The organism is Pacificoceanicola algae, from assembly GCF_049341065.1.
In the GTDB taxonomy this organism is placed as follows: Bacteria; Pseudomonadota; Alphaproteobacteria; order Rhodobacterales; family Rhodobacteraceae; genus Pacificoceanicola.
On the sequence record NZ_JBMPIX010000005.1, the window covers coordinates 112,131 to 169,801 of the forward strand.

At 60.1% G+C, this 57,671-nt stretch carries 46 protein-coding genes and 2 pseudogenes (2 of these 48 cut by a window edge); 13 read left to right on the forward strand and 35 right to left on the reverse strand.

The window, feature by feature from the left end:
- The 5 genes from ACOYQJ_RS09630 to ACOYQJ_RS09650 all read right to left on the reverse strand — a co-directional run.
- On the reverse strand, positions 1-3,908 hold the 5' portion of the coding sequence (locus ACOYQJ_RS09630; protein WP_422905812.1) for a toxin TcdB middle/N-terminal domain-containing protein. 2,044 nt of this gene lie to the left of the window's left edge; only the first 3,908 of its 5,952 coding nucleotides appear in the window; its start codon is at positions 3,906-3,908; its stop codon lies off the left edge, out of view.
- Between the two features lies 1 nt (position 3,909).
- On the reverse strand, positions 3,910-7,431 hold the full coding sequence (locus tag ACOYQJ_RS09635) for a Tc toxin subunit A-related protein (protein ID WP_422905813.1): 3,522 nt from the start codon (positions 7,429-7,431) through the stop codon (positions 3,910-3,912).
- 303 nt (positions 7,432-7,734) lie between these two features.
- The gene (locus ACOYQJ_RS09640) at positions 7,735-8,937 is read right to left on the reverse strand and encodes a hypothetical protein (RefSeq protein WP_422905814.1); all 1,203 of its coding nucleotides are present in this window, start codon (positions 8,935-8,937) and stop codon (positions 7,735-7,737) included.
- A gap of 33 nt (positions 8,938-8,970) precedes the next feature.
- Positions 8,971-10,860 (reverse strand): hypothetical protein, encoded by a 1,890-nt coding sequence (locus ACOYQJ_RS09645; protein WP_422905815.1) that lies wholly within the window; start codon positions 10,858-10,860, stop codon positions 8,971-8,973.
- 359 nt (positions 10,861-11,219) lie between these two features.
- Positions 11,220-12,791 carry a trypsin-like serine peptidase gene (locus ACOYQJ_RS09650; RefSeq protein ID WP_422905816.1) on the reverse strand — a complete coding sequence of 524 codons (1,572 nt, stop codon included), beginning with the start codon at positions 12,789-12,791 and terminating at the stop codon, positions 11,220-11,222.
- 245 nt (positions 12,792-13,036) lie between these two features.
- Between ACOYQJ_RS09650 and ACOYQJ_RS09655 the strand changes: the two genes are divergently transcribed.
- On the forward strand, positions 13,037-13,792 hold the full coding sequence (locus ACOYQJ_RS09655) for a serine protease (protein WP_422905817.1): 756 nt from the start codon (positions 13,037-13,039) through the stop codon (positions 13,790-13,792).
- A 224-nt stretch (positions 13,793-14,016) separates the two neighbouring features.
- Here ACOYQJ_RS09655 and ACOYQJ_RS09660 read toward each other — a convergent pair whose 3' ends face one another.
- From ACOYQJ_RS09660 to ACOYQJ_RS09705, 10 genes are read right to left on the reverse strand one after another with little or no spacing between them, the layout of a single operon-like run.
- Positions 14,017-14,940, reverse strand: coding sequence for an acetamidase/formamidase family protein (locus ACOYQJ_RS09660; RefSeq protein WP_422905818.1), 924 nt, complete (start codon positions 14,938-14,940; stop codon positions 14,017-14,019).
- Positions 14,937-16,103, reverse strand: coding sequence for a M20 aminoacylase family protein (locus tag ACOYQJ_RS09665; RefSeq protein WP_422905819.1), 1,167 nt, complete (start codon positions 16,101-16,103; stop codon positions 14,937-14,939). Before ACOYQJ_RS09665 ends, ACOYQJ_RS09660 begins: the two co-directional genes overlap by 4 nt.
- A gap of 21 nt (positions 16,104-16,124) precedes the next feature.
- The gene (locus ACOYQJ_RS09670; protein ID WP_422905820.1) at positions 16,125-16,865 is read right to left on the reverse strand and encodes a FadR/GntR family transcriptional regulator; all 741 of its coding nucleotides are present in this window, start codon (positions 16,863-16,865) and stop codon (positions 16,125-16,127) included.
- Positions 16,866-16,920: 55 nt separating this feature from the next.
- Positions 16,921-17,667: a DUF1028 domain-containing protein gene (locus tag ACOYQJ_RS09675; protein ID WP_422905821.1), complete on the reverse strand. Its 747-nt coding sequence runs from the start codon at positions 17,665-17,667 to the stop codon at positions 16,921-16,923.
- The gene (locus ACOYQJ_RS09680) at positions 17,664-19,445 is read right to left on the reverse strand and encodes a gamma-glutamyltransferase family protein (protein ID WP_422905822.1); all 1,782 of its coding nucleotides are present in this window, start codon (positions 19,443-19,445) and stop codon (positions 17,664-17,666) included. The genes ACOYQJ_RS09675 and ACOYQJ_RS09680 overlap by 4 nt, the downstream gene beginning before the upstream one ends.
- A gap of 12 nt (positions 19,446-19,457) precedes the next feature.
- A complete protein-coding gene (locus ACOYQJ_RS09685) occupies positions 19,458-20,345 on the reverse strand; it encodes an ABC transporter permease (protein ID WP_422905823.1) in 888 nt (295 codons plus the stop codon).
- Position 20,346: 1 nt separating this feature from the next.
- Entirely contained in the window at positions 20,347-21,291 is a 945-nt protein-coding gene (locus ACOYQJ_RS09690) for an ABC transporter permease (protein ID WP_422905824.1), read from the reverse strand.
- A gap of 60 nt (positions 21,292-21,351) precedes the next feature.
- The gene (locus ACOYQJ_RS09695; RefSeq protein WP_422905825.1) at positions 21,352-22,872 is read right to left on the reverse strand and encodes an ABC transporter substrate-binding protein; all 1,521 of its coding nucleotides are present in this window, start codon (positions 22,870-22,872) and stop codon (positions 21,352-21,354) included.
- Positions 22,873-22,875: 3 nt separating this feature from the next.
- Positions 22,876-23,985 (reverse strand): ABC transporter ATP-binding protein, encoded by a 1,110-nt coding sequence (locus ACOYQJ_RS09700; RefSeq protein WP_422905826.1) that lies wholly within the window; start codon positions 23,983-23,985, stop codon positions 22,876-22,878.
- The gene (locus ACOYQJ_RS09705) at positions 23,982-25,016 is read right to left on the reverse strand and encodes an ABC transporter ATP-binding protein (RefSeq protein WP_422905827.1); all 1,035 of its coding nucleotides are present in this window, start codon (positions 25,014-25,016) and stop codon (positions 23,982-23,984) included. Before ACOYQJ_RS09705 ends, ACOYQJ_RS09700 begins: the two co-directional genes overlap by 4 nt.
- A gap of 480 nt (positions 25,017-25,496) precedes the next feature.
- Between ACOYQJ_RS09705 and ACOYQJ_RS09710 the strand changes: the two genes are divergently transcribed.
- Positions 25,497-26,366, forward strand: a complete 870-nt coding sequence (locus ACOYQJ_RS09710) for a bifunctional allantoicase/(S)-ureidoglycine aminohydrolase (protein ID WP_422905828.1) — start codon at positions 25,497-25,499, stop codon at positions 26,364-26,366.
- On the opposite strand, the gene bhcR is transcribed toward ACOYQJ_RS09710, so the two are convergent.
- Positions 26,347-27,195: an HTH-type transcriptional regulator BhcR gene (gene bhcR, locus ACOYQJ_RS09715; protein WP_422905829.1), complete on the reverse strand. Its 849-nt coding sequence runs from the start codon at positions 27,193-27,195 to the stop codon at positions 26,347-26,349. The two genes, ACOYQJ_RS09710 and bhcR, sit on opposite strands and share 20 nt — an antisense overlap.
- 167 nt (positions 27,196-27,362) lie before the next feature.
- Here bhcR and bhcA point away from each other — a divergent pair, with 167 nt between their 5' ends.
- The 8 genes and pseudogenes from bhcA to ACOYQJ_RS09755 all read left to right on the forward strand — a co-directional run bounded on the left by bhcA (position 27,363) and on the right by ACOYQJ_RS09755 (position 36,009).
- On the forward strand, positions 27,363-28,553 hold the full coding sequence (gene bhcA / locus ACOYQJ_RS09720) for an L-aspartate--glyoxylate aminotransferase BhcA (RefSeq protein WP_422905830.1): 1,191 nt from the start codon (positions 27,363-27,365) through the stop codon (positions 28,551-28,553).
- Positions 28,553-29,524 carry a beta-hydroxyaspartate dehydratase BhcB gene (gene bhcB, locus ACOYQJ_RS09725; RefSeq protein WP_422905831.1) on the forward strand — a complete coding sequence of 324 codons (972 nt, stop codon included), beginning with the start codon at positions 28,553-28,555 and terminating at the stop codon, positions 29,522-29,524. The genes bhcA and bhcB overlap by 1 nt, the downstream gene beginning before the upstream one ends.
- A 42-nt stretch (positions 29,525-29,566) precedes the next feature.
- Positions 29,567-30,730: a 3-hydroxy-D-aspartate aldolase BhcC gene (gene bhcC / locus ACOYQJ_RS09730; RefSeq protein WP_422905832.1), complete on the forward strand. Its 1,164-nt coding sequence runs from the start codon at positions 29,567-29,569 to the stop codon at positions 30,728-30,730.
- Between the two features lie 114 nt (positions 30,731-30,844).
- Entirely contained in the window at positions 30,845-31,810 is a 966-nt protein-coding gene (bhcD, locus tag ACOYQJ_RS09735; RefSeq protein WP_422905833.1) for an iminosuccinate reductase BhcD, read from the forward strand.
- Positions 31,810-32,130 carry a thioredoxin domain-containing protein gene (locus ACOYQJ_RS09740; RefSeq protein WP_422905834.1) on the forward strand — a complete coding sequence of 107 codons (321 nt, stop codon included), beginning with the start codon at positions 31,810-31,812 and terminating at the stop codon, positions 32,128-32,130. The genes bhcD and ACOYQJ_RS09740 overlap by 1 nt, the downstream gene beginning before the upstream one ends.
- Before the next feature lie 180 nt (positions 32,131-32,310).
- Entirely contained in the window at positions 32,311-33,312 is a 1,002-nt protein-coding gene (locus ACOYQJ_RS09745; RefSeq protein WP_422905835.1) for a type I glyceraldehyde-3-phosphate dehydrogenase, read from the forward strand.
- A gap of 15 nt (positions 33,313-33,327) precedes the next feature.
- Positions 33,328-34,184, forward strand: a pseudogene (locus ACOYQJ_RS09750) (malic enzyme-like NAD(P)-binding protein); the annotation flags it as partial.
- Positions 34,185-34,494: 310 nt separating this feature from the next.
- Positions 34,495-36,009 carry a nucleobase:cation symporter-2 family protein gene (locus ACOYQJ_RS09755; protein ID WP_422905836.1) on the forward strand — a complete coding sequence of 505 codons (1,515 nt, stop codon included), beginning with the start codon at positions 34,495-34,497 and terminating at the stop codon, positions 36,007-36,009.
- Between the two features lie 399 nt (positions 36,010-36,408).
- On the opposite strand, the gene ACOYQJ_RS09760 is transcribed toward ACOYQJ_RS09755, so the two are convergent.
- From ACOYQJ_RS09760 to puuE, 3 genes are read right to left on the reverse strand one after another with little or no spacing between them, the layout of a single operon-like run.
- Positions 36,409-37,833 (reverse strand): uracil-xanthine permease family protein, encoded by a 1,425-nt coding sequence (locus ACOYQJ_RS09760; protein ID WP_422905837.1) that lies wholly within the window; start codon positions 37,831-37,833, stop codon positions 36,409-36,411.
- A 58-nt stretch (positions 37,834-37,891) separates the two neighbouring features.
- On the reverse strand, positions 37,892-38,374 hold the full coding sequence (locus ACOYQJ_RS09765) for an ureidoglycolate lyase (protein WP_422905838.1): 483 nt from the start codon (positions 38,372-38,374) through the stop codon (positions 37,892-37,894).
- Complete coding sequence (puuE, locus tag ACOYQJ_RS09770) at positions 38,371-39,783, reverse strand: allantoinase PuuE (protein ID WP_422905839.1); 1,413 nt, start codon at positions 39,781-39,783, stop codon at positions 38,371-38,373. The genes ACOYQJ_RS09765 and puuE overlap by 4 nt, the downstream gene beginning before the upstream one ends.
- Positions 39,784-39,932: 149 nt before the next feature.
- Between puuE and uraH the strand changes: the two genes are divergently transcribed.
- The gene (gene uraH, locus ACOYQJ_RS09775) at positions 39,933-40,286 is read left to right on the forward strand and encodes a hydroxyisourate hydrolase (protein WP_422905840.1); all 354 of its coding nucleotides are present in this window, start codon (positions 39,933-39,935) and stop codon (positions 40,284-40,286) included.
- A gap of 5 nt (positions 40,287-40,291) precedes the next feature.
- Here uraH and ACOYQJ_RS09780 read toward each other — a convergent pair whose 3' ends face one another.
- Positions 40,292-41,212 (reverse strand): LysR family transcriptional regulator, encoded by a 921-nt coding sequence (locus ACOYQJ_RS09780; protein ID WP_422905841.1) that lies wholly within the window; start codon positions 41,210-41,212, stop codon positions 40,292-40,294.
- 99 nt (positions 41,213-41,311) lie between these two features.
- On the opposite strand from ACOYQJ_RS09780, the gene ACOYQJ_RS09785 reads away from it, so the two are divergent.
- Positions 41,312-42,544 (forward strand): urate hydroxylase PuuD, encoded by a 1,233-nt coding sequence (locus tag ACOYQJ_RS09785; RefSeq protein WP_422905842.1) that lies wholly within the window; start codon positions 41,312-41,314, stop codon positions 42,542-42,544.
- 111 nt (positions 42,545-42,655) lie between these two features.
- Here the strand turns inward: ACOYQJ_RS09785 and ACOYQJ_RS09790 are convergent, their stop codons facing one another.
- The 5 genes and pseudogenes from ACOYQJ_RS09790 to ACOYQJ_RS09810 all read right to left on the reverse strand — a co-directional run bounded on the left by ACOYQJ_RS09790 (position 42,656) and on the right by ACOYQJ_RS09810 (position 46,155).
- The gene (locus ACOYQJ_RS09790; RefSeq protein WP_422905843.1) at positions 42,656-43,123 is read right to left on the reverse strand and encodes a hypothetical protein; all 468 of its coding nucleotides are present in this window, start codon (positions 43,121-43,123) and stop codon (positions 42,656-42,658) included.
- Between the two features lie 6 nt (positions 43,124-43,129).
- A pseudogene (locus tag ACOYQJ_RS09795) lies at positions 43,130-43,516 on the reverse strand (Hint domain-containing protein); the annotation flags it as partial.
- 279 nt (positions 43,517-43,795) lie between these two features.
- Positions 43,796-44,596 carry a 3-methyl-2-oxobutanoate hydroxymethyltransferase gene (locus tag ACOYQJ_RS09800; protein WP_422905844.1) on the reverse strand — a complete coding sequence of 267 codons (801 nt, stop codon included), beginning with the start codon at positions 44,594-44,596 and terminating at the stop codon, positions 43,796-43,798.
- A gap of 38 nt (positions 44,597-44,634) precedes the next feature.
- Positions 44,635-44,946, reverse strand: a complete 312-nt coding sequence (locus tag ACOYQJ_RS09805; protein ID WP_422905845.1) for a MocE family 2Fe-2S type ferredoxin — start codon at positions 44,944-44,946, stop codon at positions 44,635-44,637.
- A gap of 18 nt (positions 44,947-44,964) precedes the next feature.
- Entirely contained in the window at positions 44,965-46,155 is a 1,191-nt protein-coding gene (locus ACOYQJ_RS09810) for a fatty acid desaturase family protein (protein ID WP_422905846.1), read from the reverse strand.
- Between the two features lie 54 nt (positions 46,156-46,209).
- Between ACOYQJ_RS09810 and ACOYQJ_RS09815 the strand changes: the two genes are divergently transcribed.
- Positions 46,210-47,241 (forward strand): LacI family DNA-binding transcriptional regulator, encoded by a 1,032-nt coding sequence (locus ACOYQJ_RS09815; protein WP_422905847.1) that lies wholly within the window; start codon positions 46,210-46,212, stop codon positions 47,239-47,241.
- Between the two features lie 10 nt (positions 47,242-47,251).
- Here ACOYQJ_RS09815 and iolB read toward each other — a convergent pair whose 3' ends face one another.
- From iolB to ACOYQJ_RS09865, 10 genes are all read right to left on the reverse strand, one after another.
- Positions 47,252-48,076 (reverse strand): 5-deoxy-glucuronate isomerase, encoded by an 825-nt coding sequence (iolB, locus tag ACOYQJ_RS09820; RefSeq protein ID WP_422905848.1) that lies wholly within the window; start codon positions 48,074-48,076, stop codon positions 47,252-47,254.
- Between the two features lie 14 nt (positions 48,077-48,090).
- The gene (locus tag ACOYQJ_RS09825) at positions 48,091-48,291 is read right to left on the reverse strand and encodes a hypothetical protein (protein ID WP_422905849.1); all 201 of its coding nucleotides are present in this window, start codon (positions 48,289-48,291) and stop codon (positions 48,091-48,093) included.
- Position 48,292: 1 nt separating this feature from the next.
- On the reverse strand, positions 48,293-50,131 hold the full coding sequence (iolD, locus tag ACOYQJ_RS09830; RefSeq protein WP_422905850.1) for a 3D-(3,5/4)-trihydroxycyclohexane-1,2-dione acylhydrolase (decyclizing): 1,839 nt from the start codon (positions 50,129-50,131) through the stop codon (positions 48,293-48,295).
- A gap of 3 nt (positions 50,132-50,134) precedes the next feature.
- The gene (locus tag ACOYQJ_RS09835) at positions 50,135-52,057 is read right to left on the reverse strand and encodes a bifunctional 5-dehydro-2-deoxygluconokinase/5-dehydro-2-deoxyphosphogluconate aldolase (RefSeq protein ID WP_422905851.1); all 1,923 of its coding nucleotides are present in this window, start codon (positions 52,055-52,057) and stop codon (positions 50,135-50,137) included.
- A 103-nt stretch (positions 52,058-52,160) separates the two neighbouring features.
- Complete coding sequence (gene iolG, locus ACOYQJ_RS09840; protein ID WP_422905852.1) at positions 52,161-53,162, reverse strand: inositol 2-dehydrogenase; 1,002 nt, start codon at positions 53,160-53,162, stop codon at positions 52,161-52,163.
- 128 nt (positions 53,163-53,290) lie between these two features.
- A complete protein-coding gene (locus tag ACOYQJ_RS09845) occupies positions 53,291-54,067 on the reverse strand; it encodes an ATP-binding cassette domain-containing protein (RefSeq protein WP_422905853.1) in 777 nt (258 codons plus the stop codon).
- Between the two features lie 11 nt (positions 54,068-54,078).
- Entirely contained in the window at positions 54,079-55,173 is a 1,095-nt protein-coding gene (locus tag ACOYQJ_RS09850; RefSeq protein WP_422905854.1) for an ABC transporter permease, read from the reverse strand.
- A gap of 123 nt (positions 55,174-55,296) precedes the next feature.
- Positions 55,297-56,241 (reverse strand): substrate-binding domain-containing protein, encoded by a 945-nt coding sequence (locus ACOYQJ_RS09855; RefSeq protein WP_422905855.1) that lies wholly within the window; start codon positions 56,239-56,241, stop codon positions 55,297-55,299.
- Positions 56,242-56,323: 82 nt separating this feature from the next.
- Positions 56,324-57,139 (reverse strand): TIM barrel protein, encoded by an 816-nt coding sequence (locus ACOYQJ_RS09860; RefSeq protein ID WP_422905856.1) that lies wholly within the window; start codon positions 57,137-57,139, stop codon positions 56,324-56,326.
- 166 nt (positions 57,140-57,305) lie between these two features.
- Positions 57,306-57,671, reverse strand: partial view of a LacI family DNA-binding transcriptional regulator gene (locus ACOYQJ_RS09865; RefSeq protein ID WP_422905857.1) — the 3' portion only. 666 nt of this gene lie beyond the right edge of the window; the window shows 366 of its 1,032 coding nt (coding positions 667-1,032); its start codon lies beyond the right edge, outside the window — the gene reads right to left on this strand; the stop codon is at positions 57,306-57,308.

Below are 57,671 nucleotides of genomic sequence, written 5' to 3' on the forward strand. Positions count from 1 at the left end.
GCATCCGCCTGATCGGGGTCGCTGTCATAGATGATCTCCCGGACCACCTCCTCGGCTCCGCCCGCCGCGGGCAGGCGCCGGACGCGCACCAGCCGCTGAAGCGCGTCATAATCGTGCAGAAGGCGCGAGCCGTCGGCGTTGATCTGTTCAACGATCTGATCGGCGGCATTGCGGTAATAGGTGCGCGTGCCAGCCTCTCGCTGGGCAATGCGGAACGCCGGAGCGGGCCCAGCGAAGCTGTAGCGCAGCGCAACCGACCCCAGTGCGTCGGTGATCCGTTCGATGCGACCGTCGATCGCAAGATCATAGGAGGTCACGGACTGGCTGCCATCCCCCTTTTCCTCTTCGATGCGGATCAGCCGGGCGCGTGCGTCGAAATGTTCGCGCCGAATTCGCGGACCTGCGGGAGCACCGTCGAGAGGCAAAGCGCCCGGACCTTCGAAATGGTCGATTTGGAAAGTATCTCGCACCGCGCGCTGCAGCGCCGGTCCCGGTCCTTGTGTGGCGACCACTTGCCCCAGACCGTCATAGCGCGTGCGCGAGGTTCCCGGTGGCAGTGGCTGCGGCGGCGCCTGAAACCCCAGGTCAGAGGTAAAGCGCGCCGGAACCAGCGCCCGGTTCAGCCCGCGCGGGTTTCGCATTGGCTGTGCCCGTGCGCTGAAACGGCGCTCGCCACCGGGGCCATCCGGCGCACGGAAAACCTGCATCGCCTCTCCACCGAAACCGTCGTAGAACTGCCGCGAAACCGAGACGCCGTCGAGCGACGCCGCGTCGACTCCCGGGCCGAACTCGGCCAGATGCCGACCGGCCGCGTTCGGCGCAAAGGAAGTGACGAAGGCAGGCGCGGCCGCCGTCTCGATGGCCCATGCCTTGGTCAACTGCAACACGCCCGCCGCATCGCTTTCGAACTGCGCTTGCAACCGGCCCAGCCCATCGTAGGCATATCGCAACACTCGTCCGTCGGGCATGGTCATCTGGCGTGGCTCACCCGAACGCGGGTCAAACTCCAGCAGGGTGACGCGCCCGATCGCATCGGTACTTGAGATCGGGAAAACTCCGTCCGCGTCATATGCGATGGTCAAGGTGTTGCCCATCGGGTCACGCTGGGCGACAACATTGCCATCGGTATCGCGGGCAAGGCTCTGGGCGCTGGCCCAGAAGCCTGCTGCATCGCCGGCACCGAAAGCGGCATAGCCGAGCTGGGTCAAGTCGCGACCTTGGGTATAGTCGGCTGGCAGCAGGGCGGTGCGAAGCTTCAGTTCCAGCGTGCGGGTATGGAGGCCCCGACTCGCCTGACCTTCGGGGAGACCCACGAAATCGGGGCCATCATAAGTCATCACGCGGGCCGCGAAGAGCGCGCCACTGCCGTCTCGCAGTTCCATGCGCACCGGCAGCTTGACCAGCCAATGGGCCTCGTCGTCGGTATAGGTGAAGATCTCTTCTGTCCGGATCACATCGGCGGGTGGAGCGCCCTCGGCAAGGCTCTCGCGCTGCCGCCGACCGGGGTTTCCATGCGCGTCGTAGTCGGACAACACCGTGCGGTCGATCCGGTCCGGTGCGCCGGTCGGGCTATGCTCGCGTGTTTCGATTTCGGTCACGTTGGGAAAGTAGATGCTACGCGGGCCAAGGTCGGCCTCGAGCCGGGCAGCCCAGATCTGTTGCGAGCTTTGTATCCGCCGCCATCCGTCACCCGCCCGTTCGAATGTGGCCGATGTCTCGGAACTGCCAGCCAGAGCGCGCTGCCGGACACGTTCCACCAGATCGGGGTGTTCAGGATCACCCTGAAAAAAGGTCATTTCCTGCCGTGTGTCGGGAATTGAATCGTCGCCCGTGGTCTCGACCGTCACGGCACGGAACCCGCGGAATTCCCGGTTCGGCCCGTCATAAACACCCCGGTGATAGCGGATTGCCATGACATGTCCGTTGCCAGCCACCTGATCGTCCTGCGTGATGCGGGAAACGACAGGCACTGTCAGCGGCAGCGTGTCGGGCCAATCCAATCCCTCCGCCTCGTCCAGCCGCCGCATCGTGGCGGTGGTGGCGTAGTCCATTGCAAAGGCGCCGCCCAGACCGTTTTCGACCCGCGTCATCAAATAGGGTGCGCGCCCCTCGTCGAACCGCAGCACCCGGTATCCTGCGGCGCCAGAGGGCGAGGGCGCGTCCCAGGCCAGGCTCAGCCGCCCGTCGCCGAACCAGTCGCCGGCGTGAATGCGGCGGCTACCAGTCACAGGCGCGATCGGCACTTCGATCGGCGCCGAGAACCGGTTGCCAGCAAGGTTCAGCCAGATCAGGATCCGGTCGGCATCGACATAGACAAGATCGGTCACACCATCGCTGTCCACGTCGAGCATGTAGAGATGCTCGTCGCGATAGCCCGCGGGCAGACGCGGCGGCGCGCCCATCTCGACCCGCGCGCCCCAGCGCCCGTGGCCGAGATACGGCCAATAGGCTACCTCGCCCGAGTGGATCAGCACCATGTCGCGCAGACCATCGCCGGTCATGTCGGCGATCCGGGTGCCTTCACGGTCCAGATCAAGATCCGGAAAAACCGAAAGGTCGCGATTGCGGGGTACTGCCAATGGCGGCTCGAATCCCCGGCCGGGCGCATGGCGATAAAGCAGCAGGTTGTCGCGGCCGCTGGCGATCAGGTCGGTGACACCATCGCCATCGACGTCCATCAGACGCGAGTTGCCATCCGCGAGGCCAACCGTGGGCGCATCGTGGAACACGACAGGGTCGGACTCGAAGCCGCCCCTCCCGTCCGCCTGGAAGGCCAGATTCATCGGTTGATCCACCGCGAAAAGATCAACGCGGCCATTGCCGTTCAGATCGGCAAACGCGACGTTGCCGCGCGACAGCGCCAAAGTCGAAGGCACCGCAGCAAGGGCGCGCGGACCTCTGAACCGTCCCGCGCCGTCGTTTTCCCAAACATACATCCGACCGTTGAGGCTTTGCAGCACGTCGGGAAGCCCGTTCGCCGTCATGTCAACGATCTGGGCCGTGGTGTCGGACAGCGCCGGAGGCGGAATGTCGGCCTCGGGTGTGTGGACCTGCCAGCGGTCGAAACGGGCGTCGGAATAGGTGAACGTCAGGGCCGGTTGGGCGATGCGTCCACCCGCCCCGTCATCGGCCGAAAGCTCGATCCGCTCCAACAGGGACAATCCGTTCGCTGCCTGTGAATAGGTCAGCTCGTAGCGGCGCATTTCGGTCGGCGCCAACCGGTCGCAGTGTAGCGCCAGCCGTTCGGCCCGAAGCCGCGTCTCGCGCAGGAAACCGGCGCGCCCGTTGCGGATCACGTCGGGCCTCGGCGCATGGTCGATCGCCAGTCGGAAGACCGCCCAGGAGATTTCCGCTAGGTACAGACGTTCGCCGTCGCGGCGATAGCCAAAGCGGATGGCATTGCCCGCCGGGTCACGTTCTTCCTCGAGCGCCCAGGCAAAGGTCTGCCCCGCCGGCCCTTCGCGGCTGGCCGGGGTCTGGCCGAACAGCAGCGTGCGCCCGTCACCGGTGCGGATGCGCCATCCGTCGCCCTGCCGCTCAATCATCCAGAACCGGGTTTCCGTCTGGGTGCGGTAACGCCCGCCACCGACCGGCAACAGCACTTCTGCGCCGCCTATCACGAATTCATCCGTATCGTCATAGCGCGGCACACCGCGATCCACCCGCCGCTCGATCCGCATCGCATCCAGCCGCCAGCCCTGACCGAACGGCCCGTTCCCGGCGCCGGTCGAATAGGTCAGGGACAGCTGCGGCTGCTGCGTTGCGACGCCGCGAGGCAAACGGATGGGGACCGCGTAACTGCCCGTGCCACGGAGGAAATCCGGCTGGAACCTGTCTCCGAGAGGCGCGATGCCGGCGCCTTTCGGCACCGATGTCAGGCCATCGGCAACGCCACTGGATTCACGCATGTCACACCGCCACTTCCGGAAGGTATTCAAAGCTGTAATCGAGCCCCATACGGATGTTATAGATCCGCGTCGGCACGACCGCGCCGCCATCCGTCACCGAGGCCCCGCCTGTCACTTCCACATGCCAGGCACCCAGCGGATCCTGACCGATCAACCCGGCCAGAGGCCCGAGATCCGTCGAGACGACCCCATCGGCATCCGTGGTGACGGCGGCATCCACCCCGCCCGGGCCGATGATGCGCAGGTCGATGGCCTCGGGCGACACCCCCGTCGCAGTCTCAACCCTGAAGAAACAGCCGTTGATGGCAAAGTTGCGCTGGTTGGCGGGGAATTGGTACGGCGACACCGTGAAATCGGCAGCGGCCCCCTGATAGAAGGCGTACCAGCCGTCCGGGAAGGTATGGCGCAGCGAAAAGGTCGTAAGCCGGGCCAGCTCGTCCGCGCGGGGCGGCGCCTGAAGGATGGCGGTGCGCAGGGGCGCGTCGAACGTTGCAGTGTAATAGATGTCCAGCTGAATATCAAAGATACGCCGGAGATCGAAAGCGTTGCTGCGTCGCGGCAGATGCAGCTGCCATGTGGTGGCCACGCCAAAGCCCTGAAACAGACCGCGCACCCCGGTTTCGGCACGGTATACGAAACCGTCGTTGCGCAGCAGGTATTCCGACAGGGCCATCGTGTCGATCTGATGGATGCGCGTCGCCGACGTGTTGTTGCGCTTGCGGTAGCTGGTGACACCGCCAAGCTGCAGCGTACCGTTAACGCCGCCATCGGGCAGCGCGCCGACAAAGACGACCTCGATGGCCTCGATCCGTTGCGCATAAAAGCCGGGATGACGCCGGTCGAACTCGTACAGCTCGGTCTCAAGGCTCAGCAGACCGGTTTCAAGGAACTGTTGGAACTGCGCCGGATAGTCCGCCGAGATCGAGACCACGTCCTTGATGTTGCTCGATTTCCGCGTCTTGCGGGTGATCGCGTAATAGGTAAAGGCGTCGATGTCCTTGGCCAGACTGTCGCCGCCCAGAAGGCGCGCGTCTTCTCCCGGCAAGGCGTTTGCCAGTCCGTGGCCGTATTCGTTCTTGATGATCGAATAGGTGGTGTCGTTCTCGAAATTGTAAGCGCGCTCCATCAGTTTGGCGATGCGGATGGCGCGGGTCAGATAGGCGCGCGAGATGTCGCGCATCACGTCCGCCATCTTGGACCAGGTGTCGGGCACAAAGAACTCGTCATCGAAGGCATCGAGCGCCGCAGTGGCCATGCCAGCCCGTTGCTGCGATGCTTGCCAGGCCAGTTCGGCTGCGGCGGTGCGGCGTGCAGCGGCGTCCCGCTGATCGGTGGCCATCGGAATGGCGGCGGTCAGTTCGTCGATGTTGTCCTGCATCTTGGCAAGTTCGTACTCGCGCGTGCGCCGCCCGCCCAAAAGCACCTGCGCCGCGGCAAGTTTGCCCGCGGCCCCGGAAATCGTCTCGCCCCGCGCCAGCTTGTCGGCCAACTCGCTGATCTCGCCGTAATAGGCGTCCTCGCCGGCGCCAAGCGCGGTGGCGGCCGCCTGCGACCAGATCTGGGTCGCGCTTGAGGCGGCATAGGCGTTGCGCTGATCGATAGCGTTGTTGCGCCGCTCGATGGCCAGGTCGAGCGCGTGCTGTGCTGCCTGCTCCTCCTGAATTGCGGCCTGCCACGACTCGAACCGGATCTCGACTTCGGCCTGCGCCATGGCCTGTGTGGTCTCAAGATCACGCCGCGTCGCCGCCTCGGCCTCTTCGCGCATCTTGAAAGTTACGAACTCGCGTTCTGCCTGAATTGCCTCGTCGGCGAACCCACGCGCGACACTTTGCAGGTATTCGAACGTGTGGATCGGCGAGAGCGCCAGACCGTAGAAGTCGAGCCCGTCCGAGATTTGCTGAAGGTACTGGAATGCCGTCAGCACGTTGATTGCGATTTCCCAGTTTACTGAGGGAAGGGGCCTTTGCATCAGGCCCGCGATCAGCTGCCGGGCTTCGTTTGCAGGGTTTCCAAGGCTCGCGGTGTCATAAAGCAAGCTTTGCGGCGGTTCCGTTCCGTTGGTCTGTATCAGCTTTTCGTACTGCACACGGGCAGCTTGCAAATCCTCGTTCTTATAGAGCGCGTGGCCCCAACGGACGGCGTTACGGGCGATCCGGTTCCACAGGATCGCGGCTTCGATGGTCTGGTTGAGATGGCTGTAGCCCGCGGCTTGAAGATAGTGACGCTCAGCTTGGCGGTACTGGCCGGTGTGGTGGTACATATCGCCGATCTTGAGCAGCAGCGCATAGGAGAAGAGCTGCTTGAGATAGAAGGTCGTAGAGGTAATCCCGGTCCAGACCAGTTGCAGGTCGGAAACGGCTTGTGCGACGATGCGCTGTTCGTAGATCCTGCCGATCACCTCATCCGCGCCGGGTTTCTTCGTGTCTGAAAACGTGAATTCTGCGATCTGGCCTGCGACCGGGACACCCACCGACCAGCTCTTGTCATGCCGTGCGCGGTCGGCCTTCGAGGCAAGCGGCAGGCTTGTCCAGGCTTCGTCACGCCCCGGGATACGGAAGCTCAGCGCCTTATTGTCCTGCGCCGCGATCGGAGCAAGCAACCTGAGGTCGCGATCGACAGTGACGGTTTTCTCGGGTCGGACGATGGCGGTGGCCCGCTCAGGCCGCACGCTGGGCAACAGGCGGGCCGAAGTCTCCGGGCGCAGCTCGCGACCGGTCCCGCCCGCCTTGGCCAGCAGTTCGGCGGCTTTGGCCAGAAGTTCCTTGGCCTGATCGACGTTGCCCATCTCGGAAAAGGCGACACCCTGAATGTGCATCGCCTGCGCCTGCCCAACGAGATCCTTGGCGCGGGCAAAGAACTGGATGGCGCGCTCCGATGTCCTCGCGGCCGCGCGCGGATTGCCGGCCTGAACCTGCGCGGCGGCAAGGTTCAGCGAGAGGGCTGCGGCAAAGGTCGGTTCTGCGTTTTCGAGGGTGTTCGCTGCGCCTTCCAGCACCACTACCGCGGCGTCGGCCTTGTCCTCGGCGATCAGGCGCAGCGCCTGTTCGCTCACTTGGCGGATCGCCTCTTCGCCCTCTACGGCCTCACGGTAGCCGTCGTTGAAAAATGGGCGCAAGGGTTTGTCCACCGGTGGAACCTTGATCCCAAGAGCCGACGCGGGCGGCGGTGCCATCGGTCTGGCCACATCGGCGGCAGAGATTGATGCCTCGATCAGGCTTCGCTCGAGCGCCTGACCGGTGGGCAGCAGGACCGTCGCCGTTTGCGCCAGATAGCCGCTGATACTGAAACCGGGATACAAGATCTTGTAGATCAGCGCCCTTGCTGTCTTGTACTTGGCCAGCGCCTTGTCATAGCTGCGTTTCCGGGCCAGCGCGTCGCCTTCGGCAATGCGAAGTTCAATTTCGGCCACCCGCCGCGCGGTCTTTTCTGTATCGATCGCCGCGATATCCCCAAGGATTGCATCAATCTCGCGCAGCTTGGCCCACGGCGTTGCCAGCACCATTTCATATTTCTGAAGTGCCATGACACTTCCCTCGCTTTAAAAAATATGTCTGAAAAATATGGTTTTAGACTCGCATTCTCACCAAGCCGTCTAGATCGCCACTATGCCACATTTTCGCCAACTTCTCTACATCTGCGAGAGTTTGGTCGGAATTTCGCCTGTTAAACGTGTGCCGCGGGCGGTAGTAGATTTCCTCGGACGGAGCCTGAAGCGGTCTAAGATTGGATGAGATCGGCGGTTTTGAGAGGAGTTCAATCGAGGCATCGGAGGATGGCCGCGGGGAAATCCGTTGGGCGGTTCTACCGGTCAGCAGGAATACGTCTCTTATTCCTGGATGCTGTAACCTTCAGACAGCCTTGCCTGCTCAGCCCGGATCAGTGTTTGCAGGCGCCTGGACGCAATCCTGAACTCATCAAATCTCATTGAACCCGGATCTTTCAATTTGTCATCTACCTTTGCGAGAATTTCCAACGGTTGTGCGCGCAAAGAACGCTCGGCAAATTCAACGAGAAGCTCAGCAAGATGGCGTTGGCTCAGGATTGACGGTGGCGCATTGCGCAGAATTTCCCGCGCCTGTTCCAGTTCGCCTGCTTCGGCACTGATCCGGGACCTGGTTTCCCAGAAAATCGGTTTCAGAGACTGTTCAAGCTGCGTCACCTGCAAGAGGCGGGATTTTGCCTGCGCCTGCCAGTCTTTAATAGGCAACCCCGGAAGATGCGGACTGCCGTTGGAGAAATGCGCATTGGCCAGATCCAAAGCCAGGCCTGTCAGAACCATTTCTGGTTCCGTGTATCGCGCCAGCATGTCATCGGCGACAAGCGATGCCGCTCTCAGTGCCGCGGCGCGACGTGCTTGACCGCTTTTGAAATATTGCACGAAACGGGCCCCGTCACCGCTTGCAAACATTGGCAGATCAACGTCGCCCTGCATGACAAGTGACCCCGGTAATCTGTCGGACCTCGCGCAATCGTCCGCCTGAAGGGTTTGCATGAACTCGCGATACGTCCCACCTTTGAATCGATCGAGTGCCCTCAAGATGCCCGCAGCGAGAGGCGACGCGACTGCCGCGACCTCGACGCCCGGACCGCAGGTTTGCCGGGTGGTCATCGCCTGCGTTATTCGACCATCGACCCACAAATGAACCTGGCGCTGGGTGAGCAGGTTAGCTGGCACCACACTTGACTCTCGCTGGGTTTGAGCCGCGTTCGCGGAGGTCAGCGGGTAAGCCGAATACAGCTGTTTTTCCAGAATAACATCGCGACGCCGAGAAAGAACCGGTCGAGCGAACTGGGTATCGTAAATCGATAGCAACCAATGGTCATGAAAGATGCTAGCGACCTCTGACAGATCAAACCGGTGGCCAAGTGGGTCGCGAAGTCTTCTGCCGATGTCCGAAAAATCCACAAGATCCGGATCGCTCGGAATATATTCCTGCGCTGAAGTGACCAGAAAACGCCGACCATCCTCTTCGTCTCCGCGTCCGCTGAACAGCAGCACAACCACATCATTAGGTCGATCGACGGTCATTGCCGCCACTTTTTTCAGATGGTCCCGCAACGCCTAGGCTGTCCGCGGCTCAAAGGTTGGGAGAACCTTGATTTGATTGATCGTCGCTTCGCCGTTTCCCGCTGAACGCTGGATGGCCATCGTCAGCCTGTCCGAATAGACAGCAAGGTCGTTCAAAGCATGAGGAACATCGCCAATCAGCGGAGACAGATAATCCTCTACGCCGATAGGAACGATCACAAAATTTCGATCGCCGGGTCCGAGAAAGTCGCTGAGCCTTGCGCCGATTACGGTGGCCAGGTCTTCAAAATCAGCACGCACCTTGACGGCACCAAGTGCCTCAACCCCGTCTGGCAAAGCGTCGATCGCATTGTGGACCGATAGATACCCTGACCGGGCATCAGGCATGTCGCCTTTCATATCCGCACTTGCCGCAGCTTCCAAAGCATCGAAAAGTCGTGATCCCGTCAACGTCTCTCGTGAAGCGCAAGACGGCAGGTCGAGGTCGAGACACCCCAGCGACGAGAGCAAAGACAACTCGTCAAGAGGGGCAAGAGATTTGACAATTGCTGGACGGGGATCAACGCCGCCTTGGCGCCACATCGGCTCACCCGGCGCGAATTCACTGTTGGAAAAGCTGCTGTGGAAACTCCGCAGGTTTTCGGCGAGCTGAGCATCGGAAAACCTGTCGGCAATGCCTTCGAAGAGAATGCCTGCCGAGCTTTCGTCAGCACCTCGCCAAAGCATTCCGTTGCGTTGGCTGGCCGGCAGATAAAGCATGATGTCCTTCGGGGCGATTTCCGCCAATGCCCCGCCAAACGGAGCGCTGAAGACAAAGACAAATGGACCGCCATTGCTTTCCCTGAGCGAGGCAAGAATGGTCTCCCATGGATGCGCAAATTGGCATTTTTCCTCAACAACGCTGCAGCCCGCGCCGCCCTCGCTTCCGGAATATACCACCAACGGAGGGGTATCAGTTGTCGGTGTAGCCAAAAAATCGGTAAGGCCTGACAAATCGGATATATCGCCCGCATAGACTTTTTCCTGACCAAATCTGAGCTTGAGAAGGCCTTCCACATCAACATCGGACGCCATTGTCAGACTAGGTCGCAAGATCAAAACACGCGCTTTTGGATCGGCCTCCAAATCTGCAAGATAGTCGGCGAATGTGGGATAGCGGAGACTTGAACCAACCTCCAATAGGGTTTGCAACTCACCGCGTTCCACTTGGGTCAGCGCATTCTTGGGGATTTCCTTGGCTTTCGCAGCAACATCCGTGATGGATTGCGCGAGCACACCGACCTGAAGCTTGCGCAGGCGCGCGCGCGCCGCGAGTTCGGGGTTCCGGCCGCGCACCTCGTCGAAATGGAAACTTGCCAGATCCTGCAGTATCCGGGCGATATCCGGGTCCTGAATCGCGCGAGCCGCCCCCATAAGCGCGGTTCCCAGAACCAGATGATCCCGGCCGCGTGCGCGACTGGTTTCGCCCACGACAATGTCGTTTGCGAATTCGGGGTTCCGGGGCAGATTCTCGCCCAGAGCGGTTTTGAGGTAAGCAAAGATCTCGCCCGTCGTCAGTTGGTCGTCTGGTCCCGCTGCTGCACCGTCGAAGGCCTCGATCAGATGCCTCGCGAAAATGCTGCTGCCGTCCTTTTCAAAGGTATTCCGGCCTCTTGGCGTCGCGGGGATGACGGCAAGGTCCGCCTGGCCCACTCTGAATTCGGAAATCCAATTTACGGCTTGCTGGATATATTTGTCTTCGATCGGAACGGACATTTCGGTTGCGCCGTCTTCGACGGCATTTCCGGCACCACAGACATTGACGAGGAGAACGATTTTTACCTTGGCAAGATTTCTCTGCTCGACTTCCTTTGTCAGGATGTCTTTGATCTCATCATATTCCATGTAGTTGAGTTCGGCCTGACGATCATAGTCGCTGGGCAAGATCCACAAATCGTTGCTTCGCGAAGACAACGTGCCGTGCCCGCCAAGATAGACCAGAACAGTGTCTTCGTGGTCGATCTTCCGCGCGAACAGGCTCAGCGCGTTTCGCAATTGCTGCACATTCAGCCGCGATCCGTCCTGATCATCTGCAACGTGCAGCTCGCTTTTGTCGCTCAGGTTGGCAATGACACCCAGACGTTCAAAGATTTTGCGCGCGTCGTCCGCAGCGAATTCGAGTTTGTCGAGTTCTGCATCCTGATAGTTCTCGATCCCCGCCACAAAAGCCAACAGTCGCGGTTCTGCTGCCGAGACTTGGAATGCGCAAAACGCCATAAAGAAGGCTGTAAGGACAAAGCGTGTCATCGCCGGATATCCAATATATCGTCATCGATCAGCGCGGCCGCTTCGGGATATCGCTGCAAGTCCTCAATGATCGCGGTGACGGGCAGCACCCGCTCGTGCACCTTCCAGTTGGCCGAGCGCCGTTTTCCGGTATCCGGCATGCCCTTGTTGAGAATGCCGACAACACATTGATCGTTTTCATGGTCAAAAACCGGACCTCCCGAATTTCCGCGAAACGTGTCGGCAACGATCCCCATCCGCGGTTGGCCGCCCTCACGAATGTCATAGAAACGCCTCCAGACGATCCCCATGACCTCCGGTTCACCCAGCACGTAACTGCGTTCGAATTCGGCAAGGACGGTCTCATAATCTTCGGTGTCGACGAAATCCGCGCCGACATCCATCCGCAGCAAATCAAAATCGGGCCCGTCCAGAATTCTGAACGGGAACTCGACTTTGGCGTTGTCATGTACGGTGGCGGGTCGGGCTTGCGGGTAGCCGACGACATAAATCGGATCTCCGCGTTGCGGCGAACTGGACCGGAGGCATTGAGGTTTCGGCATGACAACTTGTCCCGGCAATACCTCGACCTCGGGCAAAAGAGGGCCATCCGTGGGCGGCGCGATACGCACCAAAGCATAGTCAGGAAGCGTGGCGTCAAATTTCCTTCTGAAAAGCTGTTGCCATCTGTCCGGCGGGGGCATGACCGGGTTCGGCAAAAGCTGACGACGGACAATCTGCGCCTGCGTTCGGTTGGGATACTGGAAGTAGCCAAACCACACATCATATTCGTCTGGAGGGGCCTCAAAGCAATGCCCGGCCGTCAGCACAAGATCAGGCGCAACCAACACCCCGGAACAAATTGCCCGATCTTGTCCGGCCCTCGCAATGGCAACGACAGAGGCGGATTCTTCGAAGATGCGGCCATAACGCCAAGCCGCGTAGTTGTCGACGCGGCCATAGATTGCCTTGAAATCCGGGGCGTCCGGAAAATAGTCTGCAATCGTAAACCGCAAACTTCGCCATGTGCGGGCAAGTTTGACCTGGGTTGCCGGATCGGCATTCGCGTATTGATCGACAAGGTCGCGCACCCCGTCAAGCGTGTTGGCACCAAGTGGCGTAGTGTCATCCAGTGTTTCCGTCGCGACGCTCATTGCGCCGGGCTGAGAGGCCACTTCCAGACCGGTCACGATCTGGAGCGCGGCAACGCCCCCGGCTTCGTCAGAAATTTCTGAAAAGGGTATGAATTCCGCTTCACCGCCGTCCATCCCGCGCGGCGCTCCACGTTCGGAAACGATCTTGTAGGCTTCGACCACAAGGCCCCCGCCTTCGGCAATCGTGCCGGAGACATTCATCAACGCACCAAGGGCCATCGACCCGATCTTGTCAGGATTTTCGACCTCGGCAACTGGCAACTCCAGTGCATCGGGTGAAAAGACATACTGAGCTTCCAGACGTTCAAGGAATCTACCTACGACAGGCCCTTCCTCGAACTGCTGTCGCAGTTTGTCCTCTGCCTCGGCGACGCGTGCTGCAATTTCCTCAACGGGTTGTGCGACGCAGATCGGCGCTGAGAGCGAAAAAAGCATGAAACAAACTATGGGTTTGAAATCCACTTGGCCTCTTCCCTGACAAAAATCGCGATTCGTGCTAAAGTGTATCACATTGATTTAACTCGGCTGGAGATTGCATCATGGATAGGATTATGCGTTGGTCTTTCGGTTTATTATTATTGTCTTTTACTGGCTTGGCTTCCCAAGCTGCGATGGCACAGCAACAACGACCGGTTGACCGGGTCGATGTTCAGGCGTCTGAAAGTCCAGAGCCCAAAATCGTGGGAGGCGAACCAGCCGCACCGGGGGCGTTTCCCTTTCAGGTCGGTTTGGTAGTTTCGCGTGTTGACGAAGGGTCCGAAGCCTTCGGGCAGTTTTGCGGCGGTTCGCTTATCGACGCGGAATGGGTGCTGACAGCCGCGCACTGTGTTCCCAATACGCAGCCCGAAGAGGTCGATATCTACGCAGGCGCTCAAGAATTGCCAACCGGCGGTGCGGCAACGGGCGAGCGGGTCTCGGTGGCGCGGATCATCTCGCATCAAAGCTATAGCCCCGACACGCAAGACAATGACATCGCGCTCTTGAAACTCACACGCCCTGTCGAGATTGAGACAACGCAGCCAGCCACGGCGGATCAATTCGATCCGGCACATGCAAATGGCAGTGAAGTTACGGTCATTGGTTGGGGCCGGACCTCGGAAGGTGGCCAAAGCACACCCATATTGCGAGAGGTTGCCGTTGCATTGCAGCCGACTGAAACCTGCAACGAGAACTACGAAAAGGTCCTGGGTTCCATGCCGGGTGGCGCGCCAATCGTAACCGACAACATGTTCTGCGCCGGGCGACCCGAAGGCGGCATAGACAGTTGTCAGGGTGACAGCGGCGGTTTCATCGGCCATGAGTCGGACACGGGTGAATGGACGCAGTTTGGCGTCGTCAGTTGGGGCATCGGCTGCGCCCGTCCTGAACTTTTCGGTGTCTATACCAAAGTGGCCAATTACACGGATTGGATTGCTGAAGTTCAGACAAATTTCTAGACGTCCAGAAAGTACACAATCTTGGGCCTGAGGTTTTGAGGACTTTGTGGTTGATGGTGACCTGCCACGAGAATAGTTCGCCATCATTGATCGGAGTCCGCTCCAATTTGAGGGCAGGATCAACACCACGGTGCGTAAGGGCTTCTGCTTGGGCGTGGCGGCTGAGGGCCTCGTCCAAGCCGATTGTCACGGCGCGTCGGTAATCCGGTAATTCCCGAAACGCTCTACAGCAGCGCTTTGGCCATCATCATGTGCACGCCTTTTTCGCGGTTGACGGTTTGCGTGATCCGCAGATCGCCAGCCAGCGAGCAAAGCATATAGGCCTCGGCCCGCGTAATGCCGGCGCGTTCGGAAACAATGGAAATCATCCGTCGCAGCGCGATTTCAACGCAGGTGTCCAGATCGGCGTGCATTCCCATGGTGATCAGATGCGTGGCTGTCTCGGCCTCGGGATAGGTGATGTCCAGATCGCGGCGCACCGTCAGGCGAAAGCGGCCTTGAAGCGCGGTTTCGATTGCTGTCACGCATACCTCGCCATCGCCTTGCGCACCGTGCCCGTCGCCGCAGGAAAACAGCGCGCCTTCGTTGAAGACAGGCAAAAACAGCGTCGTGCCGGCGATCAGCTCCTTGTTGTCAAGGTTGCCGCCATGGGCGCGCGGCTCGATCGTCGAAATACGTCCCCAGGATGGCGGCGGCGCTACAGCCATGACCCCGAAAAACGGCGCCAGCGGGAGCTTCAGACCCCAGGGCAGGGTGGCCTCGCCCCTGTCCAGATCCAGCGGCAGGATGTTCATATGAAATTCGTCGAAATCCAGCGGCAGCGTACCCGCCAGAGGCCGGATAAAGTTGTATCCCCAATCCTGCCGGAGCGCGACGTCCAGAATATCTACCTGGAGCACGTCACCGGGGCGCGCGCCCTCAACTTCGACCGGCCCGGTCAACAAGTGGCCGGGCACCGAGGGATGGCCTGCCGCATGAATCTCCAAAAGCTCTGGCGGAACGTGAAAGCCTTTTCCGGGCAAGACACTTGGCGTACCTGAAACCGTGTTGATCGTCACCTCGGCGCCGCTTGGCACGGTGGCCACGGCAGGCAACGCCGCATCGAAAAAGCCCCAATGGCAGGTCTCTACGCTGGCCTCGACGATCATGCTGGTAGCCTTTGTTCTGCGAGGCTGACCCAATAGGAGCATCCCACGGGGATCACCTCGTCGTTGAAGTCATATTCCGGGTGATGAAGCCCCGGGCCCTGACCGATGCCAAGCTGGATATAGGCCCCGGGACAGGCCTGCAGCATATAGGCAAAATCCTCGCCGCCGGTGGTGCGGGGGGCATCGGTGGTGCAATCGCCTGCCACCGCGCGGGCGGCGTCGATGCAATGGACGGTTTCACGTTCGTGGTTGGCCATGACGGGATAGGGTTCTTCGTCAAAGCCCAGTTCGGCCTCGGCGCCATAGCTCTGGGCGGTCAGAGTCGCCAGCGCCTCGATACGCTCAAGCGTCTTGGCGCGCACGTCCATGTCAAAACTGCGCACGGTACCGCGCAGCAGGGCGTGTTCGGGGATCACGTTGAAGGCTTCGGTTTCCGTCCTGAATGAAGTCACTGACACCACCAGCGGCTGTTGCGGGTCGGTGTTGCGGGACACGATGGATTGCAGCGCCATGACAATGGCGGACCCCGCCAGCGTTGTGTCCACGGTGTTGTTGGGGCGCGCCGCATGCCCGCCCTTGCCGCGCACCTTGATATGAAAGCTGTCCACCGCCGCATAGAATGCACCGGGGCGGATGGCGAATTGGCCCAGTGGCAGCAGCGGCGAATTGTGAAGCCCGTAGATTTCCGAGATCCCGAAGGTCTCGATCAACCCATCCTGCACCATCGCCTCGGCCCCGGCGCCGCCTTCTTCGGCGGGCTGGAACACCACCGCAACGGTGCCGTCGAAGTTACGCGTTTCCACCAGATACTGCGCCGCGCCCAGCAGCATTGCGGTATGCCCGTCATGTCCGCAGGCATGCATCTTGCCCGGCGTTTTCGAGGCATGTGCCGCGCCCGTCGCCTCAAAAATCGGCAAGGCATCCATATCGGCCCGAAAGGCGATGGTCTTGCCAGAGGTATTCGTCTTGCCATGGATCAACGCCACCACTCCGGTGCGCCCGATCCCTTCTACCACCTTGTCACAGCCGAAATCGCGCAGCTTGCCCGCGACCAAGCCTGCGGTGCGCGGCAGATCATAAAGCAGTTCGGGGTTTTCATGCAGATCCCGCCGCCAAGCGGTGATTTCGGGATGCAGTTCGGCAAATCGGTTGCGAATGGGCATAAGGCTTCCTTCGGGTTGCGATTACGTTTTGGGGTCTGCCGCGAAGAAGGCCTCGCCCTTTTCACGCGCGGCCTTGTCAAACTCTCCAAGCAGGGCATTGAAGCGGGTTTCAAGGTGATCGCGCATGGCGGTGCGGGCGGCTTCGGCGTGGCGGGCGGCAATGGCTTCGATGATGGCAAGGTGTTCGCTATGGGTGACCTGCAGCGATGCCCCGTCACGGCCCTTTGCGCGGATCGTGACCCAATCGCGGTTGGAGCGGATCTTGTCCAAAAGTGAAAAGGCGGTCAGCAAGGGCCGGTTGCGCGCGCATTGCGCAATCAGCCGGTGCAGCGAGCCGTCCCAGAGCTCGACCGCCTGAGCATCGGCGGCCTCGAACTGTCGCTGGGCGAGCATCCGCAAACGCGTGACCTCATCGGGATGCATGCGCTGCGCGCAAAGCGCGGCAAGCTCCGGCTCGATACAAAGGCGCGCCTCCATGACTTCCAAAGCATTGGTTTCGCCGGTGATCTTGGCAGCCAGATCGCCCATCGGATCGGATGGCTGGCCCGCAAATGTGCCTTTGCCCTGCTTGCGCCAAACCAAGCCTTCGGCCTCCAGCATATCCAGCGCCTGACGCACGAACCGCCGCCCGACGCCAAAACGGTCCGCCAGCGCGCGCTCTGTCGGCAGCTTTCCGTCGGAGCTGATGTCCCCCGATTTGATCAGAGCGAGAAGCTGCCCGCGCACCTGCTCAGTCGGGCCTTTTGAGGATATGATGTTCATCTGGCGTTCCTCAGATCAAAGCGTTCGATGGCCAAGTTACCGGAGGCTTCCTGATTTACTCAAGCTCTACAGCCTGCGACCGGCTCGCGCGTCCTTCGGCCTTGCGCCGCGCTTCTGCCGCCGCGATGTCCGCGTCGATGCCATCGCGGGTCGGATATCCGGAAAACCGCTTGGCTGTGGGCATCCCTTTGGCGAAATGCACATAGCGTTCCTGCGCGACATCCCAAAGCCGTGCCAGTTCTCCCAGAGGATCAGCATGATCATCGGCGCGCAGATCAAGCCACGGGTGCGCCTCACCTCGGTGGATGATCAGCCCTGCCGCTTGTCGGCCGCGTTTGTCGCCGCCCGCCGCCTCACCAGCTTGCATCGCGGTGATCAACCGTTCGGCAAAGGGCAGATCCGCATTGGCGAGGTAAGCCTCTGACGTGGCCTTGATCACTTGGGGTCCCGCCAGCATGTTGCCCGCCACTGAATGCCCTTCGCCCAGCAGATGCCCGGCCCAATCCACGCAATCCACGCCGGTATAGGCGGCGAAATTGCCATCCGCGTCCATCATGTGGGCCTGCCGGATGGCGCGGCCCTCATCGCGCGCCGCCAGATCCGCGATCACTGCCTCCGCGCTTTCGCCCGCCATCATGCGCGCCCGCCCTTCGGTGCCCCAGATCGGGTTGCAGAAAGCCTGACTGGCGACGGCAACGGTGTCTGAGACATTTGGCACCACAGCCCCGCAGGCGAAGAACTTGCTGGCGACGATAAGACCAATGCTGCCATCGGTGTCTTTTGCGATCAGAGAATAGGTCATCGACCCACCGCATAGGCTTGCATCAGGCGCGGTGTCGCGGCGGCCCGCAGCATACCGCCGGGTTCGCGCAAGGCAGCGGTCAGTCGGCCCACGGTCCATGGCTCGGCCACGGTGACCTTGTGGCCTCTGCTGCGCAGCTCGGCGATCACGTCCTCTCCGACATCGGGTTCGATCATCATCTCGCCTGGTTTGACCTCGCGCGGGAAGAACGAGCCTTGGAAGTGCATCGAATGGAACAGCGGCTGATCCATGCATTCCTGCAAACCCATGCCGAAATGCACAAAGCGTAGAAACCAGATCAACTGCCACTGGTCCTGCTGATCGCCCCCGGGGGTGCCAAATACCAGCTGCATCCCGTCCTTTTCCGCAAGGCTGGGCGTCAGCGTGGTGCGTGGACGGCGCTTGGGGGCCAGCGAGGTCGGCAGGCCTTCCTCCAGCCAGAACATCTGCGCGCGCGAATTCAGCGGGAAGCCCAGACCGGGGATGACCGGAGAGCTTTGCAGCCAGCCGCCCGAAGGCGTCGATGCCACCATATTGCCCCAGCGATCGATGATATCGAGATGAACGGTATCGCCGCGTTTTTCGGTCAGGTGCGACATGGTCGGCTCTTGTGCCGCCACCGCGCCAACCTTGAAGTCGCGCTTGGCGCGTTCGAGATAGGCATCGGCCTGCGCCTCAAAGCCGGGCACCCTGCCGGGGCACTGCTCAAGCGAAGCCTTGGCCGTGATCAGCTTGCGGCGCTCAGCGTTGTAGCTTTCGCTCAGCAGCACATCCATCGGGATTTCGCTGAAGTCGGGATCGCCGTAATAGGCCTCGCGGTCCGCATAGGCCAGCTTCATCGCTTCGATCACCGTATGCACAAATTCGGCGCCGTTGGGGTCCATGGCACCCAGATCGAACCCCTTGAGGATCGCCAAAGCCTGCAAAAGAACGGGCCCCTGCGACCATGGCTGCGTCTTGTGAACCGTCCAGCCGTGATAGTCGAAGGACAGCGGCGCCTCGAAGGTGGCGCGCCAGTCAGCCATGTCTGACGGAGCAAGCACGGCGGAATGCTTGGCTTCGGAGACGTCCATCACATGCGCGTCCCTGAGGTAATCAAAGATCGCCTCTGCCACGAAGCCGGCCCGCCACTCGGCACGGGCGGCGTCAATCTGCGCCTCGCGCGTGTCCCCCTGGGCCGAGGCAAGCCGGTCATAGGTTGCCGCCAATTCTGGGTTCTTGAACAGGGCATGCGGCTCGGGCGCCTTGCCGCCGGGCGTCCAGACGGCAGCGGATGTGGGCCACTCTTCGGCAAAGAAATCTGCCAGTCCGGCAATGGTGTTTGCCACGCGCGGCAACATGGGATGTCCGTCGCGGGCATAGTCGATGGCAGGTTGCATCACTTCGCGCAGGGTCATGGTGCCATAATCGCGCAGCATCAGCATCCAGCCGTCGAACGCCCCCGGGACCACCGTCGCCAAAAGGCCTGATCCGGGGATCAGTGTCAGCCCTTGCTCGGTGTAGTGATCAATCGTCGCCGCCTCGGGCGCAACACCCTGCGCACAGAGCACTTCGACCTTGCCGGTCTTTGCCGAATAGAAGATCGCAGGCATGTCACCTGCCGGGCCGTTCAGATGCGGCTCCACGACTTGCAGGGTCAGCGCGGTGGCCACCGCAGCGTCAAAGGCGTTGCCGCCCTTCTCAAGGATGCTCATGCCCACAGAGGACGCGATCCAGTGGGTCGAGGTGGCGACGCCAAAGGTACCTCTGATCTCGGGACGGGTGGTGAAATCGGACATGGCTACTCCAGATCAGTGTTCGCGCGGGTCAAGGGCATCACGCAGCCCGTCACCCATTAGGTTGAAACCCAGCACCACAAGGAAAATCGAAATACCGGGCCAAAGGGCCATCCAGGGGGCTTGGTTGAGGAAGTTCTTGGCGGTGTTCAGCATCGAACCCCAGCTTGGCTCGGGCGGCTGCTGGCCCAGACCAAGAAAGGATAGGGATGCTTCGGCGATGATCGCTGTCGCGATGGTCAGCGTTGCCTGCACAAGGATCGGCGGCAGCACGTTGGGCAGGATATAGCGCGACAGGATGCGCGGCGTCGGCAGACCGATCGCACGCGCGCTGTCGACGTAATCCTCGGACTTGACGCTGATCACCTGTCCGCGCGTCAGGCGGATGAAAATCGGCGTTGCCGAGATGCCGATAGCGATCATGGCGTTGGTCAGAGAGGGGCCAAGGAAGGCTGCCAAAGCGATGGCGAGGATCAGGAAGGGCGCAGCAAGAAGCGCCTCGGTGCAGCGCGAGATGACGGCATCGGTCCAGCCTCCGAAGTAGCCCGCAACGATCCCCAGCGGCACGCCAAGAAGCACCGCGATCCCGACTGAAACCACGCCTGCCAAAAGCGAAGCCTGCGCGCCCCAGATCATCCGGGACATGACATCGCGGCCGATTTCATCGGTGCCCATCCAATGATCCCAGCTTGGCGCCTTGCGCACAGCGCCCCAATCGGTGGCGGCGGGGTCGGGAATGGGCAGCATTGGCGCGGCCAGCGCGATGAGCACGAAAAACGCCACCAGAATGCCGCCGATCAGCGCGCTCTTGTGGCTGCGGAATTTCTTCCAGACGCGGTTTTCCGGCTTGGCGGTCAACAGCGGCTCGGCGGCCAGCGGCGTGTTGGAGGTCGCGTCGGTCATATCATTGCCCCCTTAGCCGCGGGTTGAGAACATAGTACATCGCATCTGCAAACAGGTTCATGAAAATGAATCCAACAGCGGTGACCAGAACGATGCCCTGCACCACGGCATAGTCGCGGTTAAAGACTGCATCGACCACCAGCTTGCCAAAACCGGGGATGGTGAAAATCTGCTCGGTCAGAACCGCGCCCGCGACCAGTTCGCCAAACAAGAGCGCTGTCAGCGTCACGATGGGCGTCAGCGCGTTGCGCAGGGCGTGTTTGAGGATCACAACGCGCTCCGACAGCCCCTTGGCGCGGGCAGTGCGGACATAGTCGGCGCTCAGTACGCTAAGCATGGACGACCGGGTGTGCCGCATCAACGTCGCCGCCAGCGCGGTGCCCAGTACAAAGGAAGGCATCAGCATGGTTCGGATGGATTGGCCAAAATCCTCGGACAGCGGAACATAACCGGAGGCGGGCAAAAGCTGCCATTTCACGGACACCAGCAGGATCAGCATGATGCCCAGCCAGAAATTCGGAATCGACAAGCCGGAAAGCGCGACGATATTGGCGACATAGTCCGTCACCTTGCCCTTCTTGACCGCCGACAGGATGCCCGCTGGAATACCGATCACCAGTGCGAAGATCATCGACATAACCGCCAACTGGATGGTCACAGGCAGCTTTTGCGCCATCAGTTCCGTCACGGGCTGATTGGTGCGCAAGGAAATTCCAAGATCTCCCTGAAGCGCGTTGCCGATCCAGGCGAGGTACTGCATCCATATCGGATCGTTCAGGCGGTATTTCTCGCGCAGGAAGGCCAGCGTTTCGGGATCGCGCTCTTCGCCCGCCAGCACAAGCAGCGGATCGCCCGGCAACAGCTTTTGCAGCGCGAACACGAAGATCGAGATCAGAACGATGGTCGGCAACGCAATCACGATACGTCGCAACAAGAACGCCAGCATATCAGGCCCCTTTGAAAAACTGCCCACGCCGCAAACAGCAGCGGCGCGGGCAAGGAAGGGTCACTCCTCCCAGGTAACGCCTTCCAAACGGATCATCCCGTCAGGATAGGGGGTAAAGCCCTTGAGGCTGTCGTTGTAGGCCCAGATCCATTTCTGATGGTACAGGAACAGCCGCGGCAGCTCGTCCAGCATGATGACCATCGCCTCATCGTACAGAGCCTTGCGCTCTGCCACCGTGGGCGCGACACGGGCGGCGTTCATCAGCTCATCGACCTTGGGGTCAGAGAACTTGGAGTCGTTGATGCCGCCGTTGGTGGTCACGAACTGGTGGTTGTTGCCATCGGGATCGACACGGCCCGACCAACCGATCTGGCTGGCGATATAATCGCCGGCGGACTGGTCAGCCAGAAGCGTTGCGAACTCCTTGGAAGTGAGCGAGATGTTGATCCCCGCCTCAGCCGCCATGGCCTGCACCACCTGCATCAGTTGCAGAGGTACGGTGGTGTTGGGCACCTGCACCTCAAGGTCGATACCATCGGCAAAGCCAGCCTCGGCCAGCAACGCCTTGGCCTTTTCCACGTCGCGCGGCGGCACCGGGTAGTCGGAGTTGTACCAGGGCGAGGTCGGTGGGAAGGACTGGTTGCCCGCGGCAAAGGCGCCTTCAAAAACGACCTGATTGATCGCCTCGCGGTCGATGGCATAGCTCAGAGCCTGGCGCAGGCGCTTGTCATTGCCCCAGGGGTTGTCGCCCTTTTCGCCGTTGTTGATGTTGAAGGTGATGCCCTGATAACCCAGCGACACCGCATCGGCGACAACGATATTCGCATCGGCGTTGGCCTGTCCGAGGTCGGTGGCCGCCAGACGTTCCAGCATGTCGATATCGCCAGACTGCAGGTTGGCCAAACGCACGGTGGTATCCGGGATTGGCAGGAAGGTGACACTGTCGAAATGGATCGCATCGGCGTTCCAGTAATCGGCAAAGCGGGTCAGCACGATCTTGTCCTGCGCCACGCGCTCGGTAAAGCTGAAGGGGCCGGAGCAGACCGGATTCAGACCAAAGTCAGCGCCAGCTGCAGCAGCAGCCGTAGGCGAAACCATCATCCCTGCACGGTCCGCCAGCTGCGCCAGAAGTGTGGCGTCAGGGCCTGCAAGGTTCAGCTTGATCTCGTATTCGCCGGTGACTTCGGTCGAGGTGATCGACTTCAATTCGGACTTGCGGCGAGATTCATCCAGCGTCTGCGAGCGGGTGATATTCGCAGCCACGGCCTCGGCGTTGAAGGGTGTGCCGTCGTGGAAAACCACGCCTTCGCGCAGCTGCATGGTGATTGATGTGCCATCGTCCGAGGTGGTCCAAGAATTGGCCAGTTGCGGGATGATCTCAAGGTCCGGGGTGATGTCGACCAGCTTGTCGCAGAGCGACGCATAGACGATGCGCCCCACGAAGGTGCGCGACTGGTCAGGATCCAGAACATCCGCATCCGATTGCAGGGCGATGCGCAAATCCTTGGCAAAGGCCGGGCTGGCGCTGAGCGCGGTTGCGCCCAGCAGCGCTGTGATCATGGCAGTCTTAAGATGTGACATATGTCAGGTCCTCTCTGTCGGTGAACTGGTCTTGTGGGTGACGGTTCCGCCCTCTGTCGCGGCGCGATACAGGGCGAACCGGGCTTCTACGGCCTGGGGTTTTTGGGGTTGTGTGGCGGGGGGTGTCGCGGCTGCGAGGGTCTCCCAGAAATGGCAGGCCACCTGATGGCCGTCCGATCCATTGGCCTGCAGCGCCGGCGTGTCTGTCTTGCATTTGGTTTGCGCGTGCGGGCAGCGTGTGTGGAACCGGCAGCCTGATGGCGGAGCGGTAGGGCTGGGCATTTCGCCCAAGACTGTGGCCTTGTGGCCCTCGGGCTTGCCGCCCATCGTCGGGATCGAGGCCAGAAGCGCCCTCGTGTAGGGATGGTGCGGCGCGGTATAGACCTCTTCGGTGGTGCCGCTTTCGACGATCCGGCCCAGGTACATCACTGCCACGCGGTCGCTCATGTGGCGGATCACGCCCAGATCATGCGCGATGATGACCAGCGTCAGCCCCATGTCGCGGGACAGATCGTCCAGAAGGTTGATCACCTGCGCCTGTACTGAGACATCCAGCGCCGAAACAGGCTCATCTCCGATGATCAGCTTTGGACCAGAGGCCAACGCGCGCGCAATTCCAATCCGTTGACGCTGCCCGCCACTGAATTCATGCGGATAGCGCCCGGCATATTCGGCGCGCAGCCCCACCTTGCGAAGCAGGTCCGCCACGCGGTCGCGGCGTTCCTGCGCACTTAGCTCCGGCGCGTGCACTTCCAGCGGCTCTCCGACAAGTTTGCCGACGGTCATGCGCGGGTTGAGCGAAGAAAACGGGTCCTGAAAAATGAACTGCATCTCACGCCGCAGGGTTTGCAATGCCGTGCCAGTTGTGGTGCTGACCTCGCGCCCGTCAAACAGGACAGAGCCCGAAGTTGGCGCCAGAAGCCGCATGAGCACGCGCGCCAGAGTGGACTTGCCGCAGCCCGACTCTCCGACGATGGCAAAGGTTTCGCCGCGCCGGATCTTAAGCGACACGCCGTCCACGGCCTGAACCACCGGGGAAGGGGACAGCCAGCTGCCGCCATCGCCAAAGTGTTTGACGACATCGATTGCTTCGAGAATGACATCATCCGTCATGCCGACACCGCCACGTTGGTTTCAAGCGGGGCATAGTGGCAAGCCACGTGATGGCCGTCGCCAATCGGCACAAGGGCTGGCCGTGCCTCACAGGTTTTCGTCGCGAAAGCGCAGCGCGTGCGAAAGCGGCAGCCTGCGGGCATATTCGCAATCGTCGGCACGGTGCCCGGCACGATGGCCAGCCGCCCGCCGGGTCTATCGAGCCGCGGCATCGCGCTCATCAGACCGATGGTATAGGGGTGTTGCGGTTTGTCGAAAATCTCGGCGACGGCGCCCTGTTCCACAACCTGCCCGCCATACATCACTGCCACCGTGTCCGCGATTTCGGCCACGACGCCCAGATCATGGGTGATCATGATGGTGCCCATTCCGGTTTCGTCGCGCAGGTCGCGGATCAGGTCGAGGATCTGCGCTTGGATTGTGACGTCGAGCGCGGTGGTCGGTTCATCTGCGATCAGGATTTGTGGGTCATTGGCCAGCGCCATCGCGATCATGACGCGCTGACGCATACCACCGGACAATTGGTGCGGATACTCGGAAAGGCGCTGCTCGGGGTTGGCGATGCCCACGCGTTGCAGCATTTGCAAGGCGCGGTCTCGTGCCTCGGCGCGGGTGGCACCGCTGTGTCGTAAGACAGCTTCGCTGATCTGATCACCGATGGTGAAAGCAGGGTTCAACGAGGTCATCGGCTCCTGAAAAATCATCGCGATGCGATTGCCGCGCATTGCGGACGGCAAGGTTTCCACCGACAAATCTATGTGAGATCCATAAACATCCAGATTTCCCTTTGATATTTGGGTGGAATCCGCTGGAAGCAAGCCCATCAAGGCCATTGCGGTCACACTTTTACCGCAGCCGGATTCGCCGACCACACAAAGGACTTCGCCGCGTTTGACCGACAGGCTGACGCCGTCGACCACGTCATTGGTCTGCCCCTTGAAGCGTAAGACCAAATCCGAAAGGGCCAGTACCGTGCGGTTTTCGGCAGTCTCTTCGCCTTCGGAATCATGATCGTCCAATGGTGCGGTCATTCTTGCTCCTCAGTCGCGAATCAAGCTTTTTCGAACCAATTCAGGAAAGGTTCATGGCTGCCACCTGTCAAGTACGGTCTGGATTTCAACCCATGCCAAAGGCGGGCCACCGAATGTTTCTGCATAAAAATGCATCGCAACAAGCCTGCGGCCTTGCGGTTCTTGGCCAAGGCCGGGCAGTCAAAAGCGCTGCCCAAAGCCCGCGCGATCGACAAGTGAAGCGCCAGCACGGTGGGCATAAAGGCGGTGAACGCAACGCTTGGCAATTTTGGACAACATAGAAACAGCGCATACGATCAGGAAATGCCAACTCTTAGAAGGCTGCCCGTTTGCGAAAGAGTCTATTTTATTCACTTCTTTACGCAGATATGTTTTATTTTCAAATCTTTCCGAAGAGAGCTGTCGCTACTTTGCGGGTGGTCCGCGACCGGATCGCGACGCATATTTTATCCAACACATACTCTGCCTTCAGGAGCATCCATGAGTCCCAAGTATTTCGCGCCACACGGGGGGCACCCCGGACAAGATCAACTTCTCACTGACCGCGCGGTTTTCACGGATGCTTATGCCGTGATCCCGAAAGGCACGATGCGCGACATCGTCACCAGTTTTCTGCCGTTCTGGGAGGATACACGTCTTTGGGTGATTTCGCGGCCGCTCAGCGGCTTTGCCGAGACCTTCTCGCAATACATCATGGAAGTTCAGCCGGGCGGTGGATCCGATCGGGCGGAAACCGATCCCGAAGCCGAAGGCGTCTTGTTTGTCGTTGAAGGGACAGCGACTCTGAACGTCAATGGCAAGGCCTATGAGATGACACCGGGTGGTTACGCCTATTTGCCACCGTCAAGCGGCTGGACCCTTCACAACCGCAGTCAGGACACGCTGCGCTTTCATTGGGTCCGCAAAGCCTATGAGCCGGTCGAAGGCCTTGATACGCCGGATGTCTTGGTGCTCAATGAAAACGATATCGCGCCCACTGTGATGCCCGGGACCGATGGCAAATGGGCGACGACGCGCTTTGTCGACCCCAGCGATCTGCGCCATGACATGCATGTGACTGTCGTCACTTTCGAGCCGGGCGCCGTCATTCCGTTCCTTGAAACCCATGTGATGGAGCACGGTCTCTATGTTCTGGAAGGTAAGGCTGTCTATCGGCTGAACAGTGACTGGGTCGAGGTCGAGGCCGGCGATTACATGTGGCTGCGCGCCTTCTGCCCGCAAGCCTGTTACGCCGGTGGCCCCGGCCGGTTCCGCTATCTTCTTTACAAGGACGTGAATCGGCATATGCCATTGCGTCTTGGCGCTGCGGCCCATGCGCAGCATCAACGCCTCAGGTCGGCGGCGGAGTAACACTGCCCCCGATTGCCAAGGTCAATTGTTGAGCCGCCTCGATCACGGGGCGGCTTAGCCGTTCGATCTCGGCTTCGCTGACCCTGCTGGTCGGACCCGAGACCGAGATACCGGCAACCGCCTCTCGGTTCATGTCAAAGACCGGGGCCGCGATGCACCGCATGCCAGAGTTCTTCTCTTCGTTGTCGACGGAGTATCCGCTTGCGCGGATGGTCCTGAGGTTATCTTTGAGCGCCACCGGATCGGTGATTGAACGCTCGGTAAAGGCCTGCAATTCCGCTGAGGCCAGAAGCCGGTCCAACCTCTCGTGGTCCATATGCGCCAACAAGGCCTTGCCGATGCCCGATGCGTGCATGGGGGACAACGTGCCCGGGGGAAAGAACGCGCGGATGCTTGCATGCGTTTCAACCTGACTCAGGAACAGCACGGCCCCTTCCTTTTCGATGCCTAGGTTGGCCGTCTCTCCGGTGGCTTCCATAAGCTTGCGCATGATTGGCCGGGCGCGATCGACCAGACTTGTGCGCCGCAGGAACCGCGCACCGATCACAAAGGCGCGCGGGCCGATATGCCAAACCTGTTCCTCGTGGTCGAATTCGACCAGACCGCGGCCCTCCAAGGTGACGAGAATACGGTAAACAGTGGCCGGAGACTGGCCCATTTCGTCCGAAAGCATGGTCAGCGGTTTGCCCTGAGCCTCGCTCAGATATTCAAAAACCTCCATGGCGCGGTCGAGCGATTTGATCGTGTTCTGCGCCGTTTTGTCTTCCCAGCCACGGGGTCTGCCGCGGGCTTTGCGACCTGTTCCTGAGCTATTCGTTTGAGATTCCATAAGAACCTTTCGTTTTATGTGAAAGACTTATTCACCATATGAAAAATATAAGGGACTGACAATGTTAGATTAATCGGCATCACACCAAAATGAAAGGCGATTTCAAAATAGTATCAGGAACTGCGCGCATCCCCTAGTGTCAGGGCAACGACGCAAGGAGACCATCCATGAGCTTTCAAAACCCCGTTTTCATTCCCGGCCCGACCAACATCCCCGAAAGCCTGCGCAAGGCTTGCGACATGCCGACGATCGACCACCGCTCGCCTCTGTTCGGCCAGATCCTGCACCCGGCCCGCGCTGGCGTGCGCAAGATCCTGAAAAGCGATCAGGCTGAGGTTTTCATCTTCCCGTCGACCGGCACGGGTGGCTGGGAAACCGCGCTGACCAACTGCCTGTCCGCAGGTGACAAGGTGCTGGCCGCGCGCAACGGCATGTTCAGCCATCGCTGGATCGACATGTGTCAGCGCCACGGTCTGGACGTGCAGATCGTCGAAACGCCGTGGGGCGAAGGCCTGCCTGCGGACCGCTACGAAGAGATCCTGACCGCCGATAAGGCACATGAGATCAAGGTGGTTCTGGCCACGCATAACGAAACCGCCACCGGTGTGAAATCCGATATCGCGGCTGTCCGGCGCGCGTTGGATGCGGCGGGTCACCCGGCGCTGTTGTTTGTGGACGGCGTGTCCTCCATCGCGTCGATGGACTTTCGCTTTGACGAATGGGGCGTCGATGTTGCCGTCACCGGATCGCAAAAGGGCTTTATGCTGACCGCTGGCCTTGCGATTGTTGGCTTTAGCCCCAAGGCGATGGAAGCGACCAAGACCGCCACCTTGCCGCGCACATTCTTTGACGTTCACGACATGGCCAAGGGCTATGCCAACAATGCCTATCCTTACACGCCTGCTGTTGGGTTGATGAACGGTCTCAACACGGCCTGCGGTATGCTGCTGGACGAAGGGCTTGAGAATGTCTTTGCCCGCCATCACCGGATCGCCAGCGGTGTGCGCGCGGCTGTGGATGCCTGGGGGCTGAGCCTTTGCGCGGCCAATCCCTCGGTCTACTCGGACACTGTCAGCGCGATCCGCACGCCCGAGGGTTTCAACGCGACCGATATCGTCACCCATGCCGCCAACAAGTACGGGGTCGCTTTTGGCGTTGGCCTTGGCGAGGTTGCGGGCAAGGTGTTCCGCATTGGCCACCTTGGCAGCCTGACCGACGTCATGACGCTGTCGGGTATCGCCACCGCCGAGATGTGCATGGTCGATCTTGGGCTCGACATCAAACTCGGCTCGGGCGTTGCCGCGGCACAGGAATACTATCGCGGCCATTCCGTGGTGGCCCAGCAGGACGCGGCGTGATGAAAGACAACGACATGTATATCCCGACTTACCAGGACATGCTGGATGCGCATGAGCGGATCGAGCCATATATCCGCCGTACGCCGGTCCGCACCTCTGACTATCTGAACGAGCTGACCGGCGCGCAGCTGTTTTTCAAGTGCGAGAACTTTCAGGAACCGGGTGCCTTCAAAGTGCGCGGGGCGGCGAATGCCGTGTTCGGGCTGGACGAGGCGCAGGCCGCGAAGGGCGTTGCAACGCATTCCTCGGGCAACCATGCCTCTTGCCTTAGCTACGCGGCGATGCGCCGGGGCATTCCGTGCAACGTGGTGATGCCGCACACCGCACCGCAGGCCAAGAAGGACACCGTGCGGCGCTATGGCGGAGTTATCACCGAGTGTGAACCTTCGACCACCTCGCGTGAGGCAACTTTTGCGCAGGTTCAGGCCGCGACAGGGGGCGATTTCGTGCATCCCTACAATGACCCGCGGGTAATCGCGGGGCAGGGGACCTGTTCCAAGGAGTTCATCGAGCAGACAGACGGCCTCGACATGGTTGTGGCCCCCATCGGCGGCGGCGGCATGGTGTCGGGCACATGCCTGACGCTATCGACGCTGGCGCCTGAGACCAAGATCATCGCAGCCGAACCCGAGCAGGCCGATGACGCCTATCGCAGCTTCAAGGCGGGTCACATCATCGCCGATGACGCGCCGAAAACCATCGCCGACGGGCTGTTGGTGCCGTTGAAAGAGCGCACCTGGCACTTTGTGTCCAACTATGTCAGCGAGATCTACACTGCGTCCGATCAGGAAATCATCGACGCGATGAAGCTGACATGGAAACATCTGCGCATCGTGATGGAGCCGTCGTCGGCCGTGCCGCTGGCCACGGTTCTCAAGAACCCCGAGGCCTTCAAAGGCAAGCGCGTGGGCCTGATCATCACCGGCGGCAACGTCGATCTGGACAAGCTGCCCTGGATGAACGCGGCCTGACCCCGAACCGATAGACATCAATTCCGATTTAGGAGCACGGACATGAAAGACATGACCAATCTCGACGCATTCGAAGTGGGCTTTGACATCCCGGCCAAGCCGGGCATGGACGAGGCTGACATCCAGACCCCCTGCCTTGTGCTGGATCTCGACGCGCTGGAGCGCAATATCAAGAAGATGGGCGACTATGCCAAGGACCACGGCATGCGTCACCGCACCCACGGCAAGATGCACAAATCCGTGGATGTTCAGAAGCTTCAGGAAACGCTTGGTGGCGCCTGCGGCGTGTGTTGCCAAAAGGTGTCAGAGGCCGAGGTCTTTGCGCGCGGCGGCATCAAGGATGTGCTGGTGTCCAACCAAGTCCGCGACCCGGCCAAGATTGACCGTCTGGCCCGTCTGCCCAAGCTGGGCGCGCGCACGATCTGCTGTGTCGATGATATCGCCAACGTGGCAGACCTGTCAGCAGCGGCGCAAAAGCACGGCACCCAGATCGAATGCCTTGTCGAAATCGACTGCGGCGCGGGCCGTTGCGGCGTGACCACCACGCCAGAGGTGGTCGAGATCGCCAAGGCGATTGATGCCGCCGAAGGGCTGAAATTCGCGGGCATCCAGGCCTATCAGGGCGCGATGCAGCACCTCGACAGTTATGATGACCGCAAGGCCAAGCTCGACATCGCCGTGGCGATGGTCAAGGACGCCGTCGACACGCTGAAGGCCGAAGGGCTGGACTGCGATATCGTTGGCGGTGGGGGCACCGGATCGTACTATTTCGAGAGCAATTCCGGCGTTTATAACGAGCTTCAGTGCGGCTCTTATGCCTTCATGGATGCGGACTATGGCCGTATCCTCGACAAGGACGGCAAGCGGATCGACCAGGGCGAATGGGAAAACGCTTTCTTTATCCTGACCAGCGTGATGAGCCACGCCAAGGCCGACAAGGCCATCGTTGATGCGGGTCTCAAGGCGCAGTCGGTCGACAGCGGGTTGCCGGTTGTCTTTGGCCGCGACGATGTCGAATACGTCAAATGTTCGGATGAACATGGCGTTGTCATGGACCCGACCGGCGCGCTCAAGGTGAACGACAAGCTCAAGCTGGTGCCGGGCCACTGCGACCCAACCGCCAACGTGCACGATTGGTATGTTGGTGTGCGCGGCGGCAAGGTGGAATGCGTCTGGCCGGTGTCGGCGCGCGGCCACGCCTACTGAGCCAGCTGCCGAAGTTAGGAAGGACTGGCTCGAGAGGAGCCGGATAGTCGCCCCATGTGTATGCTCTCCTTCCGGCGGTGGCACAGGGGCGCACGACTTTTACAGGAGAACGCCATGTTTATCGTACCCGAACGGGAAATTGCTGACCTCATGACCCGCGCGGCGGCCTTTGATGCCGTGGAAAAGGTCTTTGCCGCGATGGCGTCGGGCGACGCTTACAACTTTCCCGTCGTGCGCGAAGCCATCGGGCACGAGGACGCGCTTTATGGCTTCAAAGGCGGGTTTGACCGCGCGGGCCTGACGCTTGGTCTCAAGGCGGGGGGCTATTGGCCGAACAATCTGGAAAAGCGCGGGCTGATCAACCACCAGTCCACCGTGTTCCTGTTCGATCCCGATACCGGCAAGGTCAAGGCGATGGTCGGGGGCAACCTGTTGACTGCCCTGCGCACCGCGGCAGCTTCATCAGTGTCGATCAAGCATCTGGCGCGCCCCGATGCCAAAGTGCTTGGCATGGTCGGTGCGGGCCATCAGGCGACTTTCCAACTGCGCGCTGCGCTGGAACAGCGGCCGTTCGAGAAAGTCATTGGCTGGAACTATCACCCGGAAATGCTGCCGAATATCGAAAAGGTCGCGGCCGAGGCTGGCGTTCCCTTTGAGGCGGTGGATCTGCCCGGCATGACCGAGGCGGATGTCATCATCTCGATCACATCGGCCTTTGCGCCTTCGCTGATGGCCGATCATGTCAGCCCCGGCTGCCACGTCGCCTGCATGGGCACCGACACCAAAGGCAAGCAAGAGGTCGAATCCGCTTTGCTGGCGCGCGCCACCGTCTTTACCGACGAAGTCGCGCAATCGATCTCCATCGGTGAGGCGCAACATGCCGTGACCGAGGGATTGATCAAGGAAAGTGACGTGTCGCAGCTGGGCGCGGTGATCAACGGAACCAATCCGGGCCGCACCTCTGACACGCAAATCACCCTGTTCGACGGCACCGGCGTCGGCCTGCAGGATCTGGCGGTTGCGGCCACCGTTGTCGAGCTTGCCGTCGAAAAAGGCATCGCGATCGAGGTCGATTTTTGATGTCTCGCCCTTTCGATCTTTGCCAAAGGCTGACGGAGAGCGCCGTTCCATCGGCCACGCTTCCGGCCACCGACGGTCGCGAGATTGATCTTGGATCTTTGCCGGGCTGCCCCGTGCTCTATGCCTATCCCCGCGCCAGACCACCGGGGGAAACCGCAATTCCGGGCTGGGACGAAATTCCCGGGGCCAAAGGCCGCACACCTCAGTCCTGCGGCTACCGGGATCATCATGCTGACCTGTTGAATGCAGGTGCAGCCCAGGTTTTCTATCCCGCCGAGAACGCCGAACACGTTCTGAGGTATCTCGCCACGCGCGACTAAGGCCGATCAACATGCTTCTGTCCTTTTCCCTGCCATTCGCGGGCGCTGTTCCCGTGCCCAACGGTTCGTGGATGGCGCGACGTATCTCGCCGGGATCGTCGTCATCAGTCACACGGCATTCGCGACGTTGCTATGTGGTGCCCTCACGCCAGCCTTGTTCATGACAAACGGAGTGCAAACATGACCCGGCCCCTGCGGATCTTCATCAACGGTTTCGGCCGTATCGGTCGCACGGTGCTGCGCCAAGTCCTTCAAAACGAAGGCGCATGCAACGCCGAGGTGATCGGCATCAATGACATCGCGCCGCTGGAGACCTGCGCCTATTTGTTGCGCTACGACAGTGTTTACGGTCTATTCCCTTCGACCGTGGAAGCCAGCAAGAACCAGTTGAAGATCGGTGCGCGCCACATTCCATTTTTCTGTGAACCTGACTTGCGCGCCTTGGATCTGCGCAATGTCGATGTGGTTCTGGAATGTACTGGAAAGGTCAACGACCGGGGCTTTGCCGAAGCAGGTCTGGACGCGGGCGCCTCGAATATCCTGATCTCCGGTCCGTCAGCGATTGCGGATCGAACGGTGGTCATTGGCGCCAATGAGCATGAGCTTGGTGAAGCCCGGATCGTCTCGAACGCGTCCTGTACGACGAACGCGATTGCACCTCTGCTCCGGACCATCGACCTTGGCCTTGGGATCGCACAGGCGCATGTCACAACCATTCACTGTTATACCGGCAGCCAACCGACGGTTGACAAGCCGGGTGCCAGTCTTGAACGAAGCCGGGCCGCCGCGGTGTCGATGGTCCCGACGACGACAAGTGCGGCGGATCAGATCATCAAGGTGTTGCCCGAGCTCAAAGGTCGCCTGAGCGTTGCGGCTGTTCGGGTGCCCTGTATCTCGGTTTCGGCAATCGATGCCACCCTGCAGCTTTCCGAAGACTGCGACGAACCCATGACCGACTTCTTGAGGCAGGCCTTTGCCGAATCCACGCTTGTTGGCCTGACAGACGATCCCTGCGTGTCCACGGATTTTCGCGCGCGACCGGAATCACTGGTGATTGCGCTCCCCGAAACTCAATCGGCCGGGCACCGGCAACTGCGCGTGTTCGGTTGGTACGACAACGAATGGGGTTTCTCGGCCCGGATGCTTGAAATGGCGGAACGCCTTGCGGCGCGACCCCTGTAATTGGAGGAAAAAGACATGGCTCTGGATGGGTCGAAGAAAGACATCCAATGCCAAGCGGCATTGGATTACCACGAATTTCCCAAGCCCGGGAAGCTGGAAATCCGTCCGACCAAGCCGATGGCGACCGCGCGAGATCTGTCGCGGACCTGTTCGCCGGACGTAGCAGAAGCCTGCACCGAGATCGCCGCTGACCCCGTCAAGGCGACCCGATATACGGCCAAGCACAATCTTGTGGCTGTCATCTCGAATGGCACCGCGGTTCTGGGCCTTGGTAACATCGGAGCGCAGGCCTCCAGGCCGGTGACGGAAGGCAAGGCGGTGCTGTTCAAGAAGTTCGCCGGGATCGACTGTTTCGACATTGAAGTGGACGAAGCCGACCCCAAAGCGTTGACCGCTCGGACGTCTTGCACCCCGCGCGGGACAACCTCGTGCCGGAACAGATGATGTTCGCGAACGCGAAGGATGACACGACATCGCAGCAGCCGCTGAAAGGCGCGGACATGCTCCTTGGGCTGTCCGGACCCGGCGCTTTTGCTGCAGATCTGGTGCGCGAATTGGCCGACAAGCCGATCTTCTTTGCCTTGGCCAACCCGACACCTGAGATCATGCCGGAAGTCGCGCGCAAAGCCTCGCCCGGGGCCATGACCGCGACGGGGCGTTCGGACGATCCCAATCAGGTCAATAACGTGCTGTGCTTCCCCTTCATTTTTCGCGGAGCCTTGGATGCCGAAGCCAAGGAGGTCAACGATACGATGAAACTGGCCTGTGTCGATGCGATTGCCCCCTTGGCGCGGCAGACCGCAACTGCAGACGTGGGCGAGGCCTATGCAAGCGAACAGCAGACCTTTGCCCCCGAATACCTGATCCCGAAACCGTTTGATTCACGCCTTTTGCCGAACGTCGCCGTTGCCAAAGCGGCCATCGAGTCCGGTGCGGCACGGAACCTGTTGAACAGCGCGGCAGACGGTCTGGAGTTTGGCCCGATCCTGATGGGCATGGCCAACCGAGCCCATATTGTGACCCCGGCGGTCACACCGCGCGGATTGCTGAACATCGCGGCTTTGGCGGGCGCTGATGTGTCGAGCTGCGGCGGATCCAAAGGCCTGGCCGGATCTGGACCATCCGGCCAGGCCAAGACCCCAACACCACCAAATGGAATTCTGAATAGAGGAGGAGTTACAAATGTCATCTGATGCGACGGTTGATACCGGCAATACCCAAACGACCCATGCGGTCGACGAAAAGCTGCCGGGAGGCAAGCTTTTCACTCTCGGCCTTCAGCACGTGTTGGTCATGTATGCCGGCGCCATTGCGGTGCCTCTTATCGTCGGACGGGTTCTGCAACTCTCGCCCGCCGATGTCGCCTTTCTGATCTCCGCCGACTTGTTCGTCTGCGGGGTGGTCACGATTATCCAGTCGATGGGCGCCACAAGATGGTTCGGGATCAAGATGCCCGTGATGATGGGGGTGACCTTTGCATCGGTTGGCCCGATGGTCTCCATCGCTGCGGCCAATCCCGGAATCGACGGCGCGCGAATGATCTTTGGCGCCATCATGGGGGCGGGCATCATCGCGATGCTGATTGCGCCGCTGGTCAGCCGAATGTTGCGGTTCTTTCCGCCCATCGTGACCGGTACGATCATTCTGGTGATCGGCGTGACCTTGATGCGGGTTGGTATCCAGTGGATTTTCGGTGTTCCCGTTGGTTCGACGGCACCGCAAGTGGTCAGCACCGAACACGCCGCATGGTTGGCGCAGGTCAAGGAACTGGGGGCCGCAGGCGTTCCGGAAGTGCCGCGGGGGCTGAAGCTTGCGGCGACGCAGAACAACGTTGCCTATGCCACACCGCTGAACATGGCGATTTCGGCGCTGGTTTTGTCAACGATCGTGGTCATCATGAAATTTGCCAAGGGCTTTCTGGCCAATATCTCGGTGCTTCTGGGTATTGTGGTGGGCGCGGTCACGGCAACCGTTCTTGGTATCATGCATTTCGATCACGTCGGCACGGCGCAATGGTTTGCACTGATCACGCCCTTCCATTTCGGTGTGCCGATCTTTGATCCCATCATGATCCTGACCATGACACTTGTCATGATCGTCGTGATGATCGAATCCACCGGCATGTTTCTTGCGCTAGGCGATATCTGCGGGAAAAAGATTGAACGCCCTTCGCTGTCGGCAGGTCTGCGGACGGACGGTCTGGGCACCTTGATTGGCGGGCTGTTCAACACCTTCCCCTATACCTCATTCAGTCAGAACGTGGGCCTTGTCGGCGTCACCGGCATTCGCTCGCGCTATGTCTGCGTGATGGGTGGGGTGATCATGATCGTGCTTGGTCTTGTTCCCAAGATGGGCGCGCTGGTCGAATCCTTGCCGGTTGCAGTGCTTGGTGGGGCGGGCTTGGTCATGTTCGGCATGGTGGCCGCGACGGGCATCCGCATTCTCGGCGGCGTAGACTTCAAGGAGAACCGCTTTAACGGTCTGATTGTGGCGATTTCACTGGGTATGGGCATGATCCCGTTGATCGCCCCGTCCTTCAGCATGTGGTTGCCGCATTCGATTGAACCGCTGATTGACTCGGGCATTTTGCTGGCGACCATTTCAGCGGTATCACTGAACATGGTCTTCAATGGCGCCAAAGAGGTCAATGAAGACGAGCTGCGCGCAGCAGCCCTACAGGCCGAGGGCGGTCACTGACCGCACCAAGCCGAAGGCAGACACGACACAGCCCCGGGCCTGATGGTCCGGGGCTTTTTCGTTGTCAAAAGATGCGGCATGGAAAACCGAGGCTCATCCTGTAACCAATTGCCACCACAATTGCCCGGTCACCCCGCGTGGGGACTGCCTTGGACGTTTGGAGGCAACACTAAACAATCCCATTGCGCCCCAAGGCCGAACGCCTGCCGCGATCCGTGGCGACCGGGGAAGGTTTCTCACCCGCGCTCATGGTCTTCATACCATCCTCAAACCCCGCCAAGGCGGAGCCAACGTCTTTAAGGCCTAAACCCTTGCCTTTTGGCAAAAAAAGCGGCGCGCCAAGGCACGCCGCTTCATTTCGATCTGTTCGGTGACGCCAGACACGTCACCAAGCGATCATCACACGTGGTTATCGGGCGTGATCGAGCCGTGACCGTGACCAGCCATGCCGCCAGAGACTTCTTCGGTAGCTTCATCCGCCAGATCTTCGGGCAGAACAAGGTTCAGCACGATGGCAATCAGCGCCGCAGGCAGGATACCCGACGTTGCCAGAACCTTCAGCGTGGCGGGAAGATACTGCAAGGCACCCGGCTCCAGCTGCAGACCCAGACCAAGGCTCAGCGCGATGGCAAAGATCACCATGTTGCGGCGGTTCCAGTTCACATCTGACAGCATCGACACACCGGCCGCGACCACCATTCCGAACATCACGATCACGCCACCACCCAGCACTTCGATCGGAACCGAAGAGATGACCGCGCCGACTTTGGGAACCAGTCCGCAGAGGATCAGGAAGATCGCGCCAATGGTGACAACACCGCGGCTCATCACGCCGGTCATGGCGATCAGTCCAACGTTCTGGCTGAACGAGGTGTTCGGCAGCGCGCCAAACAGACCGGATACCGCAGTGCCCAGACCATCGGCAAAGGTCGCCCCCTGAATTTCCTTGTCCGTCGCCTCGCGGCCCGCACCACCCTTGGTGATCCCCGAAACGTCGCCCACGGTTTCAACCGCCGACACCACTCCCATGAGGCAAAAGCCGACAATAGCGGCAAAGCTGAATTCAAGCCCGAAATGCAGCGGATTGGGCAGGGCAAAGCTGGACGCGCGACCAACGCTGGCAAGGCTGACCTGGCCGAACATGAAGGCCACCACGTAGCCGGCCAGCAACCCGATCAGAACCGCCGAGACCGACAACATTCCGCGCGTAAAGAATTTCAGTGCCAGCGTGACGATGATCACGGTGCCGGCCATCAGCCAGTTCAGACCCGAACCATATTCAGGCGTGCCGATTGCAGGCACACCGCCAGCGGCATACTGGATGCCGACCTTGACCAGCGCGAGGCCGATCATTGTCACCACAAGACCCGTAACCAGAGGCGGCAGCGCAAAGCGAAGTTTGCCGATAAAAAGGCCGAGGCTGGCATGGAACAAGCCGCCAACCAGAATGCCCCCCATCAGCACGGCGATGGCATCAACGCCCTTGCCCGCGACCAGCGGGATCATGATGGGGATGAACGCGAAAGACGTTCCCTGCACGATCGGCAGGCGCGCGCCCACCGGGCCGATGCCGATGGTCTGGAACAGTGTCGCGATGCCCGCAAAGAACATCGACATCTGGATCATGTAGATCATCTGCGGGAAATCAGCGCTGTTCGAGCCAAAGCCGAAACCCGCAGCCCCACAAACGATGATGGCTGGCGTGACGTTCGAAACGAACATCGCCAGCACGTGTTGAATACCAAGCGGGATCGCTTTGGCGATCGGCGGTGTATAGTTTGGATCGCGGAGCTGCTCCGGCGTTCCTATGGATGCATCTGACATTGTTATTGTCCCTCCCTTATGATGCGCGAGCCGGTTCCTCCTCCGGCGAACTCGTAATTTATCGATTGATGGTGAAAGGCGTGTCGAACCAGTGCTCCTCAAGGTTCGGACCGTCGGTGACGCGATCAACGACCATGAAAAGACCCGGATCCGACAACGGGCAAAGCACACCGTGCCAGACGTTGCGACCGATATTCACACCCTGTCCCGCACCCGCGATGAAGGCACGCGGCGTGTCGGGCTTGCCGTCATTGTCCGCGGCGAGGACCACCAGATACTCGCCTTCCTGCATTGGCAGAAAGGCTTGGCTCCCATGTGGATGGCGCTCCATCATCTCCATTTTGAACGGCATGGAAAAGGACACCGAGTGAAAGACGCTGATCCCCGGTGCGCCCTCGATATCAAGCGTCGCGCGGTTGTGAAATCTGCCGCAAAGCCCCTGATTGATGAGCTTGTCCGGCTCACCGCTCGCGTCGATCAGCTCTGCCAGACCGTTGATTGCCTCTTGCGTGATCGGGACTGCTTGCAGGTTTCTGCTCATGAGCCGAACTTTTCTTGCAGGCGCAGTTCCGCGATCCGCTCGACCTGGCGGCAGGCCTCGGCGAACTCTGTCTCTCGGTCGCTATCGATGCGGCGGTGAAAGGCCTCAAGTATGCTGTCCTTGGTATTGTCTTTCACGGCGATGATGAACGGAAAGCCGAATTTCGCGGTGTAGGTATCGTTCAATTCGGTGAAAGCCTCGCGTTCCTCATCGGTCAGCATGTCAAGACCAACGCCTGCCTGCTCCGCTGTGCTTTCGGCGGTCAAACGTCCGGCTGCGGCCAGTTTGCCTGCCAGATCTGGGTGCGCGGTCAGCACGCCAAGGCGCTGGTCCTCAGAGGCAGATCGGAACACGCGCGCCAGCAAATTGTGAACGCCGTCGGCATTGTCATGGGTCGGTCCCGACTCAAGTTCAAACGCACCCTCGGCGATCCAGGGGCTATGCTCGAACACGCCGCCAAACTCGGAAACGAAGGTCGCTTTGTCCATGTCCGAAGGAGTCAAACCCTTCACCGGAGGATGTTCCTTTGCCCAATGATCTGCGATCTGTTCACGTGTTGCGAACCATACGCCTTCATGCTGCATGAAGTGCTGCAACGCCCGCTTCAATGCCATGGCGCGGCCCGGACGGCCGACCAGACGGCAATGCAGCCCAATCGACAGCATCTTGGGCGCGCCCGCCTCGCCTTCGGCATAAAGCATGTCGAAGCTGTCCTTGAGATAGCTCTCGAACTGTTCCCCGTTGGTAAAGCCGGCCTGGATCCCAAAGCGCATGTCGTTGCAATCCATCGTGTACGGCATGATCAGTTGATCCTTGCCACCTGCGCGGGTCCAATAGGGCAGATCGTCGGCATAGCTGTCCGCGACATAGGCAAAATCGCCCTCGGCGGCGGCCAGATCGACGGTGTTCATTGAACAGCGCCCGGTATACCAGCCGCGCGGCGGGGTGCCGACGACTTCGGTATGCAGGCGGATCGCCTCGCGGATTTGCGCGCGCTCTTCCTCGACGCTCATGTCCTTGTGTTCGATCCACTTCAGACCATGACTGGCGATTTCCCAACCCGCCTGCTTCATCGCGGCAAGCTGCTGCGGCGCTCGGGCCAGTGCGGTGGCGACACCGTAGATGGTGATCGGAATATCCTTGAGCAGACTGTGCACACGCCAGAAGCCAGCCCGGCTGCCATATTCGTAGATCGATTCCATGTTCCAGTGGCGCTGACCAGGCCAGGCTGCTGCGCCTGTGATCTCGGACAGGAACGCCTCGGAGGCGGCGTCGCCATGCAGGATGTTGTTCTCGCTGCCTTCTTCATAGTTCAGCACGATCTGAACAGCGATCTTTGCGCCGTTGGGCCAATTCGCTTGTGGAACCTTGCGCCCGTAGCCGGTCATGTCTCTTGGATAACGTGTCACGCGGATAATCCTTCTGCCTGGGTCATGCATAAGCCATAAAATCCCATGTGTTTTTCAAAAAAAACCAGAAGGAGCCTTCTGACAGACCGGCTTTGTCTCTTGGGGCACAATCAGCCTAGAAAACAATCAAACATCGACGAGGCGCTAAAATGACTGGTTATCTGACGACACATGTCCTCGACACAGCGCGGGGATGCCCTGCGGAGGGCATGAAAATCGAACTGTTCCGGATCGAAGGCCCAGATCGCACACTGCTCAGGACATTGGCCACCAATGACGACGGCCGGACGGATGAACAAATCCTGCCAGCAGGTGAATTCGCGATCGGAGAATACGAGCTGGTTTTCCACGCCGGGGCCTATCTTGATGCGAGCGGCACCCCTCCGGAGGAGCCGCGCTTTCTCGACATCATCCCGATCCGCTTTGGCATGTCAGAGCAATCGCATTATCATGTGCCGCTGCTGCTATCGCCCTTTGGGTATTCCACCTATCGCGGCAGCTGACCGGCTTAGCGCACTTGACGGGTCGCGCGGATTGTTGTGGCGATCCGGTCGATGATGAACTCCATGAACAGCCGCGTCTTGGGGTCTTGCCTGCGACGGTGCGTGAACAGGCAGGCCATCTGAATGGGTTCCGGCGGCGTTTTTTCAGCGACCGGAACCAGTCTGCCGTTTTGCAGATGATCCGCGATTTCAAAGACCGGTTTCATTGCGACGCCATGTCCGGCCAGCGCCCAGTCCGTCAGAACATCGCCATCGTCGGATTCGTAGCGCCCGGACACCCGGAACCGCTTGGCGCCGGACGGCGTTGAAAGCAGCCATTGGAATTCGGTCGCGCCGGGAAAGCGCAGGTTGAGGCATTCATGCCGGTCCGAAACAAGATCATCGCCGCTGTCTGGCATCCCTCTTTTTTCGATATAGGCGGGCGAGGCACACAGGATCCGTTCGACATCCGCAATCTTGCGGATGCGCAGATTGCTGTCCTCGGGTTGGCCAAGGAAAAACGCCAGATCCAAGCCTTCGGTGGTCAGGTCCACCTTGCGGTCGGTCAACCTCAGCCGAACGTTGACCTCTGGATATTCGGCAAGAAATTCCGGCACCTGAGGGGCAATCAGGCGGCGCCCGACCCCCAAGGGCGCCGCAACGTAAAGCGACCCCCTGAGATTTTCGGTAATGTTGACGATCTGCGCCTCGGCGTTTTCGATTGCCTCAAGGATCTCCGTCGCGCCGCGATAGAATGACTGTCCCTGTTCGGTTGGCGTCAGACTGCGCGTGGTGCGCTGAAACAGGCGCACGCCCAGATGCTCTTCCAACTGCGATATCCGCGATGATGTAACTGCCGGAGAAATGCGCAAGTCACGCCCTGCGGCGGACATACTGCCCAATTCATAGACACGGACGAACGTGCGGATATTGTCGATGTAGGACATTGTTCCGTTTTTTTTGATGCTGCTTGATGTTTCATGGCAATACCAGAACAAACCCCTCTCGCCTAGTGTGCATGAGAAATCGAATCTTGGGAGAAAGCCATGTATGATTTGGCAATTCTGTGGGACTGGATCGCCTTTTCCGTCCGTTGGCTGCATGTGATCACGGCCATGGCCTGGATCGGCGCGTCGTTTTACTTCATCGCGCTCGACCTGATGCTCAAACCGAATGAAGCCCTGCCTGACGGTGCCTACGGCGAGGAATGGGAGGTTCACGGCGGCGGTTTTTATCACACGGTGAAATACCTTGTCGCCCCTGCCCGAATGCCCGAGCACCTGACTTGGCACAAATGGCAGAGTTACACGACATGGCTCTCTGGTGCGGCTTTGCTCATGATCGTCTACTGGGTCGGTGGTGAGCTGTTTCTGCTTGACCCGACCAAGCTCGACCTGAGCCTGTGGCAGGGCGTTCTTATCTCGGGTGGATCGCTGACCATCGGCTGGCTGCTCTATGATCTGATGTGCAAATCCAAGCTGAGCGAACACCCGACGGTTCTGATGCTGCTGCTTTTCGTCATCCTCGTGATCATGTCCTGGGGGTACAACCAGATCTTCACTGGCCGCGCCGCGCTGCTGCATCTGGGAGCCTTCACTGCGACAATCATGACCGCCAACGTGTTCTTCCAGATCATGCCCAATCAGCGGATCGTCGTGGAAGACCTCAAGGCGGGACGTGTACCGGATGCGAAGTACGGGAAGATCGCCAAGGTCCGCTCGACACACAACAACTACCTGACCCTGCCGGTCGTGTTCCTGATGCTGTCGAACCACTATCCGCTGGCCTTCGGCACCCAATACGCCTGGATTATCGCCAGTCTGATCTTCCTGACAGGTGTCACCATTCGCCACTACTTCAACACCATGCACAAAACCGGTTCCGGACCGCATTGGACGTGGGGTGTTACGGTTCTGCTGATGGTCCTGATCGCGTGGCTATCGACCGTGAGATCAGGTGAAACCTGGGAAGAAGCCGAAGCACGCGAACTGACGGCTTATGAGCAGAAATACGCCTCGGCAGAAGGATTTCAGGATGCCTACGACACCGTTGTAGGCAACTGCTCCATGTGCCATGCGCGTGAACCTGTCTGGGGCAACATGCAATGGGCGCCCAAAGGTGTTTATCTCGAAACGCAGGGCGATGTGGCACGGCACGCAAGCCAGATCTACCTGCACGCCGGGCTGAGCCATGCCATGCCGCCGCCGAATGCCATCCAAATGGACGAAGAGGCTCGACAGACAATCGTTGCCTGGGTGCGGGAAGTTCGCAGCCAATAGAAATACAAAGGCGATGCGCCCGAGGCACATCGCTTTTGGCCGAATTTCAAAAGACCTCTATACGCTGCTCTGGCGCGAAAGCGCAAAACCCCTTGCGCTCAAATCACGATCTCACTGGATCGAAATGTCGATGTTGAAGCCAGAGGTCTTGCCGGTGTCGGCATCGTTGCCCATCTGGTAGACACGAATGGCATACTCTCCATCCTTGGGCAGCGTAACCGTCGTGCTGTTGCCATCCATCGAGCCGACATATATCGCTTCACCGGTCGAGTGCGGTGGCAGGATGTTGAAATAGAAGGTCCCGTTGCCGTTGGTGCCATCGACGTTCAGCTCTACGAACATCTCTTGCCCCGCCTTCGCGCCGAGCATGTAGTCAATGTATTCGTCGCCGATTATCGTGCCGTTGACCATTGTGCCGTAATTGCCCGCCTCGAACTTTACGTCCGATTTAGTTTGGGCAAATGCCTGAGCCGCAACAGCCGTGAGGCCGAAGGCAGCAAGGATGAGTACAGGAATACGAATAATTACTCTCCGATGCTTCACGACGGTTGCGTCAAAACGGAACGTCGCACCGATCACGGCACTCTATCGTGTGTATGACAGCGCGATATCGAACTCAAGCGCGTTTGGAATTCCAAGCCGCTCGCGCAGCGCATCGGGCAGCAGGCTCGAAAACGGATCGAACGTAATCGTCATGCCATTGACCAGCGCACTGGCATTGATGGCCAGACCTTCGAACATCAGCGCGAGATCCCGGGTCAGAACCAGATCGCGCGATGGCAGACCCTCGCCTAGCGCTCCAGCGAAAAAACGGACCGGGCAGGCTTGCTCGCGCGAGAACAGCTTGTGCACGGTCTGACGAACGACCCATTTGACGTCGGTTGTGCGGCCGTCCGCGGTCAGGATCGGATCGCCGATCTGCAGCTCTTCGACCACGCGGTCACCCTCGGGCGTGGCGATCGTCGTGCCAGGGGCAAAGCAAACGGGTACGGGCGTCGGCGAGGTGGTGTCGGGCGAGGCAGCGACTGCAAAAAAGCGCTTGGATCGCCTTCGATGGTGGCCTCCAGTGCAGCCAAATCAGCAGGATTGGAAACCCGGGCGGTCATTTTGTGCCATTGCGACGCGACCATGCGCATCGTCGGCATTGGATTATGCCGTCGCCACGGTGGCGTGCCACGGGCATTTACATGACCAAGTCGAAATCGAGGTGTATCTCGGATACCCAGACGGCTGTGCAGCGCCTTGCGGCGGTCAGCTTTCCAATTGGGCGATGAACTGGGCCAACTCGTCGTCAGCAATTGCAACGGTATGCTGAGGCGCCGGATAAGCGCCTGTGTAGACGTCTTGCTTGAACTCCTTGAACGCGGCGATGCGTTCGCCTTGAAGGCGGTCGAGTTCAGCTCTGAAATTGCGGTAGGTCTTGGCATGTCGCGGTTTATGCCCACGGGTGTAGCCAAGGACGTCCTCTGCAAACAGATACTGCGCATCGGCATGTACGCCGGCCCCCATCCCCAGAAGAACCAGATTTGTCCGCTTTGCAATTTCGGCTGCAACACGATCCGGTACAACCTCCAGTTCGGCTCCGAAACATCCGATCTCTTCCAACTGTTTGACGTGTTGAAACACCTGCATGGCGCTTTGCGCAGTTTTGCCCACGGCCTTGAAGCCACCCGTCCACGTGGCCTTGGATGGGATCAGGCCAACATGGCTGACCACCGGAATGCCATCAGCGGACAGCGCCTTGATCGTCCCGAATGAGGACGCGCAATAGACGCAATCCCCACCATCACGCATCGCGCGATGAGCGGCCCGCTGGTAATCCTCAAGGGTCACCAGTTCGCCGTACAGCAGGCCGACCTGAACAAAACAATTGCCTGCCGCCGCGCGCATTTCCGGGGACCAGAGAGGATCAATGATCGAAAGAATGTCGATCCCGGCTTCGGCGGCAGCGGCGGCTTCGTCCGGGGTGCTGACATAGAGCATGGTCAACTGCCGTTTGCCTTTGAGCGCGCGAATGTCCGCGACGGTCAGCCGTTGGTGATCAATTCCCATTGTTCGTTCCCCCTGCCTGTTGTTGGCCCACGACCTGTTCAGATCTCGATATAGATCCGGCCATCTTCGAGCTTTGTCTTGTATGTGCTGAGGTTCACGCAGGCGGGGGCGCGTTTGGCTTCGCCGGTTCGATAGTCGAAGGTCGCGTTGTGCTTGGGGCACTCGATTTCGTACTCCATCACCAGCCCATCTTCGAGGTGTACCTGTTCGTGAGTGCACAAACCATCGGTGCAAAAGAACTCTCCATCCGGGCTATGATAGATCGCAAAGGTCCGACCGTTGTGATCAAAGCGGATCAGGTCTTCTTCTTCGATGTCGTCAGCCGCGCAGGCGTCAATCCAGTCTGCCATGTGTCTTTTCCTTCGATCTTATTCCGCGGGAACGGCCGCGGCGGGTGTTTCGGATGTGGTATCCCCTAGTGCCTTTTGATGCAGATCTGTGCGATACGGGCGGGCGGTGGCTGGCAGCTCCCGAGTCAGGAAATCGTCCTCGTAGGCCAACTGACGACGCAGGATCGGCAGAACTTCGCGGTAGGCGTGCAGCATCGAGGGGTTTGGTTTCGGCAAATCGTGCTTGATCCTTGCATGCAGCGCGGGCAACTGGTGATAGGGCACCATCGGGAACATGTGGTGCTCCACGTGATAGTTCATGTTCCAATAGATGAACCGGCTGATCGGGTTCATATAGACGGTGCGGCTGTTCAGGCGGTGGTCGATCACATTGTCGGCGAGGCCAGCGTGTTGCAGAACACCCGTAAGAACATGGTGCCATGCGCCATAAAACCGGGGCAGGCCGATGAGCATCAACGGCAGGATCGACTGCATGGCAAAAGCCAAGGCAAGAGTTGCGGCATAGATCACGACCCAGATGCGGGCAACGCGAATGACCTTGGGCTGTTCCGCTTCGGGAATATAGCTTGCCTCGTCCGGGTCAAGCCTGCCGCTCGCGTTCAGCACCATTCGTTTCCAGCCGTTATAGGCATCAAGTATCCCGAAAAAGTTCAGGGAAATGCGGAACAGGGCAGGCGGGCGCATGGCGGTGATTTCGGGGTCGCGGCCAACGATGATCGTGTCTGTGTGATGCCGCGCATGGCTCCATCGCCAAGTGACGGGATTACGGACGATGCAAAAGCTGGCGATCTGATATAGCCAATCATTGTATTTGCGTGTTTTGAAGGCCGTGCCGTGACCACATTCATGCCAGCGGCTGTCCATGGCCGAGCCATACAGCACGCCATAAGCCAGCCAAAACGGCGCCGACCAAAAGGACGGCCAAAGCGCGATGCCGATCCCGGCAAAGAGGATCATGGCGCCGAACAGAATGATGGTGTCGCGGATCGCGGGGCCATCACTGCGTTTCATCAGCTCTTTCATTTCCTTGCGCGGCACATCGGTGTGATACCAGTCTGCTGCGGCAAGACCGGTTTCCATGGCGCGCTTGGCGTCAGGGCCGAGCATCGAATAATCGCGTTTCCCCATCTCATCCCCCGAATCGTCGTTGCTCTTCATTTCATAACCGAACAATGCAGCAATCGGGCAGTTCAGACTTGTGAAACACATCAAATTACATCAATAACTCCATGAATGATGATGAAATCACATCAAAGTGGCGCCATGGCAAAACGACCGACCCTCAAAGATCTGGCCAAGGCCGCCGGTGTCGGTGTCGCCACCGTTGACCGGGTGTTGAACGGGCGCCCGAACGTGCGTGATGCAACGGTTCAAAGAGTGATGGAGGCTGCGCAAAGCATCGGCTATCCGATGAGCAGCCTGACCGCCAATCAAAGCGATGCTGCGCGCCCGCGCGTCCGCTTTGGCTTTGTCCTGCACAAGGGCACGCAGGAGTTTTATCAGAACTTCGCGTCCGAGTTGGAGCATGCCGTGCGTGCCCGAACGGATATTCGCGGCCAGTGCCGTATCCGATTTGCAGCGTCGCAGGCCCCAGCAGATTTTGGCAAGGAGCTTCTTGAGGCGGCAGAAACCAGCGATGTGATCGCAAGTTCGGCCATTAACCACCCCAGTCTGACGGAAATCGTGACCTCAATCACAGGCGCAGGAACGCCGGTCTTTGCCTTGCTCAACGATTTTGCGCAGGGCATCCGCCAGAACTATGTCGGCCTGAACAATATGAAAGTCGGGCGTATCGCGGCCTGGACGATCCTCTCTCAGGTCCGTGACTCCGGCAAGCTGGCGATTTTTGTCGGCGGCAACCGTTGGCACGGGCACATTCTGCGCGAGACCGGTTTTCAAAGCTATCTTCGGGAATTCGCTTCGGGGTTCACCATGCTCGACACCTTGGTCAATCTTGAAACCCGGCAAGTGACTTACGAGGCTACGCTGGACCTGCTGAACCGCCATCCGGATCTGCGCGGCATTTATGTTGCGGGCGGCGGGATGGAGGGGGCAATCGCGGCGCTGCGCGAAATGCGGCCCGCCGGTAAAGTGGCCTTGGTTGTCAATGAACTGACCAGCGATAGCCGCAAGGCGCTGCTGGACCGCTACGTGAACATGGTCATCGCCACTCCGCTGGCAGAGTTGTGCCGCAACTTGATCGACCTGATGGTCCTGGCTGCAAAAAACGGCCCGGCCGGGAACACCGGCCAGCATTTCCTGACGCCGCAGCTATTCTGCCCGGAATCCTTCTGAGCCTTGGCTCTCAGGCATCACGTTTCATGATCCATTCAACTTCCGGGGCTGGGACAAAACGCCATTTGCGCAAGGGGCCCGCCATGACGTTGAGGTAGTACATCTCGAACCCATAGGGCGCGCCGCAAGGGTGGTGGCCACGCGGGACAAGGGTGACGTCGTGGTTCTTGACGGCCATGGTCTCATCAAGATCGCCATCGTCGGTATAGACGCGCTGGATGCCGAACCCATCCGCGGGGTTGAGACGGTGGTAATAGGTCTCTTCGAGATAGGTAATGCGCGGAAAATCGTCTTCGTCGTGGCGGTGGCTGGGGTAGGACGACCAGTTGCCATCGGGGGTAAAGACCTCGGTCACCAGCAAGCTGTCGCAGAAATCCTCGTTCTCCATCGCGATATTGTTGATGAAGCGGGTATTGGACCCTGTGCCGCGCTGGGTCAGGGTGATGTCATCCGGGCCGATAAAGCGGGCCGCGTGGCCGGAATGCCCGGGGGCAGCGCAGATCGCGATCACGCAGTCGGTGGTGGCTTCGGCGCTCCAGTCGCTGCCATTGGGCATGTAGATGCAATGCGGGGCGGTCCTTTCAAAGACGCTCATACGATCGCCGATCTCGCCCCAGTCTTTACCCGCACCACTGACCTTGGCCTTGCCTTCGACCATGACCAGAATGACCTCGTTCTCGCCGGTTGCATCGCTGGCAGTTTCACCGGCCTTCAGGCGGTAAAGGTCAAAGCCGACATAGCCCCAGTTCGGAGTCTTCCGGCCTTTTGCATTTGCAACAGTAATGTTGTGAACACGGCCGCCGTCGCCGGTGGGTTTGCGGAGAAGATCGCTCATGTCGGGCCTTTCGGTCAGCTGTCGCCGGGATCCTTGGGATCGAAGGCGATAAAGAATTGATGTGCACAATACAGGCCGAGGCCGCCGAACAGAACGGCCCAGCCGGGCGAGCCGGTGACCAGCTCAAGCAGGGCCCAGCCCAGACACATTGCGACGACCAGCACCCGTCGCCAGAGCGGCAGGAAAAACGGCAGCTGGACGTCAAGAAGTTTCATGTCAATTCACCCGGTCCTTGATAGCGGCCTCATAGGCCGTGCGGGCAGCCATCACCTCGGCGCGGTCAGAGACTTCGGGGACAGCCACATCCCACCAATAGCCGCCATTGGGGGTGCTTGGATAGGGGTCGGTGTCGATCACGATGACAAAGGGGCCAGCAGCCGACTTCGCCCGGATCAGCGCCTCTTCAAGCTCGGCGATGCTGCTGACATGGACCGCTGCGGCGCCCATGCTGGCGGCGTGCGCGGCAAAGTCGATATTGGACGGATTGACGTGGTAGCTGTGCTCGAGAAGGTTGTTGAACTCGGCCCCGCCGGTGCCCATCTGCAACCGGTTGATGCAGCCAAAACCGCGGTTGTCGGTCAGCACCACGGTGAATTTTACACCCATCATGCAGGCTGTGGCCAGTTCGGAATTGGCCATCATATAGCTGCCATCCCCGATCATGCAGATCACATCGCGGTCCGGCGCGGCCAATTTAATCCCCATGGCGCCGGCGATCTCGTAGCCCATGCAGCTAAAGCCGTATTCCATGTGATAGGCACCGGGGCGGGGGGCTTTCCACAGCTTGTGCAATTCGCCCGGCATGGTGCCAGCGGCGCACATGACCACGGTGTCGGGGCCACTTACGCGTTGCACAGCGCCGATCACCTGGCTGTCGGTGGGCAGGGCGTTGGCCTCCTTGGGAGCCGCGCAGAGCGGATCGACGGCCGCGAACCAGTCGGTCTTGAGAGACTGAGAGAGGGCTTCGGCTTGGTAGCCAGCCAGCTCTTGCGTCAGGTCCGCAAGGGCCATTCTGGCATCGGATTGCAACGGCAGAGCACCGTGTTTCATGACGTCATAGGCGGCGACATTGACGCTGACCAAAGTGGCCTCGGGGTTGCTGAACAGCGCCCATGACCCGGTGGTGAAGTCTTGAAAGCGCGTGCCGACCCCCAGCACCAGATCGGCCTTTTCGCAGATCGCATTGGCAGATGAGGCTCCAGTGACGCCGACGGGGCCAAAGTTCAGCGGGTGATCCCAGGCCAGCGCGCTTTTGCCTGCCTGGGTTTCCACGACGGGGATCTGATGCGCTTCGGCAAAGCTTTGCAACTCGGCGCAGGCGCCAGAATAATGCGTGCCGCCGCCGGCAATGATCACCGGACGCTTGGCGGTGCAGATCGCCTGCACGACGCGTTGCAACTCGCTTTGGTCCGGGCGGATGCGGCGCTGATACCATGTGCGCGGCTCAAAGAAAGCGGTGGGGTAGTCAAACGCCTCGGCTTGCACGTCCTGACAAAAGGCCAACGTAACCGGCCCGCAATCGGCCGGGTCGGTCATTGTGGCCATGGCGCGGGGCAGGGCGGTCAGCAGTTGTTCCGGACGCGTGATGCGGTCGAAGTAGCGACTGACAGGCTTGAAACAATCATTGGCCGAGACCGTGCCGTCGTTGAAATCCTCAACCTGCTGCAGCACCGGATCAGGGCCGCGACCGGCAAAGACATCACCCGGCACCAACAGCACCGGCAGGCGGTTGACATGCGCCAGCGCGGCGGCGGTGACCATGTTGGTTGCCCCGGGACCAATCGAGGATGTCACCATCATCGCCCGACGGCGGCTCGACTGCTTGGCAAAGGCCAGCGCCGCATGCGCCATGGTCTGTTCGTTATGCCCGCGCCATGTGGGAAAGTTGTCTTTGGCGCCATGCAGCGCCTCGCCAAGACCCGCCACGTTGCCGTGGCCAAAAATACCCCAGCAGCCGGCCATGAAGCGTTCGCCGTCTTCGGTCATCTGTACCGACAGATAGCGCACCATCGCCTGAGCGGCGGTCAACCGGATTGTTGCCTTGTTCGTGGTCATGTTTCAGTTCCCCCCCTGGGCCGTCGCGCGGGCATTGTCCCATAGTTTGCAAAGCCGCGCATAGCGCGTTGCCATCATATCGACGGCTTCTGTATCGCTCATCTCACCCTTCATCCATGCGCGGGCGGCGTCGCCAAAGATCGTCCGGCCCACCGCAAAGCCTTTGACCAGCGGCTGCCGGGCGGCCATTTCGAACGAGGCCGCAAGCTCGGCCTCGGGTGCGTCCAGCCCCAGCACCACGACACCGCGCGTGCGCGGATCGTTGCGCTCGATTGCATCCACGGCGTTTTGCCAGGCCGCATCTGTTTTGAACGGCTCGAGCTTCCACCAATCAGGCGTGACGCCAGCGTCATAGAATTGCTGAATCAAGGTAGCCGTTGTTGTGTCGTCCACTGGACCCACCTTGGATGGGATCACTTCCAAAAGAAACTCCAGAGCGTTGCGTCGCGCGGCGGTGAACAGGCGTTTCACGCGCTTTTCCTGCAAGCTACGCGTTTTGGCGTCGTCGTCCGGGTGGCAAAAGACCAGCAGCTTGACGACATTTTCGCGCGCCCATTCCCTGAAGCGGCCAAAATCCTCGCCGAGATCCGCCTCGAAGGCGATCGGGCGCGAACCGGGGTCCTCAGTCGGGCGGCCAATCCACAGGTCTGTGCCACTGGCGCGGTGCAGGGCGGTGCGGCCGATGCGGTTGTCGCACAGGATGCCATAGCCGGGGCGGCCGGCCTGCACCTGCAAGGCCGCGTCAAGGCAAAGCTCTTTGAAGGCGCTGCCCTTGGCCGGGGTATAGCCCTCCATTTCCTCAAGCTGCATGCGGTGATCAAAGGCAAAAGTGCGCAGCGCGCCCGCTTGGGCACCGGGGCGGGTGTGGCGGCTGGTGGCCCAATGTACCTGTTCCAATTCTTCGTCATTGCGTAGATCCGGCTGCTTGATCCCGCGCTCAAAGAAAAACTGAAGCTCTTCCCAAGACGGATAGGCCGGGGTGCAGCCGTGACGCGACACCGCAAATGCGCCGCAGGCATTGGCGTATTTCAGCGTGGTCGGCCAGTCCTCGCCATCCAGCCAACCCTTGAGCAGGCCGGACATAAAGCCATCGCCCGCGCCCAGTACGTTGAATACTTCGATGGGAAAGCCGGGGCCTGCTTCGCCGTCATCCAGACTGTCCGGGATCTCACCTGCAAAGGCCACAGCGCCCATCGGTCCGCGCTTGCAGACCAGTGTCGCGCCGCTGACCTCGCGCACAGCGCGCAAGGCCTTGATGGTGTCAGTGCTGCCGCCAGCAATGTGGAACTCTTCCTCAGTGCCGACAATCAGGTCGAACAGGTGCAAAGTGCTAATCAGCTGCGCCGTCACCTCAGCGCTTTCGGCAAAGCGGCTTTCGCCGTCGCCGTGGCCCAACACGCCCCAAAGGTTCGGGCGATAATCGATGTCGAGCGCCGTCTGAATGCCGTTTTCGCGCGCGATGGTCAGCGCCTTGATCACGGCGGCGCGGGTGCGTTCGTTGCTCAGATGGGTACCGGTGGGCACGACCGAACGGGCCGATTTGATGAACTCGGGGTCGATGTCGTCTTCGCACAGTGCCATGTCGGCGCAATTCTCGCGGTAGAAGATCAGCGGGAACTGTTCGCGGTCGCGGATACCAAGGATCACCAGCGCGGTCAGCCGCTCGGGGTCAGTCACCACTCCATCGGTGCAGACCCCCTCACGTGCCAGTTGCTCGGTGATGAACCGTCCCATGTGCTCATCGCCGACCCGGCTGATCAGCGCCGATTTCAGACCAAGACGGGCCGTGCCACAGGCGATATTGGTCGGCGAGCCGCCAATATACTTTTCAAAGGACGCCATGTCCTCCAAGCGCCCGCCGATCTGTGCGCCATAAAGATCAACTCCGGCTCGGCCAATTGTGATTACATCAAGCAGTTTCGTCATCGGATGTCCTTGTCGGGAAACGTCGCCCAATTGACCTGCCCCGGGCACGCGGACGGAGCAGGCAGAAAGGCGACGGTCTTGGTGTCAGAGAGTGTCGCCGCGGTCAGGAAATCTCGGACAGTTTGACAACGCGGCCTTCAGCGACCGATTTCAATGCAGCCTCTGCGAGTACCAGGGCCATCAAGCCATCCTGACCGGTGGTCGGCGTCTGGGCACCTTCGGCCACCGCAGCAACGAAGGCCGCGATTTCATTGGCGTAGGCAGCAGTATAGCGGGTCATGAAGAAGTTCAGCAGGGGCGGGGACGTGAAACCACCGGTTCCCGCCAGTTCGATGTTGGCCTCGCTCATATTGCGGGCGCTGACCATGCCCTTGGACCCCAACACTTCGATCCGTTGGTCATAGCCATAGGTGGCGCGCCGCGAGTTGGTGATCACGCATTGCTTGCCCGAGGCGGTCCGCAGGATCACGTTGACGCTATCGAAATCGCTTAGCTCGCCAATCTTGGGATCGGTCAGGACCGAGGCCGAGGCCTGAACGGTTTCGACCTCTTCGCCCAGCAGCCAGCGCGCCATGTCAAAGTCATGGATCGTCATGTCGCGGAAAATTCCGCCCGAAACCTTGATGTAGTCATGTGGTGGTGCACCAGGATCGCGCGATGTGATGGTGATCATTTCGACATCACCGATGCTGCCATTGTCGATCGCTGCCTTCGCCGCCATGAAGTCGGGATCAAACCGGCGGTTGAAACCGACCATCAGGGTTGCCCGCTCTGCCTCGACCGTGGCCAGCGCCTCGCGGACGCGGGCAACGCTGAGATCAACGGGTTTCTCGCAGAAGATGGCTTTGCCGGCCTTGGCGAACTGTTCGATCAGGTTCGCGTGCGTGTCGGTCGGGGTGCAGATGGCAACGGCATCCACATCCGATGCCGCCGCAATGTCGTCGATCGAGCGGATATCGCAACCATATTGGTCCGAAACCTTTTGTGCCGCGTCTGCGAAGGGATCCGAGATCGCGACAAGTGTTGCACCGGGGGTGCTTGCCACGGCGCGGGCATGGACCTGACCGATGCGGCCCGCCCCCAGAATTGCAAAACGTACAGTCATTTGGTCCTCATTTCCTGAAGGTGCGCACCCTTTGGCGCGCGTGTCTTAAACGACAGATGGCCGCCGGGGAAGTGATCCGCCGGCCACCTGCCGCCGCGCCGCCTTGTTGACGCACGCGTGTTGGTTTGTCATGCGGCGTCGGAGTATTCGTCCTGAGTCTTGGCGCCCGTGATATAGGCCACGACGTCTTCGCCGGTGACATCGCCGGTGGTGATGTCGAGGTTGGCGCAGATACGGCCACGGCGAAACACCACGATGCGGTCACACAGGTCCATCACCTGCCGCATGTTGTGCGAAATCAGGATCAATGGCTCACCCGCCGCTTTCAAAGTTCGCACGATGTTTTCGACCTGCGCGGTCTCTTGCACGCCAAGCGCTGCCGTGGGTTCGTCCATGATTGTCAGCTTGGAATGGAAGGTTGCGGTGCGTGCGATGGCGACACACTGGCGCTGGCCGCCGGACATGTTCTGGATGGTGTTCTTGATGTTGGGAATCTTCACCCCGGTCTTTTCCAGCGCCTGCATGGTGCGTTCGCGCATTGCCTTGTAATCAAGGATCGAAAACGGCCCAAGCTTGAACTTGATCAGCTCGCGGCCAAGGAACAGATTGTCCGGCACGTCCAGCTGATCGGCAAGGGCAAGTGTCTGAAACACCGTCTCGATACCCGCATTGCGCGCGTCCATCGGGTTTTCGAAAGACACCGGCTTGCCGTCAAAGATGACCTCGCCGCGGGTGCGGGTTTCCACACCGGTGATCTGGCGCACAAAGGTCGATTTGCCCGCCCCGTTGTCCCCCATGATGGCCACATGTTCCCCCTTGCGCAGGGTGAAATTGGCCCCTTCAAGCGCGTGCACGCCGCCATAATGTTTCGTCAGGTCGCGGGTTTCGAGAATGATATCCTTCATGTCGCCCTCCCTCAGGCCATGTTCGCAGCGCGGCGTTGGCGCCATTGGTCAAGCACGACCGCCGCCACGATGATCACGCCCTTGACCATTTCCTGGTAGTAGGCGTCGAGGCGCAGATAGGTGAAGCCCGAGATGATCACACCAAATATCAGCGCACCCAGCACAGTGCCAACGATCGAGCCGCGCCCGCCCGCCAGAGACACGCCGCCGATGACAGTCATGGCGATGGCATCCAATTCGTACATCACCCCCATGCCCGCCTGTGCCGTCAGGTTCTTTGATGCCAGAACCAAGGCCGACAGGCCCGCCAGCATCCCGGCGATGGTGTAGACCAGCACCTTGTGGTGGTTGACCTTGATGCCGGACATCCGGGCTGCGTCTTCGTTCGAGCCGATGGCATAGGTGTGTTTGCCATAGACCGTGAATTTCAGGATAAAGTGGAACAGAACGGCCAGCCCGACAAAAATGACGACCGGTGCCCAACCGGACAGCCCGTTGCCGATGCTTGAAAATTCGTCGGTCGGGAACGAGATCGGGCGCCCTTTGGACCACCATTTGGCCGCGCCGCGCGCAGCGACCATCATCCCAAGCGTGGCGATGAAGGGCGGAATCCGCGTGGTGGCGATCAGAAACCCATTTATAAACCCTGCGATCATACCGCACAGCAGCGCCACCGCGACAGGCACGATCACCGGCAGGTCCATGGCCCAATCGCCAAAGATCGCCTTGGGGTTTGGGTTGCCATTGACCAGCGCCGTTTGCGCGAAACTCATGGCGATCATTGCGGTCAGACCGACGATCGAGCCGGGGCTCAGATCGATCCCGCCGGATATAATCACTTGGGTCGAACCAATAGCGATGATCCCAATGATCGAAACCTGAAGGATGATGATCTTCAGGCGGGCTTCGTTGAAAATGCTGTCAAAGCGGCCTTGCGTGTCGAACAGCAGGCTTTGGCCGTTCATATAGGGCAGTACCTGCCCAAGGATTTCGAAGATCGCGATGATGGCGATCAAAGCGATGAACACGTTCATCTCGTTCGGCCATGAACGTTTTTTTTGATCGAACGTCAGCCCGCCAATACCGTGCACGTTGCTGTCTGCCATAGGGTCCACTCCTCCTGATGCATCCTCGGTGTCCGGCTTCGGGATGCGGTCGGGCGGCGCGACTGGCGCGCCGTCCCGGTTCTTTCCTGCGCCTCGACGTTTTCGCCCAAGGCCAGCGCGCCTTTAGTTTTTGGACGTGTAGTCGTCGATGTTCGCCGGGGTCACCAGCTTGAAGGGGATATAGACCTTCTGATCTACGTCTTCGCCCTTCGCCAGCGCCAGTGCCGCGTTCAATGCGCCCGAACCTTGGCCAGCCGCGTCCTGGAATACGGTCACATCCAGATCACCGGCCTGCATCGCGGCCAGCGCGTCTTGTGTGGCATCGACACCGCCGACGACGATATCTGCCATATCCAGACCGCCCGCTTTCATCGCCTGAATGGCGCCAATGGCCATCTCGTCGTTGTTTGCGATCACGGCGTCAAAGGGCTCGCCGGTGGACAGCCAGTTCGTCATCAGATCCTGCGCTTCGTCGCGCGACCAGTTGGCGGTCTGCTGATCGACCACTTCGATAAAGTTGCACATGTCGATGCCCAGAATATCCTCGACGTCCTTGGTGCGCTGTACGGCGGCCTGATTGGAAAGCTCGCCCATCATGACATAGGCGCGCGCGCCGCCGGCTTTGCCCGCAGCCCGCAGCATCTTGCAGACCTCAAAGGCTTCCAGCGTGCCGGACTCGATCTCGTTCGAGGCCACGAAAGCCTGATTGTCGGGCAGGGTTTCGACGTTGATCGGCTGGCGGTTCACATAGACCAGCGGCACACCAGCGGCGGCAGCGGCCTGGGTCATGGCTTGGGTGGCCGAAGTGTCGACCGGGTTCACGATGATCGCGTCAACGCCGCTGGCGACAAAGTTGTTGATCTGGTCAAGCTGCTTGGCCACGTCGTTTTGTGCGTCCTCGATCTGGACATCGACACCATCCATGCCGTCAGCGAATTCCTGAATTCCGTTGCGCAGAACGGTCAAAAAGTTGTCGTCGAACAGCGCCATCGAAACGCCAACGGTTTCGGCCATTGCGGTGGTCGACATCAGTGCAGCGATACCTGCAGCGAACAGAGTCTTTTTCATGGGTTTCCTCCCTAATTTGGTGTCCGGTGCACCGTTATCCTAACCGGATGCCCCGTTGACCGGGGCAATCATTCCCCGTTTGTCAGGCCGCTTTGGCCCGAAGCTGCGAGGATATGAAATCGAATGAACATTTGATCTGGTCGTAAGGATCGGCCATCGCATGGGTCTCGGGCGAGAAGCACTCGTACGAAATCGGGCCGTCATATCCTGCGGCGATCAGCGCCGCGATCTGTTCGACATTGCCCAGTCGGTCATTTTCGTCCACCAGCACGCGGTGCTCGTCTTCCATCTGCTCAATGGCAAGGGTGGGGTCGACGACGGCCGAGATATGCACAATCCCGGTTTGGTCCGGGAAAATCGGCCCGCCATTGGCAAGCCTGTGGTGGAATGTGTCGTGCACCAGCTTGAAATGCTTCTGCCCGCCGATCGACTCGATGGTGTCGACCAGATCCTGTTTGGAGCGCAGCGACGAGCGCAAGAACCCGAGCGGTTCAATCAGAGCGGTCAATCCTGCCTCTTCCAGCATCGGCAGGATGGATTTCATCGCCACACGCAGATTTGCCTGACGGATGCCATCGCCCAATCCGGTGCCGTCGTTGCGCGGGATCAGGCTGATGGTTTCAGCCCCGGCCTGTTCCGCGATGGCAATCAGGGCGCGTACCGCCGCTTCGCGTTCGGCATTCCAGGAGTTGAAGGGGTAAACTTGGCTCAGTCCGACCAGCCGCAGGCCCTTGTCCGCTGCGATCCGCCCCGCCTCGGCGGGATCAAGCCCGTCAAACAAAGGCCGCGCGATATCGTTGCGGACCTCGACGCCAACACAGCCCAAGTGAACCGCAAGATCGAGAAAATCGACATAACCCAAATTGGGCACCGTCATATGGTTCAGTGCAGTTTTCATAATATCCTCCCCACCGCCGTCAGCCTTATGTTGGCTGATCGCGATGCTGAGCAGACTTGACGCCAGAATTCAGATTCGGTCAATTTGAAGCGATGAATTTTATTCCATTAATGACGTAAAATGATCTATGGAAATGATGGAATAACGTCATTTACTTGAGTGATGGCTACAGAAGTTCCGGCAATATGATCAGCGGATCAAGGAAGTGTTGCCCGGCAATGCCGTCGTCCTCGTGCCGCGTTGCCTTGGTCATCAGATCGACAAGCTCTTTGCACAAAGCGGGCAGGGGTGTTGCAATCGCCATGACCGCATAGCCGTCAATCAAGGCCGCACGGCTTTCGGCCGTCAGTTCGTTCACCACCAACGCGACCTTTGGCGTTTCATGAACTTCGCGCAAAGCCGCGATCGCCCCCTCCATACCGCCACCCGCCACATAAATTCCGGTAAGATCAGGGTGCCTGATCAGCAAGTCCAGCGTCGCCTCATAAGTCACTTGCCGCGTTTCGAGGTTCACCAGCGTATCCAAAACCGT

Coding starts and splice junctions, on each gene's coding strand:
- ACOYQJ_RS09635 (WP_422905813.1), bottom strand. CDS start 7,431: ATGGCACTTCAGAAATATGAAATGGTGCTGGCAACGCCGTGGGCCAAG.
- ACOYQJ_RS09640 (WP_422905814.1), bottom strand. CDS start 8,937: ATGACCGTCGATCGACCTAATGATGTGGTTGTGCTGCTGTTCAGCGGA.
- ACOYQJ_RS09650 (WP_422905816.1), bottom strand. CDS start 12,791: ATGCTTTTTTCGCTCTCAGCGCCGATCTGCGTCGCACAACCCGTTGAG.
- ACOYQJ_RS09660 (WP_422905818.1), bottom strand. CDS start 14,940: ATGATCGTCGAGGCCAGCGTAGAGACCTGCCATTGGGGCTTTTTCGAT.
- ACOYQJ_RS09665 (WP_422905819.1), bottom strand. CDS start 16,103: ATGCCCATTCGCAACCGATTTGCCGAACTGCATCCCGAAATCACCGCT.
- ACOYQJ_RS09670 (WP_422905820.1), bottom strand. CDS start 16,865: ATGAACATCATATCCTCAAAAGGCCCGACTGAGCAGGTGCGCGGGCAG.
- ACOYQJ_RS09675 (WP_422905821.1), bottom strand. CDS start 17,667: ATGACCTATTCTCTGATCGCAAAAGACACCGATGGCAGCATTGGTCTT.
- ACOYQJ_RS09680 (WP_422905822.1), bottom strand. CDS start 19,445: ATGTCCGATTTCACCACCCGTCCCGAGATCAGAGGTACCTTTGGCGTC.
- ACOYQJ_RS09685 (WP_422905823.1), bottom strand. CDS start 20,345: ATGACCGACGCGACCTCCAACACGCCGCTGGCCGCCGAGCCGCTGTTG.
- ACOYQJ_RS09690 (WP_422905824.1), bottom strand. CDS start 21,291: ATGCTGGCGTTCTTGTTGCGACGTATCGTGATTGCGTTGCCGACCATC.
- ACOYQJ_RS09695 (WP_422905825.1), bottom strand. CDS start 22,872: ATGTCACATCTTAAGACTGCCATGATCACAGCGCTGCTGGGCGCAACC.
- ACOYQJ_RS09700 (WP_422905826.1), bottom strand. CDS start 23,985: ATGACGGATGATGTCATTCTCGAAGCAATCGATGTCGTCAAACACTTT.
- ACOYQJ_RS09705 (WP_422905827.1), bottom strand. CDS start 25,016: ATGACCGCACCATTGGACGATCATGATTCCGAAGGCGAAGAGACTGCC.
- ACOYQJ_RS09710 (WP_422905828.1), top strand. CDS start 25,497: ATGAGTCCCAAGTATTTCGCGCCACACGGGGGGCACCCCGGACAAGAT.
- bhcR (WP_422905829.1), bottom strand. CDS start 27,195: ATGGAATCTCAAACGAATAGCTCAGGAACAGGTCGCAAAGCCCGCGGC.
- bhcA (WP_422905830.1), top strand. CDS start 27,363: ATGAGCTTTCAAAACCCCGTTTTCATTCCCGGCCCGACCAACATCCCC.
- bhcB (WP_422905831.1), top strand. CDS start 28,553: ATGAAAGACAACGACATGTATATCCCGACTTACCAGGACATGCTGGAT.
- bhcC (WP_422905832.1), top strand. CDS start 29,567: ATGAAAGACATGACCAATCTCGACGCATTCGAAGTGGGCTTTGACATC.
- bhcD (WP_422905833.1), top strand. CDS start 30,845: ATGTTTATCGTACCCGAACGGGAAATTGCTGACCTCATGACCCGCGCG.
- ACOYQJ_RS09740 (WP_422905834.1), top strand. CDS start 31,810: ATGTCTCGCCCTTTCGATCTTTGCCAAAGGCTGACGGAGAGCGCCGTT.
- ACOYQJ_RS09745 (WP_422905835.1), top strand. CDS start 32,311: ATGACCCGGCCCCTGCGGATCTTCATCAACGGTTTCGGCCGTATCGGT.
- ACOYQJ_RS09755 (WP_422905836.1), top strand. CDS start 34,495: ATGTCATCTGATGCGACGGTTGATACCGGCAATACCCAAACGACCCAT.
- ACOYQJ_RS09760 (WP_422905837.1), bottom strand. CDS start 37,833: ATGTCAGATGCATCCATAGGAACGCCGGAGCAGCTCCGCGATCCAAAC.
- ACOYQJ_RS09765 (WP_422905838.1), bottom strand. CDS start 38,374: ATGAGCAGAAACCTGCAAGCAGTCCCGATCACGCAAGAGGCAATCAAC.
- uraH (WP_422905840.1), top strand. CDS start 39,933: ATGACTGGTTATCTGACGACACATGTCCTCGACACAGCGCGGGGATGC.
- ACOYQJ_RS09780 (WP_422905841.1), bottom strand. CDS start 41,212: ATGTCCTACATCGACAATATCCGCACGTTCGTCCGTGTCTATGAATTG.
- ACOYQJ_RS09785 (WP_422905842.1), top strand. CDS start 41,312: ATGTATGATTTGGCAATTCTGTGGGACTGGATCGCCTTTTCCGTCCGT.
- ACOYQJ_RS09800 (WP_422905844.1), bottom strand. CDS start 44,596: ATGGGAATTGATCACCAACGGCTGACCGTCGCGGACATTCGCGCGCTC.
- ACOYQJ_RS09805 (WP_422905845.1), bottom strand. CDS start 44,946: ATGGCAGACTGGATTGACGCCTGCGCGGCTGACGACATCGAAGAAGAA.
- ACOYQJ_RS09810 (WP_422905846.1), bottom strand. CDS start 46,155: ATGTGTTTCACAAGTCTGAACTGCCCGATTGCTGCATTGTTCGGTTAT.
- ACOYQJ_RS09815 (WP_422905847.1), top strand. CDS start 46,210: ATGGCAAAACGACCGACCCTCAAAGATCTGGCCAAGGCCGCCGGTGTC.
- iolB (WP_422905848.1), bottom strand. CDS start 48,076: ATGAGCGATCTTCTCCGCAAACCCACCGGCGACGGCGGCCGTGTTCAC.
- ACOYQJ_RS09825 (WP_422905849.1), bottom strand. CDS start 48,291: ATGAAACTTCTTGACGTCCAGCTGCCGTTTTTCCTGCCGCTCTGGCGA.
- iolD (WP_422905850.1), bottom strand. CDS start 50,131: ATGACCACGAACAAGGCAACAATCCGGTTGACCGCCGCTCAGGCGATG.
- ACOYQJ_RS09835 (WP_422905851.1), bottom strand. CDS start 52,057: ATGACGAAACTGCTTGATGTAATCACAATTGGCCGAGCCGGAGTTGAT.
- iolG (WP_422905852.1), bottom strand. CDS start 53,162: ATGACTGTACGTTTTGCAATTCTGGGGGCGGGCCGCATCGGTCAGGTC.
- ACOYQJ_RS09845 (WP_422905853.1), bottom strand. CDS start 54,067: ATGAAGGATATCATTCTCGAAACCCGCGACCTGACGAAACATTATGGC.
- ACOYQJ_RS09850 (WP_422905854.1), bottom strand. CDS start 55,173: ATGGCAGACAGCAACGTGCACGGTATTGGCGGGCTGACGTTCGATCAA.
- ACOYQJ_RS09855 (WP_422905855.1), bottom strand. CDS start 56,241: ATGAAAAAGACTCTGTTCGCTGCAGGTATCGCTGCACTGATGTCGACC.
- ACOYQJ_RS09860 (WP_422905856.1), bottom strand. CDS start 57,139: ATGAAAACTGCACTGAACCATATGACGGTGCCCAATTTGGGTTATGTC.